At 69.8% G+C, this 56,554-nt stretch carries 48 protein-coding genes and 2 pseudogenes (1 of these 50 cut by a window edge); 20 read left to right on the forward strand and 30 right to left on the reverse strand.

The window, feature by feature from the left end:
• Positions 1-718 (reverse strand): annotated as a pseudogene (locus tag F7R91_RS36720) (RNA-guided endonuclease TnpB family protein); the annotation flags it as partial.
• A 23-nt stretch (positions 719-741) separates the two neighbouring features.
• Between F7R91_RS36720 and tnpA the strand changes: the two are divergent.
• The 6 genes from tnpA to F7R91_RS36755 all read left to right on the forward strand — a co-directional run bounded on the left by tnpA (position 742) and on the right by F7R91_RS36755 (position 5,989).
• Complete coding sequence (gene tnpA / locus F7R91_RS36725) at positions 742-1,170, forward strand: IS200/IS605 family transposase (RefSeq protein ID WP_150955988.1); 429 nt, start codon at positions 742-744, stop codon at positions 1,168-1,170.
• Positions 1,171-1,404: 234 nt separating this feature from the next.
• Positions 1,405-2,040, forward strand: coding sequence for a hypothetical protein (locus F7R91_RS36730; protein ID WP_150955991.1), 636 nt, complete (start codon positions 1,405-1,407; stop codon positions 2,038-2,040).
• A 90-nt stretch (positions 2,041-2,130) separates the two neighbouring features.
• Positions 2,131-2,376 (forward strand): ferredoxin, encoded by a 246-nt coding sequence (locus F7R91_RS36735; protein WP_150955994.1) that lies wholly within the window; start codon positions 2,131-2,133, stop codon positions 2,374-2,376.
• On the forward strand, positions 2,333-3,757 hold the full coding sequence (locus F7R91_RS36740) for an NAD(P)/FAD-dependent oxidoreductase (RefSeq protein ID WP_408056084.1): 1,425 nt from the start codon (positions 2,333-2,335) through the stop codon (positions 3,755-3,757). Before F7R91_RS36735 ends, F7R91_RS36740 begins: the two co-directional genes overlap by 44 nt.
• A gap of 24 nt (positions 3,758-3,781) precedes the next feature.
• Positions 3,782-5,017, forward strand: coding sequence for a cytochrome P450 (locus F7R91_RS36745; RefSeq protein WP_150956001.1), 1,236 nt, complete (start codon positions 3,782-3,784; stop codon positions 5,015-5,017).
• 231 nt (positions 5,018-5,248) lie between these two features.
• Complete coding sequence (locus F7R91_RS36755) at positions 5,249-5,989, forward strand: SDR family NAD(P)-dependent oxidoreductase (protein WP_150956004.1); 741 nt, start codon at positions 5,249-5,251, stop codon at positions 5,987-5,989.
• Positions 5,990-6,005: 16 nt separating this feature from the next.
• Here F7R91_RS36755 and F7R91_RS36760 read toward each other — a convergent pair.
• Together F7R91_RS36760 and F7R91_RS36765 are read right to left on the reverse strand one after the other, a co-directional pair.
• A pseudogene (locus tag F7R91_RS36760) lies at positions 6,006-6,577 on the reverse strand (GNAT family N-acetyltransferase).
• Positions 6,578-6,621: 44 nt separating this feature from the next.
• The gene (locus F7R91_RS36765; RefSeq protein WP_225320941.1) at positions 6,622-7,293 is read right to left on the reverse strand and encodes a helix-turn-helix transcriptional regulator; all 672 of its coding nucleotides are present in this window, start codon (positions 7,291-7,293) and stop codon (positions 6,622-6,624) included.
• Between the two features lie 91 nt (positions 7,294-7,384).
• Here F7R91_RS36765 and F7R91_RS36770 point away from each other — a divergent pair, with 91 nt between their 5' ends.
• Together F7R91_RS36770 and F7R91_RS36775 are read left to right on the forward strand one after the other, a co-directional pair.
• Positions 7,385-7,819, forward strand: a complete 435-nt coding sequence (locus F7R91_RS36770; protein WP_150956010.1) for a DoxX family protein — start codon at positions 7,385-7,387, stop codon at positions 7,817-7,819.
• A 145-nt stretch (positions 7,820-7,964) separates the two neighbouring features.
• Positions 7,965-8,609, forward strand: coding sequence for a phosphoribosyltransferase (locus F7R91_RS36775; protein ID WP_150956013.1), 645 nt, complete (start codon positions 7,965-7,967; stop codon positions 8,607-8,609).
• 18 nt (positions 8,610-8,627) lie between these two features.
• Here F7R91_RS36775 and F7R91_RS36780 read toward each other — a convergent pair whose 3' ends face one another.
• Together F7R91_RS36780 and F7R91_RS36785 are read right to left on the reverse strand one after the other, a co-directional pair.
• Positions 8,628-9,755 (reverse strand): CapA family protein, encoded by a 1,128-nt coding sequence (locus tag F7R91_RS36780; protein ID WP_150956016.1) that lies wholly within the window; start codon positions 9,753-9,755, stop codon positions 8,628-8,630.
• Between the two features lie 60 nt (positions 9,756-9,815).
• A complete protein-coding gene (locus F7R91_RS36785; protein WP_150956019.1) occupies positions 9,816-10,049 on the reverse strand; it encodes a response regulator transcription factor in 234 nt (77 codons plus the stop codon).
• Positions 10,050-10,358: 309 nt separating this feature from the next.
• Between F7R91_RS36785 and F7R91_RS36790 the strand changes: the two genes are divergently transcribed.
• Positions 10,359-12,815, forward strand: a complete 2,457-nt coding sequence (locus F7R91_RS36790) for a SpoIIE family protein phosphatase (protein WP_150956022.1) — start codon at positions 10,359-10,361, stop codon at positions 12,813-12,815.
• 88 nt (positions 12,816-12,903) lie between these two features.
• Here F7R91_RS36790 and F7R91_RS42340 read toward each other — a convergent pair whose 3' ends face one another.
• The 4 genes from F7R91_RS42340 to F7R91_RS36815 all read right to left on the reverse strand — a co-directional run bounded on the left by F7R91_RS42340 (position 12,904) and on the right by F7R91_RS36815 (position 18,455).
• On the reverse strand, positions 12,904-14,148 hold the full coding sequence (locus F7R91_RS42340) for a DUF6777 domain-containing protein (protein WP_191971752.1): 1,245 nt from the start codon (positions 14,146-14,148) through the stop codon (positions 12,904-12,906).
• A 327-nt stretch (positions 14,149-14,475) separates the two neighbouring features.
• Positions 14,476-15,198 carry a hypothetical protein gene (locus tag F7R91_RS36805; RefSeq protein WP_150957457.1) on the reverse strand — a complete coding sequence of 241 codons (723 nt, stop codon included), beginning with the start codon at positions 15,196-15,198 and terminating at the stop codon, positions 14,476-14,478.
• A gap of 253 nt (positions 15,199-15,451) precedes the next feature.
• Positions 15,452-16,438 (reverse strand): serine/threonine-protein kinase, encoded by a 987-nt coding sequence (locus F7R91_RS36810; protein ID WP_150957461.1) that lies wholly within the window; start codon positions 16,436-16,438, stop codon positions 15,452-15,454.
• A gap of 484 nt (positions 16,439-16,922) precedes the next feature.
• Positions 16,923-18,455, reverse strand: coding sequence for an MFS transporter (locus tag F7R91_RS36815; protein ID WP_191971801.1), 1,533 nt, complete (start codon positions 18,453-18,455; stop codon positions 16,923-16,925).
• A 100-nt stretch (positions 18,456-18,555) separates the two neighbouring features.
• Between F7R91_RS36815 and F7R91_RS36820 the strand changes: the two genes are divergently transcribed.
• The gene (locus F7R91_RS36820) at positions 18,556-19,065 is read left to right on the forward strand and encodes a MarR family winged helix-turn-helix transcriptional regulator (protein WP_225320995.1); all 510 of its coding nucleotides are present in this window, start codon (positions 18,556-18,558) and stop codon (positions 19,063-19,065) included.
• A 402-nt stretch (positions 19,066-19,467) separates the two neighbouring features.
• On the opposite strand, the gene F7R91_RS36825 is transcribed toward F7R91_RS36820, so the two are convergent.
• Entirely contained in the window at positions 19,468-20,706 is a 1,239-nt protein-coding gene (locus F7R91_RS36825; RefSeq protein WP_150957469.1) for an ROK family transcriptional regulator, read from the reverse strand.
• Between the two features lie 212 nt (positions 20,707-20,918).
• On the opposite strand from F7R91_RS36825, the gene mmsA reads away from it, so the two are divergent.
• The 3 genes from mmsA (at position 20,919) to F7R91_RS36840 (ending at position 24,943) form a co-directional block, all read left to right on the forward strand.
• Entirely contained in the window at positions 20,919-22,466 is a 1,548-nt protein-coding gene (gene mmsA / locus F7R91_RS36830; protein ID WP_150957471.1) for a multiple monosaccharide ABC transporter ATP-binding protein, read from the forward strand.
• The gene (gene mmsB / locus F7R91_RS36835) at positions 22,463-23,761 is read left to right on the forward strand and encodes a multiple monosaccharide ABC transporter permease (RefSeq protein ID WP_150957474.1); all 1,299 of its coding nucleotides are present in this window, start codon (positions 22,463-22,465) and stop codon (positions 23,759-23,761) included. Before mmsA ends, mmsB begins: the two co-directional genes overlap by 4 nt.
• Positions 23,762-23,836: 75 nt before the next feature.
• The gene (locus F7R91_RS36840) at positions 23,837-24,943 is read left to right on the forward strand and encodes a substrate-binding domain-containing protein (protein WP_150957477.1); all 1,107 of its coding nucleotides are present in this window, start codon (positions 23,837-23,839) and stop codon (positions 24,941-24,943) included.
• A 96-nt stretch (positions 24,944-25,039) separates the two neighbouring features.
• Here F7R91_RS36840 and F7R91_RS36845 read toward each other — a convergent pair whose 3' ends face one another.
• The 11 genes from F7R91_RS36845 to F7R91_RS36895 all read right to left on the reverse strand — a co-directional run bounded on the left by F7R91_RS36845 (position 25,040) and on the right by F7R91_RS36895 (position 38,297).
• Positions 25,040-26,167: an acyltransferase family protein gene (locus tag F7R91_RS36845; RefSeq protein ID WP_150957480.1), complete on the reverse strand. Its 1,128-nt coding sequence runs from the start codon at positions 26,165-26,167 to the stop codon at positions 25,040-25,042.
• 183 nt (positions 26,168-26,350) lie between these two features.
• On the reverse strand, positions 26,351-27,934 hold the full coding sequence (locus F7R91_RS36850; protein WP_331000695.1) for a serine/threonine-protein kinase: 1,584 nt from the start codon (positions 27,932-27,934) through the stop codon (positions 26,351-26,353).
• Positions 27,935-28,260: 326 nt separating this feature from the next.
• The gene (locus F7R91_RS36855; protein ID WP_150957486.1) at positions 28,261-29,154 is read right to left on the reverse strand and encodes a phosphorothioated DNA-binding restriction endonuclease; all 894 of its coding nucleotides are present in this window, start codon (positions 29,152-29,154) and stop codon (positions 28,261-28,263) included.
• Between the two features lie 283 nt (positions 29,155-29,437).
• A complete protein-coding gene (locus F7R91_RS36860; RefSeq protein WP_331000696.1) occupies positions 29,438-30,442 on the reverse strand; it encodes a hypothetical protein in 1,005 nt (334 codons plus the stop codon).
• A 76-nt stretch (positions 30,443-30,518) separates the two neighbouring features.
• Positions 30,519-31,349 (reverse strand): thiopeptide-type bacteriocin biosynthesis protein, encoded by an 831-nt coding sequence (locus F7R91_RS36865; protein ID WP_150957493.1) that lies wholly within the window; start codon positions 31,347-31,349, stop codon positions 30,519-30,521.
• 20 nt (positions 31,350-31,369) lie between these two features.
• Complete coding sequence (locus tag F7R91_RS36870; protein ID WP_150957496.1) at positions 31,370-32,617, reverse strand: lanthionine synthetase C family protein; 1,248 nt, start codon at positions 32,615-32,617, stop codon at positions 31,370-31,372.
• Entirely contained in the window at positions 32,614-35,517 is a 2,904-nt protein-coding gene (locus F7R91_RS36875) for a lantibiotic dehydratase (RefSeq protein ID WP_150957498.1), read from the reverse strand. The genes F7R91_RS36870 and F7R91_RS36875 overlap by 4 nt, the downstream gene beginning before the upstream one ends.
• Before the next feature lie 83 nt (positions 35,518-35,600).
• Complete coding sequence (locus tag F7R91_RS36880) at positions 35,601-35,783, reverse strand: FxLD family lanthipeptide (protein WP_150957501.1); 183 nt, start codon at positions 35,781-35,783, stop codon at positions 35,601-35,603.
• Complete coding sequence (gene fxlM, locus F7R91_RS36885) at positions 35,780-37,057, reverse strand: methyltransferase, FxLD system (protein WP_150957503.1); 1,278 nt, start codon at positions 37,055-37,057, stop codon at positions 35,780-35,782. The genes F7R91_RS36880 and fxlM overlap by 4 nt, the downstream gene beginning before the upstream one ends.
• A 404-nt stretch (positions 37,058-37,461) precedes the next feature.
• Positions 37,462-37,860: a hypothetical protein gene (locus F7R91_RS36890; RefSeq protein WP_225320996.1), complete on the reverse strand. Its 399-nt coding sequence runs from the start codon at positions 37,858-37,860 to the stop codon at positions 37,462-37,464.
• Positions 37,860-38,297, reverse strand: coding sequence for an ATP-binding protein (locus F7R91_RS36895; RefSeq protein ID WP_150957505.1), 438 nt, complete (start codon positions 38,295-38,297; stop codon positions 37,860-37,862). The genes F7R91_RS36890 and F7R91_RS36895 overlap by 1 nt, the downstream gene beginning before the upstream one ends.
• A 220-nt stretch (positions 38,298-38,517) precedes the next feature.
• On the opposite strand from F7R91_RS36895, the gene F7R91_RS36900 reads away from it, so the two are divergent.
• Positions 38,518-39,300 carry an aminotransferase class IV family protein gene (locus F7R91_RS36900; RefSeq protein ID WP_150957507.1) on the forward strand — a complete coding sequence of 261 codons (783 nt, stop codon included), beginning with the start codon at positions 38,518-38,520 and terminating at the stop codon, positions 39,298-39,300.
• Positions 39,301-39,312: 12 nt separating this feature from the next.
• On the forward strand, positions 39,313-40,224 hold the full coding sequence (locus F7R91_RS36905; protein WP_225320997.1) for a formylglycine-generating enzyme family protein: 912 nt from the start codon (positions 39,313-39,315) through the stop codon (positions 40,222-40,224).
• A 207-nt stretch (positions 40,225-40,431) separates the two neighbouring features.
• On the opposite strand, the gene F7R91_RS36910 is transcribed toward F7R91_RS36905, so the two are convergent.
• The 3 genes from F7R91_RS36910 to bagM form a co-directional block, all read right to left on the reverse strand.
• The gene (locus tag F7R91_RS36910) at positions 40,432-41,517 is read right to left on the reverse strand and encodes a prephenate dehydrogenase (RefSeq protein ID WP_150957509.1); all 1,086 of its coding nucleotides are present in this window, start codon (positions 41,515-41,517) and stop codon (positions 40,432-40,434) included.
• A gap of 187 nt (positions 41,518-41,704) precedes the next feature.
• Positions 41,705-43,210, reverse strand: a complete 1,506-nt coding sequence (gene bagN, locus F7R91_RS36915) for a bagremycin/ferroverdin biosynthesis UbiD family decarboxylase BagN/FevL (RefSeq protein WP_225320998.1) — start codon at positions 43,208-43,210, stop codon at positions 41,705-41,707.
• A complete protein-coding gene (gene bagM, locus F7R91_RS36920; protein ID WP_150957510.1) occupies positions 43,207-43,848 on the reverse strand; it encodes a bagremycin/ferroverdin biosynthesis UbiX family decarboxylase BagM/FevK in 642 nt (213 codons plus the stop codon). The genes bagN and bagM overlap by 4 nt, the downstream gene beginning before the upstream one ends.
• 57 nt (positions 43,849-43,905) lie before the next feature.
• Between bagM and bagL the strand changes: the two genes are divergently transcribed.
• The 3 genes from bagL (at position 43,906) to bagJ (ending at position 47,293) form a co-directional block, all read left to right on the forward strand.
• Positions 43,906-44,346 carry a MarR family transcriptional regulator BagL/FevM gene (gene bagL / locus F7R91_RS36925; protein WP_191971803.1) on the forward strand — a complete coding sequence of 147 codons (441 nt, stop codon included), beginning with the start codon at positions 43,906-43,908 and terminating at the stop codon, positions 44,344-44,346.
• Positions 44,347-44,513: 167 nt separating this feature from the next.
• The gene (gene bagK, locus F7R91_RS36930) at positions 44,514-45,938 is read left to right on the forward strand and encodes a bagremycin/ferroverdin biosynthesis FAD-dependent oxygenase BagK/FevA1 (RefSeq protein ID WP_150957513.1); all 1,425 of its coding nucleotides are present in this window, start codon (positions 44,514-44,516) and stop codon (positions 45,936-45,938) included.
• On the forward strand, positions 45,935-47,293 hold the full coding sequence (bagJ, locus tag F7R91_RS36935; RefSeq protein ID WP_150957515.1) for a bagremycin/ferroverdin transporter BagJ/FevB: 1,359 nt from the start codon (positions 45,935-45,937) through the stop codon (positions 47,291-47,293). The genes bagK and bagJ overlap by 4 nt, the downstream gene beginning before the upstream one ends.
• A 97-nt stretch (positions 47,294-47,390) precedes the next feature.
• On the opposite strand, the gene bagI is transcribed toward bagJ, so the two are convergent.
• The 6 genes from bagI to bagA form a co-directional block, all read right to left on the reverse strand.
• Positions 47,391-48,395, reverse strand: a complete 1,005-nt coding sequence (gene bagI / locus F7R91_RS36940; RefSeq protein WP_331000697.1) for an AfsR/SARP family transcriptional regulator BagI/FevR — start codon at positions 48,393-48,395, stop codon at positions 47,391-47,393.
• 156 nt (positions 48,396-48,551) lie between these two features.
• Positions 48,552-49,475, reverse strand: a complete 924-nt coding sequence (bagH, locus tag F7R91_RS36945) for a bagremycin/ferroverdin biosynthesis o-aminophenol oxidase BagH/FevF (protein WP_150957519.1) — start codon at positions 49,473-49,475, stop codon at positions 48,552-48,554.
• A gap of 34 nt (positions 49,476-49,509) precedes the next feature.
• Positions 49,510-49,878 (reverse strand): bagremycin/ferroverdin biosynthesis copper chaperon BagZ/FevE, encoded by a 369-nt coding sequence (gene bagZ, locus F7R91_RS36950; RefSeq protein ID WP_225321001.1) that lies wholly within the window; start codon positions 49,876-49,878, stop codon positions 49,510-49,512.
• 131 nt (positions 49,879-50,009) lie between these two features.
• A complete protein-coding gene (bagG, locus tag F7R91_RS36955) occupies positions 50,010-51,386 on the reverse strand; it encodes a bagremycin/ferroverdin biosynthesis FAD-dependent oxygenase BagG/FevA2 (protein WP_150957521.1) in 1,377 nt (458 codons plus the stop codon).
• A 299-nt stretch (positions 51,387-51,685) separates the two neighbouring features.
• Positions 51,686-53,014: a bagremycin/ferroverdin synthetase BagE/FevW gene (gene bagE / locus F7R91_RS36960; protein WP_225321002.1), complete on the reverse strand. Its 1,329-nt coding sequence runs from the start codon at positions 53,012-53,014 to the stop codon at positions 51,686-51,688.
• Positions 53,011-54,600, reverse strand: coding sequence for a bagremycin/ferroverdin biosynthesis tyrosine ammonia-lyase BagA/FevW (bagA, locus tag F7R91_RS36965; protein WP_150957545.1), 1,590 nt, complete (start codon positions 54,598-54,600; stop codon positions 53,011-53,013). Before bagA ends, bagE begins: the two co-directional genes overlap by 4 nt.
• Before the next feature lie 168 nt (positions 54,601-54,768).
• Here bagA and bagB point away from each other — a divergent pair, with 168 nt between their 5' ends.
• Together bagB and bagC are read left to right on the forward strand one after the other, a co-directional pair.
• On the forward strand, positions 54,769-55,542 hold the full coding sequence (bagB, locus tag F7R91_RS36970) for a bagremycin/ferroverdin biosynthesis DhnA-type aldolase BagB/FevI (protein WP_150957523.1): 774 nt from the start codon (positions 54,769-54,771) through the stop codon (positions 55,540-55,542).
• An 18-nt stretch (positions 55,543-55,560) separates the two neighbouring features.
• Positions 55,561-56,554 carry the 5' portion of a bagremycin/ferroverdin biosynthesis 3,4-AHBA synthase BagC/FevH gene (bagC, locus tag F7R91_RS36975; RefSeq protein ID WP_150957525.1) on the forward strand. 113 nt of this gene lie beyond the right edge of the window, so the window shows 994 of its 1,107 coding nt (coding positions 1-994); it begins with the start codon at positions 55,561-55,563; its stop codon lies beyond the right edge, outside the window.

A 56,554-nucleotide genomic window follows, 5' to 3' on the forward strand; every position in this document is an offset into this window, starting at 1 on the left:
TGAGACGTCGCTTGGCGGACTTGGTGCGCTTCTTCTGGAGCTTGGCCCGCAAGGCGAGCTGACGCTTGCGGTACCGGTTCAGGCCGCGCCCGGCGGCCTGGTAGCCGGTGGACGTGGTGGCGATGTTCGCGATCCCGAGATCAACGCCGATGAAGCCGTCCGGCTCGTACTGCTCCGCCTCGGGGACCTCGCACACGGCGAGGAGGTAGAACACGCCGTCGCGTTCGATCAGGTCGGATTCGCCCTTGCGGTACTGCTGGAGCATCTTGAGCGCATCGGCGGAGCAGGCGAAGCGCACGTTCTTGAGGCGGCCTGCGGTGGTCCAGATGGACACCGCCTGCGCGTCGTACTGCCAGCTCAGACACCGGTCGTCATACGGCTGCGCGGCCTGGGGCCGGAAGACGACCGGCTTCGCCTGCGCCGTGCGCCGGCGCTTCGAGCCCGGCCTGCCGAGGTTCTGGGCCCGCAGGCCGGCGTGCAGCGTGGTGTAGGCGTCGCGCACCTTCTTGATGACGTGCTGCGCGACCTGAGCGCCGAGCCCGCGTTCCTTGAGCTGCGCATAGGCCAGCTTCCGCAGCGCGTACTCACGCGGCACACCGTTCATGAACGCGACCTCGGAGACCCAGTTGGCCTCCGAGTTGAACGTGTGCATGGTCGCAGCAATCGCCGATGCCTGTGCGGCATCCGGTATCAGCTTGACCTGCGTCACGACCTTCACGAGCAAGATCGTAGCATTGATCTATGTCACCACGCTGGGAGCCAAACCCCAACATCCGCAGGGGCCGAACCGTCACCTACACCCTCCATGCACATTTGGTCTTCACGCCCAAGTACCGGCGCGGCCCGTTCACGGACGAGATCCTTCGCCGCTGCGAAGAGATCATGCGGGACGTCTGCGCCGACTTCGAAACCGAACTGGTCGAGTTCAACGGCGAACGCGATCACGTCCACCTCCTCGTGCACTACCCGCCCAAGGTCGCCATCTCGCGCTTGGTCGGCTCCCTCAAAGGCGTCTCCGCCCGAAGGCTTCGCCAGGAGTTTCCCGCCCACATCCGAAAGTACCTGCGGGGTGATCACTTCTGGTCGCCGTCCTACTTCGCCGCATCCTGCGGCGGCCCACCACTCAGCATCATCAAGGAGTACATCGAGAACCAGAAACGTCCCGCCTGACGTCAACAGTACGGACCCGTGCACCCACACGAGTCAGAGCAGTCCAAAGAAGCGCTTCCTCCCGGGCGTGAACGCCCGGCATTCCGCGCTAGATCATGCTGAAGCCCCTGCCGCCCGGCGGGTGGCCCTGGCCTGTACGGCGTAGCGCGTTCTTCCTCCCGAGTGGCCCCGGTGGCACGAACCCCCGGATCGCTGGTGTCTGGGTACAGAAGGCCGGACAGAGAGCGAGAAGCGATGCAACTGAAGCGCGGGCGCCTCGGGACACCCCGGGCCGCCGGGACAGCCGGGGTCGTGTTCGCGGTCCTGATGGCCACGACGATCATCCTGGTGCGTACCGCTCTGCCCAGCGGGGGCGGCGGGGACGAGATCGACGTGACCGGCGCACAGCTCAACGCCGTGCAGACGGCGCTGGAGCTGCTTCCGTTCGCCGGGATCGCCTTCCTGTGGTTCATGGGCGCGGTGCGCGAGCAGGCCGGTGAGGGAGAGGACCGGTTCGTCTCCACCGTGTTCCTCGGCAGCGGCCTGATCTTCGCGGCCATCCTGTTCGTCAGCGGCGCGGCGGTCGGTACTGTGCTCGACGAGAGCCAGAACGACGCGACCTTCGGCCGCCACTTCGCCTACACCTTGCTGACCACGTACGCGATGCGGATGGCCGCGGTGTTCATCCTCACGGCCTCGACCATCGCCCGCCGGCTCGGCGCCCTCCCGCGCCCGCTCGTCGCCTTCGGCCTGCTGGCCGGTCTGACGCTGCTGGTGGTGGGATCGAGCGTGCCCTGGTCCGAACTGGTCTTCCCGGCCTGGGCGCTGGTCGTCAGCCTGCACATCCTGCGAGGACGCCGCGCAGGCCCGCAGCCGGCGACCCCGACCTGAGCCGGTCCAACCGATCACTCGAACGGTCTTCCCCTCGTCGCCGTCTGCCCTCCGGGCACCGAGGCTGGTCGGAGGGGGTCGACCGGGCCGATGGAGAGGACCGATCACGTGGTAAGGATTGCCGTCGATCTGAACCGCTGTCAGGGGTACGCGCAGTGCGCGTTCCTCGCTCCCGAGATCTTCGTCATGCACGGCGAGGAGGCGCTGCTGTACAACCCGGATGCCGACGAGGCACAGCGCGACAAGCTGGCCCAGGCCGCCGCGGCCTGCCCCGTCCAGGCCATCCTGGTCGATGCCGTGGGCGCTGGGGCCGAGGCGGTGTCCGGTGATCGGTGACGGCTCCCTGGAACGGTTCAAGCGCGAGGGCCGCATTGTCGTGGTCGGCGCCTCGCTGGCGGGCCTGCGGGCTGCGGAAGCCCTGCGCGACAAGGGTTTCGCGGGTTCTCTGACGGTGATCGGTGACGAGCCCCACGAGCCGTACGACCGGCCTCCGCTGTCCAAACAGGTACTGCTGGGCAAGGCGGTCGCCGACCGTACGGCGCTGCCCAGGCTGCGGTCGGTCGACGCGACCTGGCGGCTCGGTGTCGCCGCCGCCGGCCTGGACATGGCCGGCAGACGGGTGCGGCTGGCCGACGGCGACGAGGTGCCGTACGACCGCCTGCTGATCGCCACCGGAGTGCGGGCGCGCCCGTGGCCGCGCGAGGCCGAGGCGGAACTCGACGGGGTCTTCGTGCTGCGGACCCGCAACGACGGCGCAGCGCTCGCACGGCGGCTCGCCGCGGGGCCCAAGCGGGTTCTGGTCATCGGCGCCGGGTTCACCGGCTCGGAGATCGCCTCCGCCTGCCGCGAGCGCGGCCTCGCCGTCACCGTCGCCGAGCGCGGCTCGGCGCCCCTGGTCGGCGCGCTCGGCGGGGTGGTCGGCGCGGTCTCCGCCGAGATGCAGCGCGAGCACGGTGTGGACCTGCGGACCGGGGTCATGGTGACCGCTCTGGAGGGCGATGCCTCGGGACGGGTGCGCGCGGCGCACCTGTCCGACGGCTCCACCGTGGAGACCGACCTGGTGATCATCTCTCTCGGTGCCACCCGCAACACCGAGTGGCTCGCCGGGTCCGGGCTGGGGGCCGGCCCCCGCGGCATCGCCTGCGACGCGGGCTGCCGCGCCTTCGACGTCCGCGGCATTGTGACCGACGACATCTACGCGGCCGGCGACGTCGCCCGCTGCCCGCACCCCCTGTTCGGCTACCAGTTCCTGTCCCTGGAGCACTGGGGCAACGCCGTCACGCAGGCTCGGATCGCGGCGCACAACATGCTCAGCGAGAGCATCGACCGGATCCCGCACATGGAGGTGCCGGCCTTCTGGTCCTCGCAGTTCGGAGTCAACATCAAGTCCGTCGGGGTGCCGTCGCTGGGGACGGAGATCCTCATCGCGCAGGGCTCGCTCAAGGATCACCGGTTCGTCGGCGTCTACGGCTACCAGGGGCGCGTCATCGGGGCGGTCGCCTTCGACCAGGCCCGGTGGCTGCCGTTCTACCAGGAGCTGATCGAGACCACCGCGCCGTTCCCGCCGCCGTTCCCCACGGTCGACCGGCACTCGGACGGAGCGCGGCCGCTCGACGCGGACTTCCCCGACCCGTCGATTCCCACCCACGGGCCCACTGTGACCCTTAGCGGATACTCGCCGGCCGACCGCCGGATGACGTTCACCCCCGCGCACTGACCCGCACGGCCACGAGGACTCGCCATGACGCAATCCGCACTGCACCAGATCCTGGACTACGCCAACCGCCCGAATCCGTACCCGATCTACGAAGAGCTGCGGAAGACGCCGGTGTTCCACGAGGACGACGGGCCGTACGTCATCAGCACCTACTACGAGATCCGCAGCCTGCTGCACGATCCCCGGATCAGCTCCGACGCCCGCAATCTGACCTCGACCACCGGCGGCGGGCCGGCCGAGCCGCCCCAGGAGGAGAGCGCCCTGCCGCCGGGCTTCCTGAAGCTCGACCCGCCGGAACACGACCGGCTGCGACGCATGACGAACCGGCCCTTCGGCCCGCCGCACTCCCCCCACCGGGTCGACGGAATGCGCGAAGAGCTCCATGACATCGTCTCCGGCCTCATCGACGGCATCGGCGACACGGGCCGCATCGACCTGGTGGAACAGTTCTCGTATCCCTTCCCGGTGACGGTGATCTGCCGGCTGCTCGGGGTGCCCCGCGAGGACGAGGCGCGCTTCCACACCTGGGCGGACACCCTCGCCGCGAGCCTGGACCCCGACCCGGACGCGGATCCCGCCGGGCGGGGGAAGGAGGCGCACGACGCCCGTATGGAACTGGGCATGTATCTGGCCGGCCTGATCGAGGAGCGCCGCAAGAACCCCGGCGAGGACATGCTCTCCCAGCTGGCGACGGCCAAGGGCGGGGACGGTCCGATGAGCACGATGGAACTGCTCAGCACCGCGGCGCTGCTGCTGATCGCGGGGCACGAGACCACCGTCAACCTCATCACCAACGGAATGCTGACCCTGCTGCGCCGTCCCGACGTCCTGCAACGGCTGCGCGAGGATCCGAAGCTGGCCGTGCCCCTCGTCGAAGAGCTCCTGCGCTTCGAGCCGCCGGTACAACTCCTGCCCCAGCGCACCACTCTCGCCGACATCGAGGTCCGTGGCGTCACCATCCCGAAGGGCGCCTCGCTCTGGCTGGTCCTGGCGTCCGGCAACCGCGACCCGCAGCGCTTCGAGAACCCGGACCGCTTCGACCCGGACCGCCGGGACATCCAGCACCTCGGCCTGGGCAGCGGCATCCACAGCTGTTTCGGCGCACCGCTCGCCCGGCTGGAGGCCCAGACCGCCCTGTCGGAGCTGGCCCGGCGGATGGAGAACCCCCGTCTGCTGGAGGACCCGCCCCCCTACCGGCAGAACGCCGTACTGCGCGGGCCCCGGCATCTGCCCATCGCCTGCGACGGGATCCGTCCCTAGGGGGTGTCGTTTGGATCAGGCTGGCCGTGAGAAGCGGCGCCTATCAGCCAAGTCGAGCGGGGTGTGGTGCGTGCAGCTGCAAGGCGGAGGAGGGCGTCAACGCGGAGCGGTGGCAACCGACGACAACGCGGCAGATGTGCGTGCCACACCCCGCGACGCCGGCATGGTCCAAACGACACCCCCTGGTCGGCCGGCCTGTGACAGTGAGCAGCCATGGCAAGATCCGCGTCCATGAGGAGTGAACAAGCGGACCGGCCCGTCGCGCTGGTCACCGGGTCCACCTCCGGGATCGGGGAGGCCGTCGCCCGGAGGCTGGCGGCGGACGGCATGCGGGTCGTGGTGCACTCGCGACGCAGTGCGCAGGCCGGGGAGGCGCTGGCGGCGGAGCTCGGCGGGGCGTATGTGCGGGCCGACCTGGCGGTGGAGGACGAGGCCCGCGGGCTGGTCGAGGCGGCGCTCGGCCGGTACGGGCGGCTGGACGTGCTCGTGAACAACGCGGGCATCAGCCGGCCGATCCCGCACGACGATCTGGCCGCGGCGACACCGGCGGACTGGCGACAGCTGCTGGAGGTGAACCTGATCGCGCCATGGGTGCTGTGCACGGCGGCACTGCCGACGCTGCGTCAATCCCCCGTGGGCGGAAGCATCGTGAACATCACCAGCCATGCCGGGGTGCGGCCCAAGGGCTCGTCGGTGCCGTATGCGGCGAGCAAGGCCGCGCTGAACCACGTGACCCGGCTGCTCGCCGCCGCGCTCGCGCCCGAGGTGCGGGTCAACGCGGTGGCCCCGGGGCTGGTGGACACACCCATGACCAAGGACTGGGCCCACGCGCACGAAGTGTGGCGAAACCGCGCGCCCATGCGCCGCCCCGCCCAACCCGCGGACGTGGCCGACGTGGTGGCGTCGCTGATCGCCCACACCTATCTCACCGGAGAGGTCATCATGCTCGACGGCGGGCTGAACCTGACCTGAGCACCAGGCCCGAGGGTCAGCCCAGATCGAGCCGCATCAGGATCCGGGGTGGCCGGCCAGCACCGAGGTGGTGTCGGCGGCGTGGGTGAATCCGGCGCGTTCGAAGTTCTTCCGGATCCCGGCGTACGCCATCGTCATGTCGACCCGCGCGTCTCCGTTGTCGAGGGGGTACGCCTCGATCACCGGTGCGCCGTGGGCGCGGGCGAACTCGACCGCACCGGCGATGAGAGCGTGCGAGATGCCCTGCTTGCGGTGACCGGGCCGTACGCGGATGCACCACAGGGACCAGACCGGGAGGTCGTCGATGTGCGGGATCTTGCGGCTGTGCGCGAAGGAGGTGTCCGAGCGCGGAGCCACGGCGGCCCAGCCGACCGGCTCGTCGCCGTCGTAGGCAAGGACCCCCGGAGGGGGTTGCGACCGGCACAGTTCGGCGACGTACTCACCACGGGCCGGGCCCCGGAGCTCGTTGTTGAGCTTCGACGGGATCCGGTAGCTCAGGCACCAGCAGACGTTGGAGTCGGGCGACTTCGGACCGAGCAGGGCGTGGACGTCGTCGAAGACCGAAGCCGGCCGCACTTCGATGGTCATGGCACCACCCTGTCACGGCGCGTACGGCGACGCTGCCGCCTTGATCAGGCGAGAGGCTCCAGTCGTACGCAGCACCGGCCGGGCGTAGGGGCCAAAGACGCCGCAAGCCCGGTCTCGCCCAGCCCGTGGAGGACACCGCGCAGCAGATGCAGGTTCATCCCGCACACGGTCTCGGTGTGCTCCCGGGCCAGAGCGTGGAAGGGGCAGTTGACCAGCACGATGACGCCTTCCTCGTGCCGCGGCTCGAAGCCGTACAGCTCAAGCACACCGAACAGGTTCGCGTCCCGCTGGCCGCCCAGCCGAGTGCCGAGCTCTTCGGCCGTGCGGTGCAGCACGTCCCGCACCGGCGCACCGGTTGCGCCGGACTCCTCCACGGCCCGGGCAAGGAGCTGTCCGGCCAGCTCGTAGCGGCGGTCCGGGAGGCTGACCGCGACCTGCTTCGTCGAGCGCCGGTACAGCTTGGCCGGCCTGCCGGCCCCCGGGCCCGCCCGTCCGCTGCGACGCTCGTAGACGACGTCGAGCAGTGATTCCTCGGCGAGCCGGTCGAGATGGAACGCCGCGGTCTGGCGAGCCAGGCCCAGGGCGGCGGCCGCCTCGTCCCGGCTGACGGGTGCCGGCTGGCGCACCACATGGTCGTACAGCCGTCTGCGCGTCGGCTCGTCCAGGGCTGCGATGGCGGAGACGTCGGTGTCGCGTGCTTCGTTCGTGGCGTCCACGGCACCAGTGTAAAACCCATGGCCATTGACTAAAGAAGAAATCCGCGCTTCTATCGTTAATGAGAGTTGTCGATAGAAGGAGAGGTCGGCCATGTCCTCAGTGACCACACGCGCCACGTCCGCGGACTCCAGGCATACGCTGCTCGGCGATCCCGGCTACCAGGCGTTCCTGATCCTGCGCACCGGCTTCGCCGTGGCGCCGATCCTCTTCGGGCTGGACAAGTTCGCCAACCTGCTCGTGGACTGGCCCGCCTACCTCGCGCCGTGGATCAACGACATCGTCCCCGGCAGCGCCCAGACGGCCATGTACGTGGTCGGCGTGATCGAAATCGTGGCAGGCGTCGCCGTGGCCCTCGCTCCGCGCTTCGGAGCCTGGCTGGTGGCCGGCTGGCTGGCGGGCATCATCATCAACCTCCTGACGATCCCCGACTATTACGACATCGCGCTGCGCGACTTCGGTCTGCTCCTCGGTGCGGTCGCCCTCGCGCGGCTCGCGGCGCGCTATCAGGGCACGCGGGAGCATTGACCGGGCGCGGACCACAACGGGAGTGAGCGCTCGGCCGGGCGGGCAGAGGGCGGTGGTGTGGACGCCGGCCCATCGGGGTACGCGGTGGCACGTGAGATGCACGCCGCACCGTCTTCTGCCCGGTGCCGTGAGAAAGAAGAAGCACATGCAGTTCCGTGACCGCAAGCAGGCGGGACAGGAACTGGCGGAACGGCTGCGGATCCTGCAGGAGAAAGGGGCGCTTCCGCATCCCGTGGTGCTCGCCCTGCCCCGCGGCGGAGTCGCGGTCGCCCGCGAAGTCGCGTCGGTGCTTCAGGCCCCCCTCGATGTGCTGGTCGTACGGAAGATCGGCGCCCCCTTCCATGAGGAGTTCGGTGTCGGCGCGATCGCGGGTGACGATCCTCCCCTCTTCGACGAGCGGACCCTGGACCGGCTGGGCATGAGCGTGGCGTCCCTCGCGGACGTGGTGGAACGCGAACGGAAGGAACTGCGGCGCCGCGAGGAGCACTACCGGCAGGGGCGGCCGGCGCCGGAGTTGCGCGGCCGGACCGTGATCGTCGTCGACGACGGACTGGCGACCGGTTCCACGGCACGGGCCGCCTTGCGCGCCGTACGGCATCAGGCACCCGAGCGGGTGGTCCTGGCCGTGCCGGTCAGCTCACCGGAGGCGGCCGATCTGATGAGGGAAGAGGCTGACGAGGTGGTCTGCCTCCACCGGCCGAGGGGGTTCATGGCCGTCGGCGAGTGGTACGAGGATTTCGCTCAGCTGACGGACACCGATGTCCTGGAGGCGCTGCACGACGATCGGTGAGCGGGCCTGCCGGGCAGCTCATTCGTAGGTGTCGGCGGCGGCGGACTTCTCGCACGAGAGCGTCCCGTCGGGCTTCTGGCCGACGCGCACACCGTCGCTGATGCGGTCGAGGGTGGTGCACAGCCACGCACGGTCCTCGTCCGGGGCGGGCTCCAGGCGCATACGGCGGGCCTGGAGCGGAACCATGTCCAGGCCGACCAGGCGGCCCGAGTCCGCCGCCACCGTGACGAGGTAGGCGATCCGGAGGTCGTCGCGGTACTCGGCGTAGCCCGCGATGCCCTCGTAGTCGTCGATGAAGTCGCCGCAGCCGTGGAGGATCAGCCGGTCCCGGTAGACCTCGACGGGGCGTGGATGGTGCGAGGAGTGCCCGTGGACGATGTCGACTCCGCCGTCCACCAGGGTGTGTCCGAAGCGGAGTTGATCCTGGGGAACGCGGTAGCCCCAGTTGGACCCCCAGTGGACGGACACGACCACGATGTCGCCCGGCCGCCTCTGCTGCCGCACACGCCGGACCACCGTGGCGGCGGAATCGGCCGACAGGTCGGGAACGTACGCGACCCCCGGCAGATCGGCGCTCGCCGCCCAGCCGTGCGGGACGCCACTGGACGGTGTCCCGAGGGCGAAGACCAGTACGCGGCCCCCGGCCGGGAGGGGAACCGCGATGGGTGCACACGCCTCGTCGGCGCTCCGTCCCGCACCCGCTGCCCGCAGCCCCGCGCCGTTCAGCGCATCCAGCGTCTCCTCCAGACCCGCGCGGCCGAAGTCCAGCACATGGTTGTTGGCCAGGACGCAGACGTCGGGACCGGCCACCGCCAGAGCGGGGAGGTTGGCCGGGTGCATGCGGTAGTGGACCGCCTTGGCGGGAGCGAACGCGCCGCTGCGTGTCACGGCCGTCTCCAGATTGACGATACGGACGTCCGGGGCGGCTTCCTCCAGCACCCGCAGCGCGTCGCCCCACGGCCAGGACGGAGCGACCGGCGCCGGAATCGGCCCGTTGGCCGACTCCGCCAGACGCACGTAGGTCAGGGCGTCCCGGACGTAGCCCTCCCGCAGCGCCGGATCCCCGGGCCGCTCCAGGATCTGATCGACACCGCGCCCGAGCATCACATCGCCGCAGACGAACAGCGTCACCACGCCCTCGGCCATACCCCCACCCTAGGAGCCGCCTGTCACGGTGGCCGATGGTCTGCTGGGGAGTTGGGGGTGTCAGAGACCGACGGAGATGGCCCATCGGGTGAGTTCGGCGGTGGTGTTGATGTTGAGCTTGGTGCGGATACGGCGGAGGTAGGCGTCGATCGTGTGCGGGGAGAGCCCCATCTGGCGGGCGGCCTGGAGGTAGGTGCAGCCGGAGGCGATGTGGTGGAGGGTTTCCAACTCGCGGGGGGCCAGTGCGGGGGTGGGAGCTTCGGTGTGCGTGGTGGGGGTGGGAGTGAGGCTCATGGGATGTCTCCGCCGGATCGGCTCGGTCGTCACTGCTCACACCGTCGGAAGCAGAGGGCAAATGCCGTATTGAGGCTGTTTGTCCGCTTTTAAGAATGCTGTCTGGGTGACGTCATGCCCGTGTCCGCCGACTGTCACAGGCCTGTCACAGGCCAAGATCAGCCGGTTGCGGTTCGTGAGAACGGGCACCCCGATGCGCGTTCAGGGCGCGAGCCGGCCAGGGGGACGTCGGGTTGGTGCTCGGCGCTCGTGAGGATCATGCTGGTGAGGGGGGCCCGGCCGTGCGGGTTGGCGAAGGGCTGATGAGTGATGATGGACCGTTTTCCCTCTCCTCCCGGTGAGCAGGCGCCGACGGGCGCCGCGACGGGGCCGGCGTACACGGCTTCGGCGATGGTCGACGAACGCGGCATGGTGACGGGATGGAGCGAGGGGGCCCGTCGGCTTCTGGGCTATGTGTCCTCCCAGGTGGTGGGGCATCCGGCCGCGCGGCTGCTGGCCGAGGGGATCGCGGATGCGGGCGAGGGCATGTGGCGGGGTGCGGCCGGGGGACGGCGGTGGAGCGGCACCGTGGTGCTGCGGCACCGGGACGGTCGCCGCCTGGAGCGCCGGCTGCTCGCACACCGCCGCAGGCCGGGCGGCCGCCACACGGAGTGGCTGGTGGTGTCCGCCGTGGCGGGCGAGCCGGACCCGCCCGCCGGTGGTGCGGGATCGCTGACTGCCGAGGGGCTGGGGGAGTGGGTGTTCCGTCAGTCGCCCAGCCTGCTGGCGGTCTTCGACACAGGCCTGCGGCTGGTGCGGGCGAATGCGGGCATGCAACGGGCCTTGTCGCTGTCCGAGGAGGAGATGCGAGGGCTGCGGCTGCCGGAGATCGCACCCGATCCGGTGAGCGATCAGGCCGAGGCGGCCATGCGTCTGGTGGTGGCCGGCAACGAGGTGCAGGAAATGGAGGCGTGCGTCGGCCCCGCGGGTGTCGGTGCGGAGTACGGCTGGCCGGCGTCGCTCGCTCCCCTGAAGGATGCCGGCGGGCGGGTGCGAGCGGTGTGTCTGGCGGCGCATCATCCGCTCCCCGGCCAGCTCGCGGGGCAGCGGATGCAGTGGCTGGACGAGGCGAAAACCCGTATCGGCACCACTTCGGACGTGCAGCGCACCGCGCAGGAGCTGACCGACGTCGCCGTACCCCGTCTTGCGGACTTCGCCGCCGTGGACCTGCTGCCGGACGTCCCCCGGCGAGGCGATGACGAGCCTTCCGTCCCCGCGGCCGTGCCGCTCACACTGCGCCGCACCGCCGTCGCCTCGGTCGTCGGGGCGGGCCCCGAGGTGGGGGAGTCGCTGCGCTATCCGGCCCTCTCGCCGGTGACCCGGTGCGTGGCCGAGGGCCGCGGCGCGGTGTACGGGGCGGGCGATCCGGCCGTTGCCGCCTGGGCGGAGCAGGACCGTCAGGCCGTCTGGCTGCGCGAGTCGGAGGTGCATTCGGTGATGGTGGTGCCCGTGCGGGGCCAGGACGGCGTCACGCTCGGTACGGCGCTGCTGGGCCGCCACCGGCGCCGGGAGCCCTTCGATGCCGGGGACCTGGCCGCGGCGGAGGAACTGACCTTCCGTGCGGGCGTCGCCATGCACGCCGCGCGCCGTCCGGCCCGGGAGCACACCACGACGATGACGCTCCAGCGCAGTCTGCTGCCGCAGACGCTGCCGGACCAGCAGGCGTTGGACATCGCCACCCGCTATCTGCCGGCCGGCGGACGCGCCGGGGTGGGCGGTGACTGGTTCGACGTCATCCCGCTGTCGGGGACGCGGGTTGCTCTGGTGGTGGGCGACGTCGTCGGTCACGGTATCCGGGCGTCGGCCACCATGGGCCGGGTACGGACCGCGGTGCGGACCCTGGCCGATGTCGATCTGCCGCCGGACGAACTGCTCACCCACCTCGACGACCTGGTCATCCACCTGTCGGCGGAGGAAAGCGGCGCGGAAGGCGCGGCCGAGAGCGCCGGGGGCATCGGCACGACCTGCCTGTACGCGGTCTACGACCCCGTCTCCCGGGGCCTGAGCCTGGCCCGGGCCGGGCATCCCCCGCCCGCGGTGGTGACCCCGGACGGTGCGGTCCGCTTCCTGGATGTGCCGCCCGGCCCGCCGCTGGGCCTGGGCGGACTGCCGTTCGAGACGTTCGAGACCGAACTGCCCGCCGGCAGCCTGCTCGCGCTGTACACCGACGGTCTGCTCGCGGCCCGCGAGCACGACATCGACGAGGCACTGGACCAGATGTTCAGGGCACTGGCCCGCCCCGCGGGCACACTGGACGCGGTCTGCGACCGGATCCTGACCTCCATGCTCGCCCACCGGCCCGACGACGACATCGCCCTGCTCGTCGCCCGCACCCGCTCCCTCGACTCGGGCCGCGTCGCGACCTGGGACGTGGCCTTCGACCCCTCCGCAGTTGCCCGGGCACGCCAGCAGGCCACCGAGCAGCTCACCGCCTGGCAGCTGGACGAGGCCTCGTTCATCACCGAGCTCGTGGTCAGCGAACTCGTCACCAACGCCATCCGCTACGGCCGCCCGCCGGTCCGGCTGCGCCTGATCCACGCCGGCACCACCCTCATCTGCGAGGTCTACGACTCCGCCGGCACCGCCCCCCACATGCGCCGTGCCCGCGTCTTCGACGAGGGAGGCCGGGGCCTGCTGCTGGTCGGCCAGCTCGCCCAGCGCTGGGGCTCACGGCACACCGTCGCCGGGAAGACCGTGTGGGCGGAGCAATTCCTTGACCCGGACTGACCCCCGACTGAGCGGACTTACCGGACTGACGGGACCGGCGCGGCGGCCGACGAGCGGGTGGCAGTGCCCGGTGGTCCGACCGTGCAGGTCACGGGGCGGGTGGACTACCAGGCGCGGCCGGTTGCTGCGGTCGGCTTGCCGGGGGTGCGGAGGTGGCGTCGTCCGGGGCTGCCTTCTCGGGTGCCGCCGGTTCCGGTTCCGGTGGCGAGGGTGGGTCGGCAGGTGCCGGGTCGGCTGGGGCCGGGTCGGCCGGGGCAGGTGCCGGGTCGGCCGGGGCAGGGTCCGGGTTGGCCGGGGGCGCCGCGGGGGAGGAGGTGGGCGGCTGGCCGGGCCCGGGTGAGGAGGCGTCCTTCGCGGTCTTGTCCTTCGGCCGGCTGGTCGTCGTCTCCGGCGCGGGCGGTTGGTGCTCGGGCGGTGGTGAGGTCGTCGGGTCGTGCGGGTGGGCCCTCCGGGTGGGGTGGTCTTCCTGCGTGGGGCTGGTCGTGACGAATGTCTGTACCGGGCGGGGTGTGGGGGTGACGGTGATGACGTCGGAGGGCCGGTAGCCGGGCCATGCGTTGTGTGTATCGCGAGGCGGGGCCTGCCGCGGAGCGGGGGGTGTCAGCGGGTTGCCGCAGGCGCAGCGCACCCGGGGTGTGCCGTGGCGGTCCACCAGGACCGAGGTGCCGGCCTGCAGGACGGCCGGGTAGCTGGTGGCTCTCCCGTTCCGGTAGCCGTGATTGGTGACAAGGGTGTCGGTGGTGAGCTTGAGGGGAGTGAGGGTGCGCAGGTAGGAGGGGACGCGGGACGGCTTGAGCCCGAGCGTCGAAGCAAAGGCCCGGTTCTTCGGCGCATGGGCCCCGAGCGTGGTGATCTGCCGGTTCACATTGCAGCGGGCGGCCTGGCGCGTTCCGCCGTACAGGCCGGGCGCGTCGCCGTTCACGCTGCGCGTCACCGTGCCCGCGGCCGGGGCCGCCGGTGCGGCGTCCTCCTGTACGACCGGCTCGGTGAAGGGATCCGGGCCGGTGGCGCCGGCGGCCTGAAGAAAGACCTCGCCCCGTTGTTGCGGGGCGCCGGTGGGATGGGTGAGGACGAGGCCCAGGGCCAGAGCGAGCGCCGCCACGACGGCGGTGGTGATCAGGGCCGTCCGCGGTGTGGGCGTGCCCCGTCGGCGCCGTGACCGGCCGCCCGGTTCGCCGTGGCCCGTCCCGTTCGCGTCCTCGGGGTCCGGCGGGCGGGTGCCGCCGCCCGACAGGGGACCTGCGGGAGGACCCGGGGGAAGGGGAATGGCGGGTGGAGGACTGGTGGGAGGGCCGCCGGCGGAGTTGTCGGACGGCCGCGGGCTGCTGTTCACGGGCCCTGCTCCCCCGTATCAGGGCCGGCAGAGCACCGGCCGGCGGCCTGCTCTCCGCACCGGGTACGCCGACGTGCCCCGCACTCTTGACGTCCCCCGCACTCTGACGGAGCGGGCGGGCACTCCCGCGCCCGTGACGTGGGTGAGGGTGAGGCGCTGGTCTCGATCGCCTGCGGGCTGGTGGTCGCAGCGGCGTGGCGTCGGCAATGCGTCGGGGACATGAGTGCGGTTCCTTTCGGGGCAAGGGTGGGTCCGAAGACGGCGACGGGGTGAAGGCCGTGGGAGCCTTCACCCCGTCGCACTGGGGGTGGTGATCCGGGCGTTGCCTTATACCGCCGGGGCGGGTGCGGCCGGGGCCGGCTCAGCGGGCGCCGGTGCCGGCGGGGCCGGCGGGGCCGGGTCGGCCGGGGCGGGCGCCGGGTCGGCAGGTGCCGGGTCGGCCGGAGCGGGGGCCGGGTCGGCGGGCGCCGGGGCGGCCGGATCGGGCTTCGCCGGGTCGGGCTTGGCCGGGTCGGGCTTGGCCGGGTCCGGCTTTGCGGGGTCGGGCTTGGCCGGGTCGGGCTTCGCGGGGTCCGGCTTACCGTGATCGGGCTTCTCGTTGTGCTCGTGCTGCTGGACCTCGTGCTCGTCCTTCCAGTGGTCCTGGTACTTGTCCCAGTGCTCCTCGTGGTGCCGGTGCTTCTTCCAGAAGTAGTAGTCGTTGTAGGAGTCCCAGAAGTACCACTTCTTGTGGTGCTTGATGATGAAGTAGCAGTCGTAGTGGTCGTCCCAGTAGTACTTGTAGTACTTGCCCCAGCAGTAGTACTTCTTGTGCTTCTTGTGCTGCTTCTTGTGCTTGTTGTGGTACTTGCTCCAGCAGTAATTCTTGTGCTTGCCGTGATGTGCGGGGGCCATGGTCGGCGATGCCTCGGGCATCGGGGCCGCCGTTGCGGCGGTGGCCGGCAGGATGACGCCTCCGCCCACGACCACGGCCGAGGCCACCGCGGTGGCGAGGGTCAGCCGGCGCTTGGGTCGGGTTTCGTCGTCCTGCTTGCGGAATATGCGGTTCACGTTTCCTCCTGAAGGGAACGGCACGTTCACGTGCCCGGGGCCTCGTTTCGGATGCGGTGTATTCGGTGAGGCCCGCACTTCAAGTAGGCCCGCACGGCCCCTTCGGGTCATGTTCCGAGGGCTCGGGACTTGACGGATTCATAAGCGCCGGGTAAACGCGAAACCGCTCCGCAGTTCGTGAGCGGGGTTGTCACACCGATGAACCAGGTGTGCGGCGGACTCTGGTCTGAACGCCCTTACCCAGTCCGTGTGTTCAGGAGCCGGGCCGTCGGGCAAAGACCGGCCGGGCCCAGCCGGGCGGATCGGGGGGCGGTTCGGAGGGGGGCGCGGCCCGCGCGGCGCGGAGGTCCACCTGCGTCGGCGGGTGGGCGCTCTGGCCGGCCTCGTGCTGAGCCGTGCGCAGGGCAGCCACGAACTCCAGGCAGGAGCCGTACCGGTCCTCGGGAACCTTCGCCAAGGCCTTGGCCATGACGTCGTCCATGGTCGGCGGGATGCCGGGCCGTTTCTCGCTCAGCGCGGGCGGCTGGTCGTACTGGTGGGCCCACAGCAGTGCCATGTCGTCGTCCCGCTGGAACGGCGGGGCGCCCGTCAGGGTTTCGAACACGACGCAGGCCAAGCTGTACAGGTCGCACCTGCCGTCCACCGGGCGGCCCGAGATCTGCTCCGGTGCCACGTAGTCGAGTGTGCCGACGAACTCGCCCACGGTGGTGAACCCCGTCAGCGACAGTGACTTCTTCGTCAGCCCGAAATCCGTGAGATAGACATGCTCGGGGTGCTCACTGTCGGTGCCCCGGGCGACCAGCACATTGCCGGGCTTGACGTCCCGGTGCACGAGATCGTGTTCATGGGCCGCGTCCAGGGCAGAGGCCACCTGAGCGGCGATCCGCAGCGCGGTCGGCACCGGCAGCGGGCCGTCCTGCGCGAGCAGGGCCCGCAGGTCCAGCCCCGGGACGTACCGCATGGCGATGTACAGGACACCCTCGGTCTCGCCGGCCTCGAAGATCGGCACGATGTGCGGATGGTCGATCGCGGCGGCCACCCGGGATTCGTGCGCGAAACGGCGGCGGAAGGTGTCGTTGCGGACCATGTCCGGGGCCAGCAGCTTCAGCGCCACCATGCGGTCCAGACGGAGATCCCGTGCGCAGTACACCACGGCCATCCCCCCGCGGCCGAGCTCACGCTCCACCCGGTATCCCGCGATCTGCGCCCCGATCAGCTCCGACGTACGTCCCGTAGCCACACCCCTGCCCTCCGGCCTGCCCGGCCGCACACGCTGCGCATCCGGCCGCGCACCATCACCTGCGTGGAACCAGGGGAAACGACAATCCGCCTGTCCATGCCCAAATAGTATCTATCAGCCCATATCGCTGCCTGGCTGAGCGGCAGACCGTCGGGCACCTCGACCGGCTCAGCTCCCGCCCTACCGTCGCCGACTGTCCGCAGTCCCTCCGTGGCCGCACGCCGTCAGAACGACGACGACGGCACGACGGGGAGCACGCGGTCCCTCCGCTCGGCCAGCAGAGGTCCCATCGCGAGGTCCTGCTCCGGGTGGTCCTCCGGACCCGCGACCTGCACCACGTACGAGTTGAGGCTCTTGTCGTCGTGGAACTTCTGGGCGGCAGGTGCCCCCTTGGCGGGGTCGTAGTCCTTGCTGTCCTACAGAGGAACAGGTGATCCGCGCCGGGGGAGTACACGGACCGTGCGAGGGGCCCGGAGCCGGGCCGTCAGTCGGGCGCGGGACGCGAGGGGACGCGTTCGGAATCCGCGGCGGGGGCGCCTTCGTTCTCCGTGCCGGGGCTGTGCCGCGGGGACTTGGCGGTGTCGCCCACGGGCCCGAAGACGAGGCGGCCGGGCGGAAGGATGAGCGCGGCGGGCGAGGCCAGGAGGTACAGGATCACCACGGTCACCAGTCCTGCCCCGGCCGCATCCACCGGGTTCCCGCCGTCGTCCAGGCGGCCGAGGAACACCGTGCCCACGATGGCGATGCCGACCGCCACACCGACCTGGATGGCCGTGTTCACCAGGGCCGCCGCCGCGCCGGCGTGCCGGCCGGGGGTCTTGGCCAGGACGGTGGTGATCAGCACGCCAGAGGTCATGGAGACCCCGAGACCGGCGAGGAGCAGGCCGGGCAGGATCTGCCAGGAGTGCAGGCTCTGCTCGTAGTGGCGCAGGGCGACGAGGACCAGGCTCATGCCGATCGCCGCGAGCAGCGAGCCGATGACGGCGACCGGCCGCCCGAACTGACGGATCTTCGGGGCGAAGGGCGTGAACAGGCCGACACCCACGGCGAAGGGAACCATGCTCAGTGCCGTGTGGAGCGGCGAGTAGCCGAGTCCGTTCTGGAGGTACACGGTGATGACGAGGGTGTATCCGGTGCCGGCGAAGAACAGTACGGCCACCGACAGACCGCCGAGCGGGGCGCGTTCGCGCAGCAGCCGGGGATCGACCAGCGGGGTGTGTCCGCGCCGGACGACGGTGCGCTCGTAGCGTGCGAACAGCCACAGCAGCAGGGGGCAGGCCGCCATCAGTGCGAAGCTCCACCACGGCCAGCCCATCGTGCGCCCCTCGACCAGCGGGAAGAGCAGGGCCAGGACGGCGACGGTCGCGATGGCCAGGCCCCGGATGTCCGTGGTGGCGGCATGCTCGGCCCGGGAGTCGCGGCACAGCATCTGCGCGCCGATCAGGGCGGCGATGCCGATCGGGATGTTGACGAAGAAGATGGGCCGCCAGCCGAGTCCGAACAGATCGGCGTTGAGGATGAGTCCGCCGATCAGGGGTCCGCCGACGCCGCCGACGGAGAAGTTCAGGCCGAAGACGGCCGCGGCCTTGGACTGCTCGGCCGGGGGGAACTCGACCCGTAGCATCGCAAGCACCTGAGGCACCATCAGGGCCGCCGAGGCGCCCTGGGCGATCCGGGCGGCGACGAGCATCTCGGCATTGACCGCGAGCCCGGTCAGGGCCGAGGTGATCGTGAAGGCGGCCAGCCCGAGCTGGAAGACACGCAGCCGGCCGAAGCGGTCGCCCAGGCGCGATGCGGTGATCATGCCGGACGCGAAGGCGAGCACATACCCCGCGATGGACCATTCGAGCTGGGTACTGGACGCGTGCAGATCACGGCGCAGAGAGGGCAGCGCCACATTGATCACGGTGGTGTCGACGAGGTCCATGAACGTCGCGGACAGCGTGACGGCGAACGCCGCCCACCGCCGGGGGTTGAACTCGGCCGTGTCCGAGCTGGGAGCTAAGGCTGAGGCCATGCCACACCTTCCTGAGCAGGCCCGGAGCGCACATGTCCGGTATCGTGGAGAAGGAAAGAGTATTTGCTTTGAAAGCAAATGCATAAGGGGTTGGGACGGGATGTCAACGCAGCGTGAGCGGGACCGGGACCACGAGCCGCAGTCCGGGCAGCACACCGGAATGAGCCGGGACGAGGCCGTCCGGGCCATGCTCGTGCTGATGCCCCGAGTCGCCCAGCGGCTGAAGCGCACCACGGTCCCCGAGCAGCTCAGATCGATGAACCTGGCTCCCCGGCACCTCTCGCTGCTGTCCCACCTCGTCTTCGACGGCCCGGCCCTGGTCAGCGAACTCGCCGAGCGTCTGGAAGTGGCCCCGACGACGGTCAGCCTCATGGTCGCCGACCTCAGCCGCCAGGGCGTCGTCGAGCGCCGCGTCGACCCCGCCGACCGGCGGCGCACCATCGTCTCCATCACCGAGGACCCCGAGACCCGCGACGCGATCAACGGCTGGCTCGCCCGGGGCGCAGACTCCTGGGAGAAGGCGCTGGACCCGCTCACACCCGAAGAACGCGCCATGTTCGTACGGACGATGACGGCGTACGAGAGGGGTGCGTCCGGGGCGGCCGACTGACCGACCGGGCCCTGGCCGGCGCCCGGCACCGGACAAGCCGTACTGGAGCGGGAAGCGAGCGCCCGCGGCTGTGCTGTACCCGGGGCGGGCATCGGGCCCGGACCGCCGGGAGGGGCACATGCCGAACAGCGTGCTGATGCCGCCTTCGTTCTGCTGGCCGAGGACGCGGGCGAGGCCTTCGCCCGGGTCGCCCGGAAGACAACGGACCTGCGACATCTGGTCGTTGTCTCGGCCGACCCGCGCCTCGCCGCCGCAGCATTCGGCGCCCGGGAGCGGGCGCAGTCACTCGAGGAGGCTTCTTGAACACCGCAGCACGCGCCGACGCCGCCACGGCCCCTGCGCCGGCGGGCGCGGCCGCTTGCGGCCGCCGGGTCAGGAGGCGCTCGCAGTCGGCGCTCCCGGTCAGTCCGACAACAGCGCCGACAGTTGTGGGGAGTAGGTGGCGTGCAGGACCAGCGCCGCGCCGCCCACCACGGCCGCATCCGTGCCCAGCGGCGAGGCCGCGACCTCTACGACGCGGATGTGGCGGGCCAGAGGTCTGTTGGCCAGCGCGGACGCGACCGCGTCGACGTACCGGGACGCCACGTGCTGGATGCCGTGTCCGCCGAGAATGATGAGGTCCACGTCGATGAAGTTGGCGATGCTGACCGCGACCGAGGCGACATGGTCCGCGGCCTCGTCGATGACGGCGGTCGCGACGGGGTCGCCGGCTGCCGCTGCGCGCTGGATCGCGGCATGGTCGACGGAGGCCGGATCCTGGTCGAAGGATTGCGACAGCACACTGGTGCCGCCGGCGGCGAGTCGCCGGTGCACCTCGGCCACGATCGCGGGCGGGTTGACCAGCTCCTCCAGGCAGCCCCGGTTGCCGCAGTAGCATTCCGGCCCGTCGGGCAGTACGGAGGAGTGGCCGAACTCTCCCGCGTTGAACGAACCGCCTCTGTACACCTGGTGGTTGAGGACCAGACCGCCGCCGATGCCGGTGCCGAAGAAGAGGTACGCGAAGTTCGCGACTCCTCTGCCCGCACCGGACCAGCGCTCGCCGACCGCGGCGGCGGTGGCGTCGTTGTCGATCGTCACCGGCAGACCGGTGGCCTCGCTGAGCATGCTTTGCAAGGGCACCCGCGTCCAGTGGGCGAGCTGGGGCGGAGCGACGATCATGCCGAGCTTCTGATCGATGGGTCCCGGCGTGGCGAGGCCCAGCCCCAGCACCTTGGCGCGCGGCACCTTCGCTTCGGCGAGCACATCGGCGACCAGCTCGGCCATGGCCGGCACGACCTGCGCCGGGTCGGTGCCGGGGGGCGTGGGGCGACGCTTGACGACCAGGGGCCGTCCCAGCAGGTCGACGACGGCACAGGTGAGCTCGACCGGGTCGAACACGAGCCCGACGGCACTGCCCGCGTCCGCGTTGACACGCAGAGTGGTGCGCGGTTTGCCGCCACTGGCGACCCGGCTGGCTCCGTCCTCCCGCACGATGCCCTCGTCCAGCAGACGGCGCACGATGCCGGAGACCGTCTGCGGGGTGAGGCCGGTCTGCTGGGCGATCTCGACCCGGCTGATGCCGCCGGCGAGCTGGATCTGGTCGAGGACCACGGCCCGGTTGTACCGGCCGACCTTGGGGAGGTTTGTTCCTGCTTGCCGCACTCGAGGTCCTCTCTGTTCCAGGTCAATGACGATACCTTCGCAGGGCGTTGACTTAGTAAAACAAATGGATTTAAAGTCCGCTCGCAGTCGTAACAGGCTGGACCTGGGGGACAAGGTCGTGCCATCGGAGGCAAGTTGATGTACATGAAATGTCGCATCCAGGGTGGTTTGGTCCATTGTGGCCGTTTCGACCCTCGAGCAGGGCTCCGCTCATGATCCGGAGCTCGAACCTGCTGGAGATGCGGTCGATCACCAAGACGTTCCCGGGCGTGAGGGCGCTCGCCGACGTCAACCTGGTGGTGAAGGAGGGGGAGATCCACGCGATCTGCGGCGAGAACGGCGCCGGCAAGTCCACCCTCATGAAGGTGCTCAGCGGCGTTCACCCGCACGGGAGCTACACGGGCGACATCGTCTACCGCGGCGACGAGGTCCGGTTCCATGACATCCGGGCCAGCGAGCACGCCGGCATCGTCATCATCCACCAGGAGCTGGCGCTGGTCCCGGGCATGTCGATCACGGAGAACATCTTTCTCGGCAACGAGCCGCGCAGACGCGGCGCGATCGACTGGAAGACCGCGCAGCGCCGGGCGCTGGAGCTGATGGAACAGGTCGGGCTCCAGGAGGACCCGGACACGCTGGTCAAGGACATCGGCGTCGGCAAACAACAGCTCGTCGAGATCGCCAAGGCCTTCGCCAAGGACGTCAAGCTGCTCATCCTCGACGAGCCGACCGCGGCCCTGAACGAGGCGGACTCCCAGCACCTGCTCGACCTGCTGCGCGGTTTCAAGCGGCAGGGCATCACCTCGATCATGATTTCCCACAAGCTCAACGAGATCGAGGCGGTCGCCGACACCATCACGATCCTGCGTGACGGCCGGACGATCGAGAGCCTCGACGTGAAGGCCGACGGCGTCAACGAGGACCGCATCGTACGCGGCATGGTCGGCCGCGAACTCAACAGCCGCTTCCCCGAGCACACGCCCGACATCGGCGAGGTGTTCTTCGAGGTCCGCGACTGGACGGTGAAACACCCGAGTTCCGACGAACGACTCGTGTGCAAGGGCTCCGCCTTCACGGTCCGGCGCGGCGAGATCGTCGGCTTCGCCGGTCTCATGGGCGCCGGGCGCACCGAACTCGCGATGAGCCTGTTCGGCCGCTCCTACGGCACGTACCTCTCCGGCCGGGTCTTCAAGGACGGCAAGGAGATCCAGCTCAAGTCGGTCGCCGACGCCATCCGGCACGGGCTCGCCTACGTCAGCGAGGACCGCAAATCGATCGGCCTCAACCTGCTGGACGACATCAAGACCTCGATGGTGGCCGCCAAGCTGTCGAAGATCGCCCGGCGCCGGGTCATCGATCCGGTGCGCGAGCACAGCATCGCCGAGGAGTACCGCACCAGCCTGCGGATCAAGACCCCCAGCGTCGACGAGGGCGTCGTGAAGCTCTCCGGCGGCAACCAGCAGAAGGTGGTCCTGGCGAAGTGGATGTTCACGGACCCCGACCTGCTGATCCTCGACGAGCCGACACGCGGGATCGACGTGGGCGCCAAGTACGAGATCTACGGGATCATCCAGCGGCTGGTCGGCCAGGGCAAGGGCGTCATCGTCATCTCCTCGGAGCTGCCCGAGCTCATCGGACTGTGCGACCGCATCTACACGGTCTTCGAAGGCGCCATCACCGGTGAGGTGACGCGCCGCGACGCGAACCCGGAACTCCTGATGAAGAAGATGACCTCTATCACGAAGACAGCGACCCCATGAGCCGCATCACAGAGCTGCAGAAGAACCTCTTCGGAGGAACGACCTCCAACGCCCGCCAGTTCGGCATGATCTCCACACTCGTGGCGATCGTGCTGCTCTTCCAGATCTGGACCGGAGGGCTGACCCTGACCTCCGGCAACCTGATCGCCGTCGTCAGTCAGTACTCCTACATCCTCATCCTGGCCATCGGCATGCTGATGGTGATCGTCGCCGGCCATATCGACCTCTCGGTCGGCTCGGTCGCCGCGTTCACCGGCATCGTGGTCGCCAAGGCGATGCAGGAGTACTCGCTCCCCTGGCCCGTGGGCATCCTGCTCGGCCTGGCCGTCGGCGCGGCGATCGGTGCCTGGCAGGGTTTCTGGGTCGCCTACGTAGGGGTGCCGGCGTTCATCGTCACCCTGGCCGGGATGCTGCTGTTCCGCGGCGGCAACCAGTACATCGGCAACGCCGACACGGTGCCGGTCCCCACCGGCTTCCGTGACATCGGCGCCGGCTTCCTGCCCGAAGTGGGACCCGACACCGGATACAACAACCTGACGCTGCTGCTCGGCCTGGCCGCCTGCCTCGGCGTGGTGTGGCGCGAGTGGACGGCACGGCAGACCCGGCGCGACATGAACGCCGACGCCACGCCGTTGTGGGTGTCCGGCATACGGCTCGCCGTGATGCTGGGCGTCATCGTCTTCGCGACGCTGCGCTTCGCCGGCGGCCGCATCGGCACCAGCCTGCCCATCTCCGGCATCATCCTGATCGTCCTGGTGCTCGCGTACTCGTACTACACCCGCAACACCATCGGCGGACGGCACATCTACGCCGTCGGGGGCAACGCCCGCGCGGCCGAACTGTCCGGTGTGAAGCTGAGGCAGGTCAACTTCCTCGTCATGATGAACATGTCCGTCCTGGCCGCACTGGCCGGCATGATCTTCGTGGCACGCTCCTCGGCCTCCGGCCCACAGGACGGTCTGAGCTGGGAACTCGACGCCATCGCGGCCGTCTTCATCGGCGGCGCGGCCGTCTCCGGCGGCCTCGGGACCATCAGCGGCTCCATCGTCGGCGGTCTCGTCATGGCTCTGCTCAACAACGGTCTCCAACTGGAGGGCGTCGGCTCCGACATGGTCCAGATCATCAAGGGCCTGGTCCTCCTGCTCGCCGTCGCCTTCGACGTCTACAGCAAGAAGCAGGGGCGCTTCTCGATCATCGGAACGCTGATGCGCCCGTTCCACCGAAACGAGACGGCCACACCGGTCGGTCCGCCCAACCCGGCCTCCGACCCCGACAAGGCTCAGGTCGCCAGCTGACCTGAGGCCGTCTCCGACGACGCCGCATCCCACGGCGCCCACCTCAACCCGGCACCACAGCAAGAAGGGCTCACCATGCGCACAAGCATCACCAGAGGCATCGCCGCAGCCGGCGCCGTCGTACTGCTCACCCTCGGCACCGCATGCTCCAACGAACGTGAGGGCTCCACCGGTACGGACGGCGGCGACGCCAAGGGGTTCGCCAAGGACTCCCTCGTGGGCGTCGCACTGCCCGCGAAGACCTCGGAGAACTGGGTGCTCGCCGGTGACCTGTTCACCAACGGCCTCAAGGAGGCCGGCTTCAAGGCCGACGTGCAGTACGCGGGCGCCTCGACCACCGTCGCCGACCAGCAGGCGCAGATCTCCTCCATGGTCACCAAGGGTGCGAAGGTGATCGTCATCGGCGCGACCGACGCCTCGCAGCTCTCCACCCAGGTGGCACAGGCCAAGCAGGCCGGAGCGACCGTCATCGCCTACGACCGGCTCATCACCAACACGCCCGACGTCGACTACTACATCGCGTTCGACAACTTCAAGGTCGGCCAGTTGCAGGGGCAGGCGCTCCTCGACGGCATGAAGGCGAAGAAGGCGAAGGGTCCCTGGACGATCGAGCTGTTCTCCGGCTCGCCGGACGACAACAACTCCAAGGTCTTCTTCGACGGCGCGATGGACGTCCTCAAGCCCCTCATCGACAAGGGCGACATCGTTGTCGGATCCGGACAGAAGAACATCAAGCAGACCGCGATCCAGGGATGGAAGGCCGAGAACGCCCAGCAGCGCATGGACTCGCTGCTGACCTCGACGTACAGCAAGAAGAAGCTCGACGGCGTCCTGTCCCCGAACGACACCCTCGCCCGCGCGATCATCACCTCCGTGAAGGGCGCCGGCAAGCCGGTCCCGGTCGTCACCGGGCAGGACTCCGAGGTCGAGTCGGTGAAGTCGATCATGGCCGGGGAGCAGTACTCGACCATCAACAAGGACACCCGCAAGCTCGTCGCCGAGACCGTCAACATGGTCAAGTCCCTGCAGAAGGGCGACAAGCCGGAGATCAACGACACCAAGTCGTACGACAACGGTGTCAAGGTCGTCCCGGCCTACCTCCTCCCGCCGGTCATCGTGACGAAGGAGACGGCGGCGGAGGCATACGCCAACGACCCGAAGCTGGCACCGCTGACCAAGTAGGTCACCTCGACCGCCGCTGTCCCGCGCCCCGAAGCAGTCCTGGGCGCGGGACAGTCGTCTTCTCCGTCCGATGCGAGATGACGACTGCGCACCTGCCTACGGGGTGCGCACGGGCTCGGGTGCGGCCGCTCCTTGGGCCACTACCGGCGTCGGCTGCTCCGGGCCGGTCGCAGCGGGGGCGAGCAGCCAGCCGGCCGACGGACGGGTCAGTGGACGGACCAGCCGGCGCACCGGCGGGGAGCCGAGCACCATCGTCAGCAGGATCGCGCACAGCACCAGACCGACGATCTCGACCCCGGTGTCCACCCGGGATATCCAGCCCTGTTCCCGGACCGGAAGGATCACCAGCGGGTGCAGCAGGTAGATCGTGAAGCCGCCGGCGCCCAGCGTGGTGATCAGCGGCAGCCGACGCCGCGGCATCAGCCGCAGCAGACACAGGACGAGGGCCGCGGCCGAGGCCAGCACCAGCAGCCGGATGAGCCACGCCCATTCCAGGCTCAGCGGATCGGCGACGGCGTAGGGATGACGCATGGACAGCCAGTTGCCCTTGACGTCCCGGTGCCACAGCCACCCCACGACGCAGGAGGCAAGGATCCCGGCGACCGCCACGGGCAGGCTCCAGCGGCTGGTGAACCACGTGTTGAGGTAGCCCTGGCCGATCCGCCAGCCGAGGTAGAACAGCGGCAGGTAGACGAGCGTACGGCTCGCCGAGAAGGCCATTCCGAACTCGTCGACGTACCCCACGGCGAGGGAGACGCCCGTGGTGACGAGCAGGGGATGGCGCAGCTGCACCACCAGCGGCAGCAGCAGCCGCCAGAAGAAGAGGGACATCAGGAACCACAGGGTCCACGGCAGCTCCACGACATGCACCGTGAACTCTGCGCCCAGCCAGTACGACTCCAGCGAGAAGAGCAGGCTGAACGCGAGAGCGGGCAGCACGATGCTCTGCAGCAGGGTGCGCAGCGGACGGGGACCGAGCGGCCCGGCGTTGCTGAACACACCGGCCAGCATGACGAAGGCGGGCACCCGGAAGGCCCAGCTGGCGATGTGGAAGGAGTGCAGCGCGTCCTCACGCGCCATGATGCTGCCGCAGGTGTGCAGAACCACGATCAGCGTGGCCGAGAGGAACCGGGCGTTGTCCCACCACGGATTCCTGTCCCGTTCCGCGGTGCGGGAGCGGTCGGCGCAGACAGCGGCGGCAGGTCTCGGGAGTGGCTTGTCCATCGCGTCGGCGGGCTCCTGACGGCGGCTCGGGAGTGGCATGGGCTGCCGCAGTGATGATCGACTTGACGGCACTGGGCACACCGTGCCGACGTCCGCGAAGGGCATGGTTGCCGGTTCGGGTTCCTAGGGTGAACTCCACATGTACATCAGGAGCACCGAGCCTTCTCCCGTCAGGTGCGACCATCAGCGCCGACTGAGGGCCGACGGCGCCCCGGCGGACTGCGCGCCTTCGTTGCCCAGGCGCAGGGTGTCGTGGTCGGTCATCGTGACGACGTAGATATTGCCCTTCGGGCACGAGAAGGCGGCCGACTGGTCGGTGGGGCGGCTGGTGATCGCCTCGAAGACCATCGATCTCCCGCGCACCTCCCTCAGTTGCAGAGCCTCGGTGCACCCCAGCTCACGGCCGGTGTCCACTTCGGCCACCCGGCTCACCTGCTTGCCCGCGTACTTGCCCTGCAGCGCCGGCTGGAGGGTCAGTGTGACGGCGAACCGCTCGGTCCGGGCCTGGGTGATGCCGTCGGCGTCCGGGGTGCCCGGGCCGGAGCCGACCCATGTACCGGTCCACGACGCGGGAAGCGAAACGGCGGTGGGCGACGGCGAAGGCGTCCCGCCGGATGATGTGTCCTTGTCGGTGAGACCCCGTACGGCGAGTGTGCTCACCACGGCGATCAGCGCCGCGCCCATGGTCCCCGCAATCGCCCAGCCGGTACGGCTGGACAGCCGGCGTTGCCGCGTACCGGCAGCCGGCCCGGCGGCGGTCCCTGTGCCGCCCCGAACCGGACCGACTTCGGGCGCACCCGACACGGCCGCCCCGGCCGGAGGGTGCACCGCTGCGGAGACCAACGCGCGCGCCTCCTCCTCCCGCACGGCGAGATCCCTCTGCAGTGCCTCGGGCAGCAGGTGCGGCCAGGTACCCGTTCTGCCGCCCAGGCGTTCCAGCATCGCGCCGACCGCACCGGCCGTGGGCCGCCGCCGGGGGTCTTTCGCCAGGCAGTGCCGCAGCAGCGAGAGCAGAGCCGCAGGAACGCCGTCGAGGTTCGGCTCCTCGTGCACGATGCGGTAGAGCAACGCCGCGGCCGACACCTCTTCCTGCGGGTGGGAAAACGGCCCCACTCCCGTCGCGGCGTACACCAGGACCGCGGCCATGGAGAAGACATCACCAGGCGCGCCCGAACCCCCGGCACTCGCCTGCTCCGGGGCCAGATAGCCAGGAGAACCGATCACACCGCCGGTCCTGGTGTGGCGCGAGTCCTCCACGGTGCGAGCGATCCCGAAGTCGATGAGCAAAGGCCTCCGGCGGCCCAACAGCACATTGGACGGCTTGACATCGCGATGGACCAGACCCGCCCCGTGTACGGCGCCCAGTGCTCCGCACAACTCGGCCGCCAGAGCGAGGACGGACTGCTCAGAAAGTCGGCCGCGCCGCTGCACCCAGTCAGCCAGGGAGGGCGCGGGCACGTACTCCGTGGCGAGCCACTGCGGGCGCTGCCCCACCGGGCTGTAGTCCACCACCGCCGTCGTCCAGGGGGAGCGCACTTGGTCGCTGTTGCGGATTTCGCGCGCGAACCGCTCCTCGAACCCCGGCTCGCGTCCCAACTCGGCACGCACGGTCTTCAGCGCCAGCGCACGCCCCGAAACGGTCCGGGACAGATAGACCTGCCCCATGCCTCCCTCACCGAGTCGCGCCAGCAGTGGATACCCACCGACGGCCCGCGGATCCGTCGCATCCAGCAACTCCACGTCCCTGCCCCCCTCGTGCCTGCGCACTGCCCACCCTATTCAGTGCCGCACGGCCCCTCAGCTGTGCCCGCACGGCGAAAGGCGACCGACACGCCGTCTGCTCCGGTGGCGCGTCCCCGCTGCACGCTCAACGAGTCGGGAAATCCTGCCACTTGAGCGAATTGGAGGGGCAGAGGGATGACCTTGCGTTTCTCGGGAAAAGGGGCGTTGACCTGTGGGAACTTGTCTCGGAGTTCTCACGGGTCAACGCAGTTTCCCAGTCTCATGTGCCCTGGATGTGCCCTCGGGTCCTCTCACCAGACGCCGTCGAATGCACGCTCTGTGAAGAGGATGCCTAGAGGGGGGTGTATCGGTCAGGCAGCCCTGGCGGGGCGCGGCTCGCCGTGGAAGACCTGGCGGGCGTGCCAGTTGCGGTGAGCAGTCGCGACAGCGCGCGCGCCTGGCTGTGGGCCGACGAGTGGCTGGCCCGCGAGAGCTATGACGTTCTCGCGGGCCGCTGGGCTGTGGCCGACGAAACGCTGTGAGACCAGGACGCGGTGGTCGTCTCCCACACCGAGGACGCCCTTGTCGAAGAGCTTGTGGTGCAGCGAGCACAGGCACAGCCCGTTCTCGACCTCGTCGGGGCCACCGAATGCCCACCAGCGCACGTGGGCCGCCTCCAGCCCGACCGGCACCGTGCCGATCCTGCCGTCGTAACCGCAAAAGGCGCACCGGTACTCGTAGGCGGTCAGCACCAGCTCCCGCATCCGCCGGTCCCGCTGCCTGCGCGCCGCGGAGAGCTGCTCGGTCTCCGCGGGCTCCAGTTCCAGTCCGAGGACTTCGCACAGCTCACCGTGCAGGGAGGGCGGGAAGTGTCGATCGAGCAGCAACCGTGCGATCTGGCCGAGCAGTTGTGGCTCGCGTCGCAGCGTTGCCCTGAAGCCCGCCGCGAGCCGCCCGGTGGCGCCCGTTTCCCGTAGATCCCGCACCCCGCTTCCGGGGCTACCGGGCCCGTGGTCGGTGTGTACTTCCCAGACACCGTCGCTGACCAGGTGGTGGAAGGGGTAGGCGGGCGTCGTCTTGTTCGGTGGGCCGTACTCGGTCAGGAGCTGTTGCAGGTCCTGTTCCACCGCGCTGTAGCGCAGGCCGCCTTCCGCATCCTCCTGGAACCGGCCGAGGGCGTACAGGAGGAGCAGCGGCTTGTGCGGAGCGCGGGTTCCGCTCCTGGTCCACTGCCTCAGCTTCGCGGTCCGCTCAAGCCAGTCCATGGCGGCTGATCGTAGACGGGTCCGTCCGAACAATGTGCCGCCACGGCTGCACAGAGTCGAGGCCGGTGGATTGCCAGACCCCCAGCGACTATGTCCAGGGCTATGTCTGCGTTGACTGCGGCGGCAGCCGTCGTAGCCGAACTGCTTGCATCTCTCTACGGCTGGTCGGTTTGGGGCAAGGTGTCGCAACGGGCCCACCTGGCACGTCTCAACGCGGCTGCTAACGCCGAGTCGGCTCGCACTGCGGCGAAGAGCACAGGGCGTAGCCTCCGACCGGGTGCGCTCAGACAAGCTTCCGGCGGATCACGCGATTGCTGGTCCGCAATGCCGCTGTGACTTGGCCGCGCAGTTCTTCCGGAAACCCCCCGGCGTCGAGCGCGCAGGCTTGGACGAGCGCACGGCATTCCTGCGCCTGATGATGGGCGGCGAGGGTTGTGAACAGTGGGTGCTTCAGAGCCTCCCGGGCGGCGTAGCCGCTGCTCGTCTTCATCGCCTGGCGGTGCAGTTCTGCGACGACCATGCGCGCGGCCGGGGCATCGGCAGAGTCGAGCATGTCCAGCATCGCGAGTCCGAGCCTTGTGTCGAAGACAGCTAAGTCGTCTTGGTCGGGGCGTTCGAGGTAGGCGGTCGCAAGGTGTTGCAGGGAGCGTCGCCATGGGCGTCCTGACGTGCGGTGGCACAGGACGGACAGGTGGTCGGTGACGGCCCTCTCCCATGCCTCTCCGGGCGCTGTCTCGGCCAGTAGCTTTCCGGCGGCGAGGCTGTTTCCGGTTGTGAGGGCGGCTAGGACGGCGACTTGGCGGCCGTCGAGCATACGGAGTCCGATGCCGCGTTGCGTCTCGACGTGAGCGAGGGCTTCGGCCCAGCGGCCGGCACTCGTCAGGGCTCGTGTGCCGTCGGCAAGGATGACGCTCCACAGCCAGGAGCGGACCTCTTGGCGGTCGTCGGCTTTTGCGACGAGGTCCACGGGGACAGCGACGTCCTCGACTTGAACGGGTCTCCCAATGGTCACGGCGTCGAACAACGCCAGGAGATGCCGGCGGCCGTTGTCCGATTGTCCAGCGCGGAGTTGAAGCCGTGCGAGGTTGACGACGGGTTCGAGGGCGCGGATCGCGGCCCTCGCGGTCAGAGGGGTGGCCTCAAGGTAGGCGGCGGCGTGTTGGTGGCACATCTTGCGGGCGGTGTTTGCGGCGCCGACGTCGGAGGCGATCAGTGCGGCCTGGTTGTAGACCGTGGAGGCCATGATCGGGTCGCCAGTCTTCGCCGCGGTCTCGGCGAGTTCGGTCAACTCCTGTACGCGCTGGGGCAAGGGGAGGCAGACAGGACGGGGGCGTGCGATGAGCGGGAAGCGCCGGGCTACGGCGTCAGGGAGATTCCACATGGTTCGCGGCGCTCCCCTCAGTGGTGGGGTCCGGGCCGAAGATGACGGTCTTTGCGGCTGACGAGAGGGTGGCCTGCATCGCGTAGGGCAGGCCGATCCGGTTCCAGGCGAAGAGCACGTGGTGGGCCAGGACGTCGCGCAAGCCACGGTGAAGCTGCCCGGAATCTGTGAGGTGGGCCAGTTCCCGTCCGGCGTCGGTGTAGGCCGTGGCCCATTGGGCAACGTAGGACAGGGGTCCACCCGCGCTCATCATGGACTCGCTGTTCACGGAGATCAGTCGGTGTACGGCGGAGAACAGTCGATGGCTGTCGCCCTGTTCGGTGCTCGCAGAGGGGGCGCGGTGGGCGCCGACTCTCGCCCAGACGTCGCCCTGCTCGTACCAGTCCAGCCCGGCGGAGCGCATCATGATGCTGCACAGCATGAGGGACGTCTCCCTTCGGTGTCTGCCGCCTTCGCCCTGGAACGAATCGAGCATGCTGCGGCTGTCGCGGTGGAAGAGACGGTGCGCGGACGCCATGGCTTCCGAGCCGCCGAAAGCATGGACCTCGGGCTCGTAGATGATCTCCGCCCACCCTGTGATGACCCCCTCGGCGATCAGCTCTTCGAGGCCCTTGCCGATGCGGTCGTGCCCGCCGGCGACGGGGAAGTATCGCACGCGCCAGCAGGGGCGTTTGCGGATGATGAACCACGCGGCGAGGACTCCTTCGTCTTCCGCAGCGCGTAGGAGCGGGGCGAGTCGGGCCAAGGCAGTGGTTTCGGCGCGTTCCCAGTCCGGAAACGCAACGTTGGCCTGGCACCAGGTGGCTGAATTCATGGGGCGGGTCTCCAGGGTGTTCACGCCAAGGCGAGGAAGGCGTCCCAATGGGGCGCTGGCGTATTGCCGGTGCCGAGGGTGTGAAGGGCGAGGGCTGCTCCGGCGGCTCCGTCGAGGAGTTCGGGGTTCTCACCGGCGTCAAGGTCGAGTGCGGTGGTCAAGCGGTCGGTCAGGCGTGGCAGCTCCGCTGTGATCTCGGGGGTGCCGGTCTCGGTGGCCATCCGCCACGCCGCTTGCAGCAGGCCGGCCATGCCGTGGCACAGCCCGGTCTCGGGGAGCTTGTCCAATTGGTGCCGGTCGCGCAGAGTGGCGATCATCGCGTTCTCGGCGGCCTGCACTCGTACCGGGTCTCGGAGGGCGAGGCCGGCCAACTGCTGGGCGCGGGCCGTTCCGCTGACTCCGTAGCACCAAGAGGGGCGGGGACGCAGGGCGGAGTGGACGTGATGGGCGGTTGCTTGCTTCATTGAGATGTAGCCCGGCCACCAGGGGGCCATCTGGTCGCCCTGGCGCCATTGGTCGGTCCAGACGCAGATCCGCTCGACTGCGTCGACGGCGCTGGGCATGTCCACCCCGCGCAGCAGGGCCAGGGACAGTGCCGACAAGGCGGAGCCGATGCCGTGGGCGAGTCCGAAGTTCCCATGCCCGCCCGGGTAGTCGGCGTGCGATGCACCAGTGGGCGCGACGTTCATCCACCACGGCGGCAGCCCAGACGGACCTGGCAGGGGCTCGGTCAGGCGCACCAGGTAGGCCAGGACGTCCTGGGTGATCTCGTGGTGGGGATGGCGGCTCAGGTGGTAGGAGGCCAGTCCGGACAGGCCCTGGATCAGGTCGAACTCCTCCATGGGAGGCCGCTCGGCGCGGTCGATGCGCTGGTGGGCCTCGGCCAGGCGGTCCCTGGTGACGGTGAGAGTTGCTGTGTCCAGACGCTGCAGGGCGTCCAGATACCGGTTCGATGCGCTGGCTGCGCAGTGTGTGATGAACGCGAGGGCGGGAGCACCGAAGTACATGTTCGCGTTGGCTGCCGCGCTCACTTCGCCGTGCACGGCCGTGGCCAGCCAGGTGTGGGCGGTGTCCCAGTCGCCGCGGCCGGTCCGGGCGCGCTCGATGTGCAGGAGGGCGATGCCCGCGGCTCCGCCGGCGAGCGACTGCGGCCAGGCACGAACGCCATCGGGTCGGCCGCGGGGCCACGCGGTGTTCGGCTCGGCTAGCGCGTGGGCCAGCCGGTCGGCGGTCGACAACGCGGCCCGGACCGGGACTGCCGTGGTCACGGTGTCCTCCTTGCTCGTGCCGTCCAGCTCAGGGCGGCAGCTCGGGCCAGGTGGAGATGTGTGCGTTCCTCGGGTAGTCCTGGCCCCCGCATCCGGACGTGGTGGAGGTGCAGGAGGTCCGGCAGCAGGTCGCGGGGGACTGCGGCCGCACTCTTGAGCGCGTGGCCGTAGGCAGCCAGTGCGACACGTCGTGCTGCCCAGGCTGTGGAGACGCGCTCGTCCATGCCCGACAGGCCGGTGTTCGCCAAGTCGACGGCTTGGCGGTAGACGGTGCGGGGCGGAGCGACACAGTCGGTTCGCGTGTGCTCGATGAGCCAGCGCATCGCCGAAGCATCGTCGCCCAGCAGGCCGGTGGCGATGTCCACCATGCTTGCGGCGGTCATCGCGCGGGCGTCCGGTGCGTCCTTCCCTGTCTGGGCGGCGAGTTGGGCCAGGACCGCGACGGAGTCGGCGGCGAAACACTGCTCGGCCGCGTCGATCGCTGTGGGGCCCCCGAACCGCGCGGTCTCCGGGTGGTGGGTCTCCACGCTGGTGTGGGTGATCAGGCCGCTCTGCTGGACATGCCGGGTCCACTCGCCGATCTGCTCGATGGTCGAGCCGAATGTGCCGGCTGCGCAGGTCAGTCGAAGGCGGAGATGGTCGTCAGGGTCTTGGTAGCGGACGAACCACCACTGGGGGTCGCCCAGTTCCTTCAGCAGGGGCGGCAGGTGCCGGGTCAGGAGTGCGTTCTGCCGGTCGCGGTGCCCGCGGAGTTGGAGGTAGATGCGGTTGCCGCAACCGGGCAGGTAGCCATGCTCCCGGCTGACGACGTGACCCCCTGCCCGGACTGGGGTCACCTCCTGGTGCGTGGCCAGAGGGATGACGACTTCGTGGGCGTGTCCACCGGCCCAGCCCAGCTCCTGGGGTGCCGGCGCGGGGTACAGCGTCACCGTGCTGTCGCGGTCGACGTGGGCGCGTAACAGGGCACGGTGCGACGGCTCCGCCAGGTCTAGAGCCATGGACTGGTCGGCCTCGCTCAGGTACACCCGCTCCGGTAGACACACGTCGCGGCGCCACTGGGCCAGCGCCTCGTCCCACTGCGGCCAGGGCGCCGACGCGACGGGTAGGTCATCATGGGCGAGGAGCCAGCGGGCCGGAGACAGGACCGTGCGTCCGTAGCGCAGTGCCGGCAGGAACGGCAGGCTGGACGCCGCGGTGCCCCACATGAACCCGGTGCACGGGACGGCCAGTGCGACGGGTGCCTCGGCCAGGAACCGGGCCAGTGGATGGGAGTGGTGGCCCAGGTCTACGGCGTTCAGCAGCAACGTGTGCACCGGGCGCCGACGGGAGAGCGAGACCAGGTGCAGCCGATCGGCGTCGGCGGTCACCGCGAGGTCCGTCAGGGAAAGGACGCTGGTGTCCGAGCCGTGATAGTCGCCGAGCGAGATCACCAGCTCGGTCGCCTGCGGGGCGCGCGCAACGTTCTCCGCACGTACGGACAACGGTGTAGAGCTGATCTGTGCGACGAGCGCGCCCCGATGTACGCCCGGCAACTCGGCGTACACCTTCGTCATGCGGCGGCGGTCCTCCTCGGTCAGGATGTGCAGGAGGCGGCCGGCGGTCGTTCCGGCCGACCGTGCCACCCCGACGACGTGAAGCGTGAACTCGCCCTGCTCCAGAGCCTGAACGTTTGCTGCGTCGATGCGGACGGTCACCTCTGTGCTCGGCTGGACGGGATGTCCAGGAGTTGTGGTTGACAGTTCCTCGATCGCGGCATCGTCGAGCTCGACCTCAAGGCGGCGCTGCAACTCGGCGGTGTGGGCGAGCTTGATGAGTCGGCTGTCGCGGCCGGGCAGCGGTGAGGGCACCAGCGCACTGGTGGATCCGAGATAGTCCGGTGGGTATCCGAGCGCCTCAATAGCGTCCAGGACACGAACAGCTGCCCTTGGCCCGTACCGCTCAAGGAACCGGCTGTGCCACTCGGTCCACCCGGTCAGTGCCGCTCGGGGTGCGAGACGGGTGAGCGCCTTGGCCGCCGCTGCTGCCTCCTCGGCCACGACCTTGGGCATGGTCAGGTCCCAGTCCAGCCGCAGGGCGAGCGCTGCCTCGGGGGCCTCCCGTAGTTCTGCTGTCTCAGTTGGCGCGAGATCGTGTGCGTGGGTGAGGAGGGCGGCGAGCGGGTCGGTGGCCGTCATTGCCGGACGGAGGCTGGTGATCAGGAACCGCTGGCTGACGAGGCCGGTGAGCAGCTTCTCGATCGTGGTCAGCGGCGCAGCTGGAAAACTGGCGGAGAGTTTCGCGGTGAGATCGCTCCACAGGATCGGAGTCCGCGCGCTGTCCAGGGCTTCGCGGAGCGGTTCGGTCACACGAATCTGCACATGCTCGGAAGCCCCGTCGGGCGTGCCGCTGGGGCGGTGCTCAATCACCACGTGCCCGTCGCGCTCGACGATGAGGCTGGAAGCGAGCAGCATCAGACGAGACCTCAGCCCGCTGTGCTTCTCGAAGCCGCCGACCACGGCCGTGATCCAAGCCGAGTCAGGCCTGGCGGTTGCCCGATGCTCAGTTCCCCTGCGCAGCGCCGGGGCGGTGCCGATTCGCGCTGCCGCGACCCCGGCGAACAGACCGAACGGAGTGGCGCGTGTGCGGGCCCGCAGCACGTAGCGCAGTACGGAGAGCACCATGCGGCGTACCTCGGGCTCCGGCAGCGACCGACCGACACAGACCTGGTCCACTCGACTCGCGAGGACCGGGCTCGCTGCGGTCACAGCGGTCGCGAAGTCGGCTGTCTGCCAGGTCTGTTGCAGCCAGGTCCGCCACGATGCCGTGGTCGCGTTCGGACCGGTCAGCGCCGGCCAGACCACCGGACGGTCGAAGCGCAACGCCGCCGCCCGTATCACGGCCGCGTCAACGTAGCGATACACACACCCCTCCTCTGGCCGCGGTGCCTGGCCGCTCCCAGGGAGCAGGCACGGCCAGGCACCGCGATAGACGCGATCAGGTTCGGCTACGGGCAGCTCGTGCAGGCGGACTGGCACGTCGTGCCGCAGCCGTCGTTCGTCAGACGGATGAGCTGGTCCGCGGCGGGACCGCCCTCGACGATCGTGATGTCCAGATCGAAGTCGCCCTTCGAGGGCTCCTCTCGCTCGACGACCGAATGAACAACCGGGCGCTCCAGCTGAACGGTCATGTATGCCTCCTTGGCAGTGTGTGGTGGTGCGAGGTACCGGGACCCGGCAGCGGGCCCTGGAGTCTTTGGTGCCAGGTCACCGCGACGATGCCGTGCCGCTTCGCCACGGTGCCCTGGGGCAGAGAGGACGGGACAGGACCCGGCAGGTACCGGATCTCGGCCGCTCCTCGGCGGCGGTGGTTCTGGGCCCAATACCGGAGCAGGTCCACGTACTGGTCCGCGAGGGCTTCGGCATCCGGACCGTGAGCGACCACGCCGCTCTCGAAGCCGCCGGTGTCCGTGGTCTCGCGGCGGGTGCGGTACGCGATGCTGTCCCCGCTGACCAGTGCCGGAACGCCGAGCAGGGCCGATGCTTCCACGAGCCCGCTGCCGACGACGTCCTGCGACGCGTGCAGCCGGGCCACGCCAGACAGATTCAGCGAGAGGTACAGCTCCAGTTCGTCAGGCAGGTCGTACGCGGCCCCCGACCAGTGCAGCAGCCTGGGCACGTCCAGCGCGCGGTTCAGTGCCTCCGTGTCCAGACGCACCCGATCGTCGTCGGTCTGCACGGCGACGCCGTCCCGGAGCAGTACCTTCCGTTCCTCCTTGGCGGCGCCGTCTCCCTGCATGGGAACGAAGCGCGCCAGACGGTAGGAGTGGCTCAGCAGACCCTCGCCGTCGCGGTCGAACGCAATCGAGCGGGTGGTGCCGCGCACAGTCAGCGGAACGACGAGTCGGCCGGTCTGCGTGAGCCCGCTGATCCAGGATGGAGGGATGTCCCAGGCGGCCGCGGTGACGATGATCCGGTCGTACGGCGCGCTGTCAGGGACACCGGTCTCGCCATCGGCAAGCACCGTCTTCACCTGGCCGTATCCGGCATCGTCCAGGCAATGACGGGCACGGTCGATGACGTCACGGTCGATGTCGACGGTGGTGACCACTCCGTCGCCGCCTACGAGTTCCTGGATGAGCGCAGCGTTGTAGCCGCCGGAGCCGATCTCCAGGACCTTCATGCCGGGCTTGATGGCGGCCTGCTCCAGCATCACGCCCTGAAGATGCGCGGCGGACATGGCACTGATGTCCAGGCCGTGCTCGTCCTTCTTGACCGGCACGGTGCTGTGGAGGTCGTAGGCGAGGTCCAGGAACGCTCCGGGCGCGAAGCGGTGGCGGGGCACCGCGGCAAAAGCGGCGGCGACGGGCTCGGACGTGATCGCGTCCTGGTCCAGGAGCGCGCGGACCATGCCCGCGCGTAGCTCGTCGGGGTCGCGAACGGTCGAGTCGTCTGTGGCAGTCATTCGGTTCCCTAACTTCTGGTGGGGGTGGTGCTTGCAGCGATCCAACTCAGACAGAGCCGGCGAGGACGCTGGTCAGGGAGCTGGCTCTGCAGGACGGATACGCGCCGCTGGAAGGGGAGGCCCTCGGACGCGCCCCAGCCATGCGCTGTGGTGGCAGCTCCTCATGGATCGATGGGGCCTGGGGAGAACGGCGCGAACGGTCTTGCCGGGGCCGTCGTGGTGCAGGAACCAGGTGAGCCGGGCTCCGAGCCGCGCGACGGGTAAGAGCCCCTGCAGCTTTTGCTTCACGAGCTCGGCAGCGATCTCGCAGTTCCGCTGTCCCATTGCTGCAAGAGCGACGGCACGGCGCTCCACTGTCGTGAGTGCGGTTGCGTGCGGCGGGAGTTGCGGACTTTCCAGAGTGCTCACAGGGCGTCGTCCCCCATCAGATCAAGGACCGAGAGGATGCCCATGGCGAATCGGTTGAGGTGTCCGAGGGTGCCCTCGGGACGGGGGTGCTCGGCACTCAGAAAGATCAGCCGTTGCATCTGCCGGAGAGGGTAGGGACGTAGGAGGTACGGCACGACCTCCACGAGCTTGGTGGTCGAGGTGCGGAGCCGTACCGCGATGGATGCCATGTCGTGTGGGGCTGGAGGCGCAAACTCACCAAGTACGGCATCCAGGCTGTCCCACAGCTGGTCGTCGATCCCCTCGTGGGCGAGCGAGCGGCGAAGAGAGCGGAGGAGCGCGCCCAGTGTCTCCTCGTCTTCGGAGGTCTGCTGGCTCAGCAGCTGCGTGGCGACGTCGACGGGCACGCGGACCATTAGCTGCTCCTCTCGGTTGTTGCGAGGGAGCACCACGTCGTCCTGCCGTCGTCGCTCACGCCCCACTCTTTCGAGACGGCAGACACGAGTAACAGCCCGCGGCCACTCTCGTCGTCCGCTGCGGCGGCCCGAGCTCTGGCCCGTGTCGAGCTACCGTCAGTGACTTCGATACGCAGCGCGTCGGCGAAGGGGGCGACCCGGAGGCCGACCGGTCGGCTTCCGCCGTGGCGGATCGCGTTGGTCACCAGCTCGGAAACCGCGAGCAGAGCGCTGTCGATGAGGTCTGCCATCCCGTGACATCGCAGGTAGGCCCTTGTGATCCGCCGCATGTGCCCGACACGGAAGTCCGCTGGCACGAAGGACACGTCGAAGCCGGGCGCGGCTACTCGCTTCGTGGCCGAAGCGGCCGGAGCGACGGCTGTCGTGGTCGAGGTCATCGAGCGGTCTCCCATGAGACTTGGGCGAAGGGTGCGCTGGAGATTCGATGGCATGGCTGATTGCACGCGCCTCCCTCCTTGCCGGTCACTGGGTGTGTTCGGTTGGTGACTAGCGAACAGCAGGATCAGGGGAGAGGGAATGAAGTTCTGATGAAGTTGACTCGTCAGTAATATGCTCTCGGGTGCCGCGTGCCGGGTCCGCCCTGACATGCTGGGCGGCATGGCGAAACTGAACGAACAGCCCGCAACAGCAGAAGACTTGCTTCCCCTTGCGCTGACGTCGTACGGGCACTTCACGTCGATGCGCGTCGACGTGAATCACCGCATCCGCGGGCTGTCTCTGCACATGGAGCGACTTGTGCGGGACAGCCGGATTGTGTTCGGCACGCCTGTGGACACCAGCCGCGTCCGCGACCTGGTCGCCAAGGCCCTGGAAGGGCGGGGCGGACCCTGCGTCGTCCGTGTCACGCACTTCGACCCGACGGTGGACATGGGCCATCCCGAGGAAGCCACCCAGCCGCAGATCATGGTGACTGTGCGCCCGGCCGGCGAACTGCCCCCGCCACCAATCGCCGCGATGAGCGTGCAGTACGAGCGTGACCTCCCCGAGGTCAAGCACTGCGGCCTCTTCGGTGCACTCCACGCTCGCCGCGAGGCACGGCTCAAGGGCTTCGACGACGCGCTGTTCTTCAGTCCCGACAACCATGTGTCCGAGGGCGGAACGTGGAACGTGGGCTTCATCGACGAGAACGGCACCGTTGTCTGGCCGGAGGGGCCGGTGCTGCCCGGTGTCACCGCGGCGTTGCTGCAGGAACGAACCGAGTACAAGGTCGCCCCTGTGGCCCTCGACGAGGCCAAGGCCATGCCGGTTGCCTTCGCCACCAACACCTCCATCGGTATCCGCGCCCTCTCGGCGATCGACGGCACGCCCATGGCGGTCGAGCACCCGGTGCTGAGCGTGCTACGCGAGACGTACCTGTCCGTTCCTGGTGAGGAGCTGTAGAAGGGGACCAGCATGACGGGGGTCATCAGGTGGACCGGACGTGAGGTACTGCTCCTGCGCACGGCCATGCGCATGACCGGGCGCGACTTCGCCGCTCTGGTTCCCGTGAGCCAGCGCCAGTTAGTGACGTGGGAAGGCCGGGGCGAGTCCATCAGTCTGCGCCCCGGCAACCAGGAAGCCCTGGACACTCTGCTCGCCCGCGCCGGGGGTGCAGCGCAGCAGCGGTTCGCGGCACTCCTTACCGAGCGAGCCGCCGTCGAGCACGACGAGCGCGCCGAGGAATTGCTGCGCCGTGATCCACGTGCCGTCAAGCATCCCGGGGACGGCAAGGTCATGGTCCGAGTCGAGGAGGGCATTTACCTGTCAGGCCCTGCAGACGCCCCCGTGTGGGTGGATGACTTCCACATCGATGTCTATCCGACGACCAACCTCGATTACGACCGTTTCGTACGCATCACGGGCCACCGGCCCCCGCGCCACTGGGCGGACGGCCGCTGTCCCGATGACCTGTTCGACCACCCGGTGGTGTGGGTGACATGGCACGATGCCAACGCGTACGCCCACTGGTGCGGCAAGCGCCTCCCCACCTCCCAGCAGTGGGAGAAGGCCGCACGCGGCACGAAGGGACGCAGTTACCCCTGGGGAGACGAGCCCACGGCCGCCAAGTGCAACGTTGCGGAGGCCGAGATAGGGAGGACGACTCCCGTAGCGCGCTATCAGTCCGGCGTCAGCCCGTACGGCGTGTTCGACCTGTGCGGGAACACCTGGGAGTGGTGCTCCACCGCGGAGGGGGGCGGCCGCTACGAGCTGAAGGGCTCGGCGTTCACTAGCCCGTTCGAGCGAGCGGCGCCCTCTTTACGGAACGCGGCGAACGCCACGATGCAGGACAATGACACCTCGTTCCGCTGCGTGAGCCGTCTGTAGTGAGCCGCCAGCGGCTTGGGACAGGTGGTCTTGTGGTCTGGCTTGAGCGGTGCCGACGGCCTGGACGGCGGGTGCGGCCGGTGGCGGGGAGGACTCCGAACACCGCCGCCGGTTCCAGCGTTGGTGCCTTGTCGGGACGTGGAGTTCCAAAGGCGTTCCACCGTGAGGTCGTACGACGTCTGGGGGGTCCAGCCACGACCCGCGCCGTCAGCGGCGGATCGACCAGCCGCGTTCGCTGAGGGCTGCGCTCAGGTCGGGGGCCGCCGCGGGGCTCACCATGAGCTGTACCAGGCCCGCCTGCTGGCCGGTCGCGTGGTCGATGCGCACGTCCTCGATGTTGACCCCCGCACGTCCGGCGTCCGCGAAGATCCGCGCCAGTTCGCCCGGCTGGTCGCTGATGAGGACGGCCACCGTCTCGTAGGAGGCGGGCGCCTCGCCGTGCTTGCCCGGCACCCGCACGCGGCCCGCGTTGCCCCGGCGCAGGACGTCCTCGATGCCCGCCGCGCCGCCGCGCCGCTTGGCCTCGTCGGCGGACTGCAGGGCTCGCAGCGATGCGACGGTCTCCTCCAGGTCGGTCGCCACCCCCGCCAGCACCTCGGCGACGGGACCCGGGTTGGCGGAGAGGATCTCGATCCACATCCGGGGGTCGGAGGCGGCGATTCGGGTGACGTCACGGATGCCCTGGCCGCACAGGCGCACCATCGTCTCGTCCGCGACCTCCAGCCGTGCGGCGACCATCGAGGAGATGAGCTGGGGCGTGTGCGAGACGAGGGCGACGGCCCGGTCGTGGGCGGCGGCGTCCATGATCACGGGCACGGCGCGGCAGAGCGCGACCAGTTCGAGGGCGAGGTTCAGCACCTCGGTGTCGGTGTCCGGCATCGGGGTGAGCACCCAGGGCCGGCCCTCGAAGAGATCGGCGCTCGCCGCGAGCGGGCCCGAACTCTCCTTGCCCGCCATGGGATGCGTGCCGAGGTACGAGCAGAGATCGAGGCCCAGGTCCTCCAGCTCGCGCCGGGGCCCGCCCTTGACGCTGGCGACGTCGGCATACCCGCGCGCCACCCCCGCGCGCATGGCCTCGGCCAGCACGGAGGCGGTGTGCGCGGGAGGCACGGCGACGAGCGCGAGGTCGACGCGGCCGGGCGGCGGCTCGTCGCTGCCGGCGCCGAGGGCCACCGCCGTCCGGACCCGGTCCGGGTCGTGATCGGCCAGATGGACGGTGACGCCGCACCCGGCGAGCGTCAGGGCCGCGGACGTGCCGATCAGCCCGGTTCCTATGACCAGGGCCGTCCTCATCGGACGCCGTCCTCGGACCGGACTGCCGCGTCGCGGATGAGGGCTACGAGCCCTTCGTGCTGCTGCTCAGTGTTCACGTGCTCCATCCAGATTCGGAGGGACCCTTCCCCAAGACCGCGCCGGTCCGACGGCGGGCCCGGCGTCCGCTGGTGCGCACGCCGTGGCCCGCCCCGGTCCGGGTGGAGCGTCAGTCGTCCCAGTGCTCGAGAACCCGGCGCCGGATGTGCTCCGGATACGCCTGGGCGAAGGAACTGTGCGGGAGCCGGCCCTCGCCCGGTGCGGGCAGCAGCCCGTCGTGGAAGACGATCGGGCCGGACTGGGCGGCGCGCTCCTCGTGCGTGTAGCAGTTCAGCAGCGGGTGGACGAAGCCGTACCACGCGTCCGCCCGGTTCAGAGGGTGGATCCGGGTGGCCAGCGCCCACAGCAGGTCGGTGTCGTCGGCCGGGTCGATGTCGTCGTCCAGGACGAAGGTGGCCGCCGTGGCACGACCCGAGTGGGACTCGGAGAGCACCTTGCCGATCCGGTGCGTGAGTTCGGCCGAGTCGACGTGGGGCAGCCGCTCCCGCCAGTCCTGCGGGACGGTGACCACCATCCAGTGCGACGCCGCGCGCAGCGGCGACCAGGCGGTGGTGACGGGCAGTCCGGCGGCGCGCAGCTCCGCCAGGACCTCGGCCGCCTGACCGACGCCCGTCACGGTGTGGAACTCGTCCACCGGCCGGCCCTCGGCCACCAGCGGCCAGATCGGGTCGTCGCGGTGGGTGATGGCCTCGACCGTGTACACCGGCTGCATCGACGTCTCGGTGGAGCCGTATCCCGCGAACTCGCCGAACGGCCCCTCCCGCGCGTCGCGGCCGACGGACAGGTGCCCCTCGATGACGATCTCCGCGCCCGCGGGTACCTCCAGGTCCACCGTCTCGCACCGCACGACATCGACCGGTTCGCCGTGCAGCGCCCCGATGTAGCCCGCCTCGTCGACCCCCGGAGGCAGCGGAACGCCCCCGACGAACGGGATGGCCGGGTCGCCGCCCTGCACGAGCGCGTACGGCATCGGCTCGCCGATCTTCACCCACTCCTGCCAGATCATGCCGATGTGCTGCGCCGGTATCACCAGGCCGGTCATGTGCTTGCCGTCGATCAGCATGATGCGGGCGATGGACCAGTTGGTCCACCGGCCGTCCGGCGTCCTGGCGACGATGATCCCCCAGGTGTTGGCGTAGGGGCCGCCGTCGAACTCGTGGACGCGGGGCACCGGGAAGCGGTCGAGGGTGGCGTCGTCGCCCAGCAGCACGTTCTGCTTGCAGAGAGCGTCCTCCCGCGCGACCAGCCGAGGGGGCACGGGCTGCACGTCGCGGGTGCGGGCCAGGTGGTCGACCAGTTCGGCCGCGGTGGTCTCGGCGGGCAGTCCGACGGACAGGGCGACCCGGGCCAGCGGCCTGCCGGGGGCGGCGCTGAGCGCGGCGGGCGCCCCGAGCAGCCGGAAGCCCGGTGCGACGCCCTCCACGTTCTCGAACAGCGGGGCGGGCGACTGCCGTTCGCAGGAGAGGCGGCTGATCGCGGCGGCCTCCAGGTCGGCGCTCACCGGCCGCGTGACGCGGTGGAGGTCGCCGAGAGCCTCCAGCGTGTCGAGGTAGCGGCGCAGTTCGCCGAACCGGATCACCGGCCTGGTCGTGGGGTCGGTCGTGGGGCTGGTCATGAACGGGCGCTCCTCTGCTTCGTGCCGTTGTGGCGTGCCGTGTGGGCCGTGAGGCCCGCCCGCCCGGCCGGCGGCCGCGGGAAGCCGTCCCAGCGCCGGGCTCCTGCGACCTCGAGCCCGAACTGGTCGAGAACGCGCACGACGATGTGGTCGACGATGTCGTCGACCGACTCCGGCCGGTTGTAGAAGGCGGGCATGGGCGGCACGATCGAGACGCCCATGCGGGCGAGCTCCAGCATGTTCGCCAGATGGATCTCGTTGAGCGGGGTCTCCCGCGGCACCAGTACCATCCGGCGCCGCTCCTTGAGCGTCACGTCGGCGGCGCGGCCCAACAGTCCCTCGGCATACCCGGCCCGGATGCCGGCCAGCGTCTTCATGCTGCACGGGACGATCACCATGCCGTCGATGGGGAAGGAGCCGGAGGAGATCGCGGCCCCCTGATCGTCGGGGGAGTAGGTGACGTCGGCCAGCGCGGCCACCTCGCGGGCGCTCAGGCCCGTCTCCAGCTCCACCGTGGCGCGCGCCCAGCGGCTGAGCACCAGATGCGTCTCCACCTGCGCGTTCTTGTGCAACTCGGTGAGCAGTCGCACGCCCAGCACCGCGCCGGTGGCGCCGGTCATTCCCACGATCAGCCGCATCCTGTCCCCGTAATCGTCCGTGTACGGAATATCCTTCTACTGAATATACTGGTCGTCATGACGAACACAAGCCCTAAGCCGCGGCCACAACTGGAAGAGGCGCTGCCGCATCAGCTGCGCCGGGCCGGGCAGGCGTGGACGGCGCTGTGGCAGCAGCGCCTGCCTGACCTGACCAGTCCTCAGTTCGCGGTGCTGCTCACCCTGGACGACCACGGCAGCCTGGACCAGTCCGCGCTGGGGGCCCTGGCGGCCGTCGACCGCTCCACGCTCACCGTCCTGCTGGATCGCCTGGAGGAGCGCGGTCTGGTGACCAAGGAGATGGACCCGGCGAATCGCAGGCGCCGCATCGTCGCCCTCACCGGCACGGGCCGCCGGCGTCTGGCCGAGGCGGTCGAGGAGGCCGCGCAACTGCACGCGCGGGTGGAGGACCTGCTGGGCGAGAAGCGGATGCGGCAACTGGTCGAGATGCTCCGCGTGATGGGTGACATGCCGGTGTAGTCCTCCTGCGGTGCGTGCGGACCCTGGCGGCCGGAATCCGGGCGGCCGGAATCCAGGCGGGTCCGCACCGCTGAGCCCACTTCCCCTCAATAGAGGGATGGGCCCTCCGAGTCGGCGCTGGAAGTGTGATCAGCGAACCGACTGGCTCCGCCTGGGAGGGCTGACGCATGTACAGACCGGCAACCGTGCAAAGGCTTGCCGGCCGCCTTTCCGGTCCGGTACTGGGGCCCGGGGACGACGGATACGCGGCCGAGGTCGCCGGGTTCAACCGGGTCTTGCAGCACCGGCCCGCGATGGTTCTCGGCGCACGGGACGCAACGCAGGTGCGCAAGGCCGTCGCCTTCGCGGCCGAGACCGGACTGCCGACGGCGGTCCAGGCGACCGGCCACGGCCCCTCGCGCGTCACCGAGGGGACCGGACTGCTCATCAACACCCGCCGGATGACCGGAGTGACGATCGACCCCGTCGCCAGGCTCGCCCGGGCCGAGGCGGGCGCGCGATGGCACCAGGTCGTCGACGCGGCCGCCGCCCACGGACTCGCCCCGCTCAACGGATCCTCGCCGCTGGTGGGGGTGGTCGGCTACACCCTGGGCGGGGGACTGGCGCTGCTGTCCCGCACGTACGGCTTCGCCGCCGACCACGTCACCGCGGTGGACATCGTCACCCCCGACGGAGTGCCGCGCACCGCCACCGCGCAGCGGCACCCGGACCTCTTCTGGGCGCTGCGCGGCGGCAAGGGCAACTTCGGCGTGGTGACCGCCGTCGAGTTCGGGCTCGTTCCGGTGACCCGGCTCTACGGCGGCGGACTCTACTTTGCCGGTGACACCGCCGCCGAGGTGCTGCACGCCTGGCGGTCGTGGACCGAGTCCGTGCCGGAGGAGACCGCCTCCTCCCTGGCGCTGCTGCGGATGCCCGACCAGGAGCCGATCCCGCCCTTCCTGCGCGGCGGGCTCGTGGTGCACGTCCGCATCGCCCACCTCGGCCCGAGCGACGAGGGGGAGCGGCTGGTCAAGCCCCTACGCAAGATCGCCCCGACGCTCGTGGACACGCTGGGGGAGATGCCGTACACCCGCTTCGCGGACATCCACAACGACCCGGCCTTCCCGGTCCCCTACGACGAACGCTCCGTCATGCTGCGCGAGTTGGGCCCGGACGCGGCCGACGACCTGCTCCGCATCGCCGGCCCCGGCAGTGACTGCACGGACCTCGTGGTCGAGCTCCGGCACATGGGCGGCGCGCTCGGCCGGCCGGCCGCGGTGCCGGCCGCGGTCGACCACCGGGACGCCGCGTACTGCCTGACCACGCTGGGGCCGCCCGGCGGGCGGCCGGAGCACGTCGTGGACGGCATGGCGCACCGGGGGACGGGCCGCAGCCATCTCAACTTCCTCGCCGGGCCGGGGACCGCCCGGCTGGCCGAGCGGGGCTACGTGCCCGCCGACTACGCGCGGCTGGGCGAGATCAAGGCCCGGTACGACCCGGAGAACCTCTTCCGGTTCAACCACAACATCTCGCCGCGCGGGAAGAGCCTTCGACCACCCGAAGACGCCGACTTGGCGCACCTTATGAATCCTGGAAGGGATGACTCTCGATGACGACCAACAGCGTGGTGCAAGCCCCACCGCGAAGCGCACCCGGTGCGGGTTTGACCGGGCTCAGGCTCGGAGCTCTCTTCGGTCCCGTGATCTTCGGAGTGACGGCCGCGGGCGTGGCGTTGCCCGACGTCGCGATGTCGATGGAGGTCCGTCCGGCCGTCGCCGGCTGGGTGCTGACGGCGCACGCCCTCGCGCTCGGCGTGGGCACCGCGTTCTTCGGGCGGCTCTCCGAGAAGTGGGGTGTGCGCAACACCCTCCTCACGGGAGCTCTGTTCCTGGCCGTCGGCGCGGTGCTGTGCCTGGTCGCCCCGAACTTCGGCACTTTGATCGCCGGCCGGTTCGTCCAGGCGGCGGGCTCCGGCGCCATCACCTCCAGCGCTCTCACGCTCGCGTCGGCGGCGGCGCCCGAACACCGTACGAAGATCTTGGCGATCTTCGGGGCGTCCATGGCGCTCTTCTCCTCCACCGCCACCCTCATGGGCGGCATGGTGACGGACTGGATGCACTGGCGGCTCACCCTGGTGCTGCCGGCGCTCTCGCTGCTGCTGGTGCCCTTCTGCCTGGAGCTCGCGGCCACCCGCCCGGGCTACGGCAAGGCCGTCGACGTGCTGGGCGGCGTCCTGCTGGGCACCAGCGCGACCTCGCTGCTCCTGCTCATCCAGGCGTCTTCCCTCGACCTCGACACCCCGCTGGTCTTCGCGCTGGCGCTGCTACTCCTGCTGTCGGTGGCGGGCCTGGTGATGCACATCGGCAGGCGGCCCGACGGGTTCCTCCCGCGTGAACTGGCCACCGACCGGACCTTCCTGGTCTCCGCGATGATCGGCGTGGGCGGTTACGCCGGGCTGTTCGCCGCGATGTACGCTGTGCCGCAGATCCTCACCGTGCAGTACGGCTGGGGCGTGTTCAAGATCGGCGCCTGGCTGCTGCCGGGCGCGGTCGTCGGCGCGGTGGCCGCCCGCGTGGCCAGCAAGCTCACCGTCGGCAAGGGCGGCAGCCTGCTGCTGGCCGGGACCGCCGTGAGCTGCGCGGTGTTCCTGGGGATCGTCGGCCTCGTCGACGGCGGCATCGTCGTCATGCTGATCGGCACGTCGATGGGCATGGCGACGTTCGCGGCCACCCAGGTGCTCACCACCGCCGTGCTGTCCAGCCGTCTCGAGCCCGCTCAGCGCGGCGGCGCCATGGGTGTGCTCAACCTGCTGTTCTTCGTCGGCGGCGGCATCGGCTCCGCCGCAGCCGGAACGCTCTCCGAGCACATGGACCTCACCAGCGCGCTCGCCGTCGTCGCGGCGCTGCCGCTGCTCGCGGGTCTGATCGCCCTGATGCTCCCGCCCGCCCGGGCGCAGCAGGAAGCCTGACCAGGCTGCGTACGACAGGGGGCCCGTCCCGTGGGACGGGCCCCGTTCGTGTCGGCGAAGACCGGGAATCAGGGGAGGGACGTTGTCGTACGCCGGTTCAGGAGGCCGCGGCGCCCGGATCGGTGTCGTTCAGATCCAGCCACAGGGACAGGACCCGCCGCAGCCCGTCGCGTTCGACGCGGAGCAGGTCGTTCTCCTGACGCAACCGCTCCAGCGGTCCGGCCGTGACGGTGTTCGGCGAGGCCCGCGAGAGCAGTGCGACGCCGGCCGGACAGCTCTGGTGACCGTGGGAGCGAGGGGCAGCGGGCGGCGCCAGTGCGTCCGTGGCCGGCGGCGCCGCCGAGGAGAGCCGCCCGACCAGGATCGACTGGTGCAGGAGGTGCAGGTCCCGGGCCGGCTCGATGCCGAGATCCTCGGAGAACCGCATTCTGACGGTGCGGAAGGTCTCCAGGGCGTCCGCCTGGCGGCCCGAGTGGTACAGCGCCAGCATCAGCTGGGCGCAGGCGCGCTCCCGAAAGGGGTTCTCGGTGACGAAACCGGTGAGAGCGCCGATGATCTGCTGATGCCTCCCCAGCTTCAACGCCACGTCGAAGTACTCCTCCTGCACCGTCAGCCGGTCCTCGTGGAGCCTGACGACGAGCGAGGCGAGCGCCGAGCTGTCGAGGCCCGCCGTGACCGGTCCGCGCCAGAGTGCGAGCGCGGACTGCAGCAGCTTCTCGGCGCGCTCCAGTTGGTTGTCGCGGACCATGGCCCGCCCCTGGGAGACCAGCCGCTCGAACGTGAACAGGTCCAGGGCGTCGTCGTGCACACTGATCCGGTAGCAGGACGGGTGGGTCTCGATCACGCTGTCGCGCTCGCTGCCCCTGAGCAGGCGGCGAAGGCCGGAGACGCAGATGCGGATCTGTCCGTGGGCGGACGCGGGCGGCTTGTCGTCCCACATGGCATCGACGAGCCGGTCGAGGCTGACCATCTGATTCGGCTGCAGAAGCAGTGCCGCCAATAACTTCTGCCTGCGGGTCCCGCTTATTTCGATTTCTTCCCCGCCGTTCGTCACGAGCAGCGGGCCAAGTATTCGGAATGCATAGTCGGCGCACATATCCATACCCCCGGTAGTGATGTGCGAAAATTGAAGCGCGGGCGAGTGAACGCCCGTAACCGTGCCAATACAGTTGCCATCGGCATCACGGGAATGTCGATGGCAACTGTCGTCCGCGCACAGGCGGTTGTGCAAACTATTTCCTCGTCCCCCTAGGAAATACTATTCGTAGCGGTAGAACTTCGTGTGATCCAGCAGATCGGCCGGTGTCATGGAGTACCAGGGCGCGAGCTTGGTGTGCAGCGAGGGGACGTCCGGGTGCTCTTCCACCGGCAGGTACTGCGGAACGTCCGGGTGCTGCTGCTGCCAGATCGACCAGGCCTTGTCGAGGAAGCAGTGGTGCATGAAGAAGATGGGGTCGTTGGGCGACCCTATGTACAGCATGTGGCCGCCGACCCAGGTGTGACCGGCGCCGTGCAGCTTGCCGAGATTGGCCTCGTAGGGGAACTTCGCGTACCCCTCCAGATGGTTGCGCAGGGACTGCGTCTCGGTTCCGTAGCCGGAGGTGTAGTTGTACGGCGGAGTGTCGTACGTGGGGATGGCGAGAGTGTCCTCCAGCTCCTTCGACGTCGGCAGGTTGGGGTTCGTGGTGCCGAAGTCGCGGACCAGGTAATCCCGGTCGTCCGTGGTGTAGTGGCCGTTGAACGCGGGGTGCTCGTCGCCGACCGGGACCACGCTGATGTTGAGCTTCCAGCCGTTGCAGCGGGCGAACGGGCCCGTCATGACCTTCCCGTCGCCGGGTCGGCCGTTGCCGCCCATGAAATCGTCGGCCCACAGCGGCGAGTCCAGGCTCTGGTCCTTGGTCCAGTCCCAGTAGGGGATGGTGACGGTGGGGTCGAAGCGCTGGAGCGCCCTCTCGAGGATCAGCAGGTACTGGCGGTGCCACGGGAACAGGCCCGGGCTCATGTGACCCCAGCGCTTGCCGACGCCGCCGTCCTTGTCCAGGTAGTCGCCCGAGTTGATCTCTATGTGGATCCGGACCAGCTCGTCGTAGACACCTGTCTCCTTCACCCGGAGCAGCGCACGGATGAAGCGTCTTTTCTCCTTGGCGGTCATGTCGAGGTGGTTCTTGCGAACGGGAACCATCGGCTTCTTCCTTCTCGGTTCTCTCGCGGCCGGATCAGGCATGGTGGCCGGTGGACGGCAGCAGGTTCGCCCCGCGCAGCTCGTCGACGGCCTGGCGGCCGGCGGCCAGCGGGGTCGGCTCGAACCGGTAGTGGCACATCGCGCTGAGGTAGGCGCCCTCGCCCATCTTCATGAGGTGCAGTTCCTTGCCGTCGATGTGCACCTTCTCGGTGCTCTTCGACACGGTGATCGTGCGGCCCTTGTACTGCTCGGTGTACAGGTCCCCGGACTCCTCGGCCGCCTGGGTGACGGCCGCGTCGTCGTTCGCAGCGGCCCAGCTGTTGCCCGCGTGGATGACGGCGGCGGGCGCCGCCGCGACCGCTGCGGCGCCGGCCATGCCCTTCATCACGTCCCGTCGTTTCACTCTGTGTCCTCCCGATTGACAATCCACCAAACAGTGGTACGCGTCCCCGCCAGCCTTTCAACGGGATATATCGGCGGGATATCGCGCCGGTGGCGGCGCGGCCGTAGCGGTGATGCGCGGCTCTTCCTAGGTCAGGCCTGAGAGGGGCGCGGCACGATGTTGTGGTTGAACCGGAAGAGATTGTCCGGATCGACCTGGGCCTTGATGTCGGCCAGCCGGGCGAAGGTGGCCGGTTCATAGCCGCTCTCGGTGAGGTCCGCGGTGTCGGGACTGGCCAGGAAGTTGAGGTAGCGGCGCCCGGTGCCCCACGCCGCCATGCCGTCCACCACGAGCGGGGGCCGGTTGTCGGGGAGGGAGAGGGTCGACAGCGCGAACGCAGCGTCGCGGTGGTCGACGGCGTTCGGCACCTCGGGCGGCCGGCCGACCGCGCCGCCCAACTGCCGCAGCTCCACGGCCAGGTCGATGCAGTCGGCGCCCGGGCCGGCCAGCGTCAGCAGCGTGTCCATCGCCGCCTCGTCCAGCTCACGAAGCATCATCGACCGCTCGTTGTAGGGGATCGGCTCGGTCGGGTCGTTGTGGATCTCCCCGCACCTCGTGTACGGCATGTCGGCCAGGGTGTCGACGACCAGCGGGCCCGCGGCACGCAGCGGCTCGACCAGCTTGTTCCCGTCCTCCGCCGAACCCAGGTAGGCGATCCGGATGTGCACGGTCAGCCGGCCGCGCAGGAAGGGCGGGATCGCCTCGACGTCCGGCAGCCGCAGCAACGCCAGGGAGGAGGTGAGGTCCTCCGGCACGGTCGCGGTCCACTCGCGCCAGGCGTGCAGCACCTCCGCGGCGGCCTCGCCGGCGAAGAAGAGTCCGCCGCCGTACAGCTGCGACACCGGTACGAGGCCGAACTCGAGGGCGGTGACGACGCCGAAGTTGCCCTTGCCGCCGCGCGCGGCCCAGAACAGGTCGGTGTCCTGGTCGGCGGTGGCCCGGTGCGACCGCCCGTCAGGGGTGACGATCTCCACGGCGGTGACCCGGTCGGCGGCATAGCCGTACTTACGGGCCATCAGCCCGAGGCCGCCGCCGAGGGTGTAGCCGATCACTCCGGTGAGCGGGGAGGAGCCGTTGAGCGGGGCGAGGCCGTGCTCGGCGGCCGCCTCGACCACCTCGAACCACTGGGTGCCGCCCTCGACCCGGGCGGTCCTCGTGGCCGGATCGATGCTCACGCCCCGCATCAGGCGGGTGCTGATCAGCAGCCCGCCGTCCGCCGCGGTGGACGGGCCGTGGCCGGTGGCCTGGACGGAGATCGGCATCATGCGGGCGGCAGCGAAGGCCACCGCCTCGCGCACGTCCTCGGCTCCGGCCACGACCGCAATCAGGTCCGGGGAGTGCTCGGTGATCTGGTTGAACCCGTCCAGCTCCTGGGCGAAGTCGTCGTCTCCCGGCAGCAGGACCCGTCCGCTGAGCCGTTCGGAAAGTTCCGCCGCGGCCGGCTGCACGATGCTCTTGCCTGTCGTCATCCTCAGTCCTCCCTGACCCGGTTGTTTGTCGGGATGGGAAAACCCTTTCAACCGCGGGGGCGACGTCCCATCCCCCGTTTGAGGAGGATGTGGGCGACCGGCCGCCGGGAGGCATAGGTCCTGGGCTTGGTTGATGGTGTGTCAGGGCGGCCGTGCCGGACCGCCCCTCCAACGAGCGGAGTCGGGAATCAGCCCGTGCCGCGCCTCACGAACGCCTCGCCGCCCGCCGACTCGAACCCGGGCGACGACCGCGGCGAGGTCCGACGTCGTGGCTGCGGCATCATCACGATCACCCTGTCTCAACCCCGGACAACGGCCTGCCCCCAGTCCTCGTCGGGCCCGAACAGCTTCCGCGGCTTCATGGCGTCGAGCTGCTCCGCCAGCAGGGCGGTCGGCACCAGCGTGCCCTCGGGCACCGCGCCGGCCACGCAGGGCACCCCGAGTTCCGCCTCCACGGACGCGGCGAGCGACGCGGCGGCGTCCTCGCCGTCCGGGCCGGGCACCTCGATCTCGACGACCAGACGGTCCTGTTCGGCCCTGGCCCGCCAGAACAGCACACCGTAGGAGGCCGGGAGCCGGTAGACCAGCTCCTCCACCTGGATCTGCCCGAGACGCCGCCCGGCGACCGTGTAGCCCTGGCCGAGCCGGCCCAACACCCGCACGGTGGGGAGCTTCCACCCGCACGGGCAGTCCTCGTACCGCAGCTCCACCAGGTCCTCGAGGTCGTAGCGCACCAGCGGCATCGCCTCGCGGTACAGCGGGGTGATGACCAGCTGCCCGACGCCCTCGGCCGTGACGTCGCCGGTCTGCGGGTCATGGATCTCCGGCAGCACCCGGTCGGCCCAGAAGTGCATGTGGCCGTACGGACAGTCGCTGCCCAGCGGGCCCACCTCGGTGCAGCCGTACTCCTCGATGACCGGGGCGCCCCAGATCTCCTCGATCCGGCGGCGGCGCGCGCTGCTCATCGGCTCGCCCGCCACGTACAGCGCCCGCAGCGACGTGAAGGAACCGGCGGGATAACCGGCGGCCTTGGCCGCCGCGACCCACAGCAGGCTCTCGCTCGGCGTGGACCAGGTCAGCGTCACCTCGAGGTCACGCAGCACGCGCACGACCCGCGAGTAGGGCACCGCGAGGGAGCGGCAGTCGCCGGGGACGACGGTCGCGCCGCCGCGCATGGCGGCCCAGTGGGCCATGTGCCCGGCGAGCACCAGCCCGTAGGGGATGCGCACCAGCATGGTGTCCTGCGGACCGAGCGGGACGGTCTTGCGGACGAACCGGTCGGCCAGATCCGTCCACTCCGCCTCGGTGAAGTAGGCGGGGGTGGGGTTGCCGGTGCTGCCGCTGGACTCGTGGTAGCTGGCCAGGCGTTCCCTGGGCACGCCGAGCATGCCGAAGGGGTAGCTGTCTCGCAGGTCCGACTTCGTGGTGAGGCCCACCGTGGACAGGTCCTGCCCGACCTGAAGACGCTTCGCGTAGAAAGGCGAGTCGAGTGCGTGCCGCAGCGTCGGCCCGATCCGCTCCTGCTGGAGCGCCCGCAGTTCGTCGAAGGACTTCCAGTCGCCGATGGCCGGCAGCGCGCCGGGCGCCGGCCCGGAGCCGGCCGACTCGGCGTTCAGGGCGATGGTCACAGATCCCCTCCCACCCGCGCGGCCTCGGTGATGGCGCCGGAGGAGATCATCTCCACGACCGCGGCGATGTCGCCGTCCATCTGCCGGTCCTGGGCGGCGAAGGGGACCTCCTTGCGGATGCGCGTGTGCACGGCCTTGGTGCGAGGGCTCATCTCCTCGACGCCGCGCAGCTCGACGGCCTGGCAGGCGGCGAGGAGATGGATGGCCGCGACCTCACGGGTCAGTTCGATCACGTTGCGCGCGTCGCGGGCCGCGATCGGGGCCATGCTGACCTTGTCCTGGTTGTGCGCCTCGGTGGATCGGGAGAACGTGGAGGCCGGGCCCGCGTGCTTGAGCGCCTCGGCGGTGAGCGACGAGCACGCGATCTGCATGCCCTTGAAGCCGTGCTGCAGCCCTGCCTCGGTGTCGTCGTCGTCCACCCGGGCGATCAGGTTGGGCGTGAGGCCGTTGTTGAACTTCTCGTCGACCAGGAGCGCGAGCTGCCGGTCGAGCAGGTCGGCGACGCCGGCGACGGCCGTCTTCAGCGCGTCCATCGCGGTGACGACGTGCCCGCCGTAGAAGTTGCCGCCGCTGTACACGGCGCCCGTGGAGGGGTCGAACAGCGGGTTGTCGCTGGAGGAGTTGATCTCCACCGTCATCCAGGTGCGGACCCAGTCCAGCATGTCCCGCAGCACGCCGTTGACGTGCGGGGCGCAGCGCAGCGAGTAGCGGTCCTGGATGCTGCGCTCGAGCTTCTGATAGTGCCGGCCGTCCAACGGGACGTTCAGGTCGACGACCTGGTCGTAGGTCATCGCGAGCGCGGAGCCCTCGAGCAGCTCGTGGATGAGCGCGGCGCTGGCGCCCTGGCCGCTGTGCGGCTTCTCGTTGTGGATGAACGGCGCGTAATGGCCCCGGTTGCCGAGCATGCCCTCACTGGCCAGCGCGGTGCAGATGTCCGCCACGTCGGCGAGTTCGGCCGCCGCCTCGGTGTTCAGGACGGCGAACGCCGAGCTGAAGGAGGTGCCGTTGATCAGCGCGAGCCCGTCCTTGGCCTCCAGCGTCACGGGCTCGAGGCCCAACTCGGCCAGCACGTCCGCGGCCTGGCGTATCTCGCCGCGGTAGCGCACCTTGCCCTGGCCCGTCAGCGCGTAGGCGAGGTAGCAGAGCGGGACGAGGTCACCGCTGGCGCCGACCGAGCCGCGCTCGGGGATGGTCGGCAGGATGTCGTGCCGGAGGAAGTCCAGCAGCAGGTCCACCACGGGGAGACTGACGCCGGAGTTGCCCCGGGCCAGGCAGTTGGCACGGATCAGCAGGGTGGAGCGCACGACCTCGTCTGAGGCCAGCGGGCCGGTTCCGTTCAGGTGGTAGCGGATCAGCTCGTTCTGCAGCCGTGCGGTCTTCTCCGGCGATATCTGCCGGTTGACGCTGTCACCGAATCCCGTCGTCACCCCGTAAATGGGCTTGCCGGTCGCGAGGATCTCCAGCTTCAGGTTCCGGGAGGCGTTCATCGCCCGCAGCGCGTCCTCGGAGACCGCGAAATCCGAACCTTCGCGGGATGCGGCGGCCACGGTCTGGCCGATGCTCAGGCCGTGCCCGTCAATCTTCATAGTCGTCACTTGTGGACACCTTTCTCGCCGGTTGCCCACGAGTCTTGACCGCTGATGTTTCCCGTCGATATCGGATACGCGCTGCACGCGATATGCGAACGAGACACCGAAGATAGCCGCCCTCTTCAGGGTTGATCCAAGACCGGCACGGAGAAATGAGGAACCCCCATGATCTCCAATGGCGCGTTCGGCAGGCGACTCCGCCTGCGGCGCCTCTTCCGAAACGATTCCGAACGGCTGCTGATCGTGCCGCTGGACCATTCGGTGAGTCAGGGACCGATCACCGGCGGCGAGGGGCTCGACGCGCTCGTGGGCCGGTTGGCCACCAACCGGGTGGACGCGATCGTCCTGCACAAAGGCAGTCTCCGGCACGTCGATCCCGCCTGGTTCGGCAGCACCTCGCTCATCGTCCATCTCAGCGCCAGCACCGTGCACGCCCCCGACCCGGACGCCAAGTACCTGGTGGCCGGCGTCGAGGAGAGCCTGCGGCTGGGCGCGGACGCGGTGAGCGTGCACGTCAACCTGGGCTCGGACGGCGAGCAGCGGCAGATATCCGACCTGGCCGCGGTCGCAGACGCCTGCGACCGCTGGAACGTGCCGCTGCTGGCGATGATGTACCCCCGCGGCCCCAGGATCAGCGATCCGCGCGACCCTGCACTGGTGGCGCACGCGGTGACCCTGGCCGCCGATCTCGGAGCCGACCTGGTGAAGGCCCCGTACGTCGGCTCGGTGACGGAGATGAAGGAGATCACCTCCCGCTCTCCCGTCCCGGTCATCACCGTCGGCGGTCCGCGCAACGACGACGAGGGCCAGGTCCTGGCCCACGTCAGCGAGGCGCTGAGCGCGGGCGTCGCGGGCGTGGCCATGGGCCGCAACGTCTTCGAGGCGCCCGATCCCGGCGTCATGGCCGCGAAGCTGGCCAACCTCATCCACAGTGAGTGACCTCTAGGAGCCCCACGTATGAAGCTCAGTTGGCTGGACATCCGGAACCTCGACGAGGCGCGGGACGCCATCGTCCAGGAGGCGCTGCATCAGCGGATCGACGGCATCGTCGCAGCGGACCCGGCAGCCCTCGAGGGCCTGCCCCCGACCGTCACCAAGGTGCTGTTCCCCCGGGGCAAGGCCCTCCCGGAGGACTTCGGCGAGGCCACCGTGGTCATCGTGGACCCCGACTTCCACAAAATCACCCCCGCCGAGCTGGCGCTGAAGCACCCGGGGCTGGAGTTCGGCCGGTTCGTGGAGATCATCGACGCGAAGACGCTGGAGGACGCCTGCCAGTCGGCGCGCACCGAGCAGTGGAGCCTGCTGCTGTTCCGCGACCCCACCAAGATCCCCCTGGAGATCGTCATCGCGGCGTCCGCCTCCTCCCGGGGCAGCCTGATCACGGTGGCGGCCGACGTCGAGGAGGCCGAGATCATCTTCGGCGTGCTCGAGCACGGCTCCGACGGCGTCATGATGGCGCCCCGCAAGGTCGGCGACGCGACCGCCCTGAAGACCGTGGTGAACGCCGAGACCCCCGACCTGACCCTGACCGAGCTCGAGGTCGTCAGCACCGAGCACGTCGGCATGGGCGAGCGGGCCTGCGTCGACACCTGCACCTACTTCCGCAAGGACGAGGGCATCCTGGTCGGGTCGCACTCCAAGGGCATGATCCTCTGCGTCAGCGAGACCCATCCGCTGCCGTACATGCCGACCCGCCCGTTCCGGGTGAACGCGGGCGCCATCCACTCGTACACGCTGTCCAAGGACGGCCGCACCAACTACCTCAGCGAGCTGAAGGCGGGCTCCAAGATCGTGGCCGCGGACGTCGAGGGCCGCACACGGCTCGTCACCGTCGGCCGGGTCAAGATCGAGACCAGGCCGCTGATCTCGGTGAACGCGGTCTCCGCCGACGGCCGCGAGGTCAACCTGATCCTGCAGGACGACTGGCACGTGCGGGTCCTCGGCCCGGGCG

It is taken from the genome of Streptomyces luteolifulvus (assembly GCF_008806595.1).
GTDB classification, from domain to species: Bacteria; Actinomycetota; Actinomycetes; order Streptomycetales; family Streptomycetaceae; genus Streptomyces; species Streptomyces luteolifulvus.

What these genes read in the sequence shown, in the direction of transcription:
- tnpA (WP_150955988.1), top strand. Translation starts at nt 742, where the DNA reads ATGTCACCACGCTGGGAGCCAAACCCCAACATCCGCAGGGGCCGAACC.
- F7R91_RS36730 (WP_150955991.1), top strand. Translation starts at nt 1,405, where the DNA reads ATGCAACTGAAGCGCGGGCGCCTCGGGACACCCCGGGCCGCCGGGACA.
- F7R91_RS36735 (WP_150955994.1), top strand. Translation starts at nt 2,131, where the DNA reads ATGGAGAGGACCGATCACGTGGTAAGGATTGCCGTCGATCTGAACCGC.
- F7R91_RS36740 (WP_408056084.1), top strand. Translation starts at nt 2,333, where the DNA reads ATGCCGTGGGCGCTGGGGCCGAGGCGGTGTCCGGTGATCGGTGACGGC.
- F7R91_RS36745 (WP_150956001.1), top strand. Translation starts at nt 3,782, where the DNA reads ATGACGCAATCCGCACTGCACCAGATCCTGGACTACGCCAACCGCCCG.
- F7R91_RS36755 (WP_150956004.1), top strand. Translation starts at nt 5,249, where the DNA reads ATGAGGAGTGAACAAGCGGACCGGCCCGTCGCGCTGGTCACCGGGTCC.
- F7R91_RS36770 (WP_150956010.1), top strand. Translation starts at nt 7,385, where the DNA reads ATGTCCTCAGTGACCACACGCGCCACGTCCGCGGACTCCAGGCATACG.
- F7R91_RS36775 (WP_150956013.1), top strand. Translation starts at nt 7,965, where the DNA reads ATGCAGTTCCGTGACCGCAAGCAGGCGGGACAGGAACTGGCGGAACGG.
- F7R91_RS36780 (WP_150956016.1), bottom strand. Translation starts at nt 9,755, where the DNA reads ATGGCCGAGGGCGTGGTGACGCTGTTCGTCTGCGGCGATGTGATGCTC.
- F7R91_RS36785 (WP_150956019.1), bottom strand. Translation starts at nt 10,049, where the DNA reads ATGAGCCTCACTCCCACCCCCACCACGCACACCGAAGCTCCCACCCCC.
- F7R91_RS36790 (WP_150956022.1), top strand. Translation starts at nt 10,359, where the DNA reads ATGATGGACCGTTTTCCCTCTCCTCCCGGTGAGCAGGCGCCGACGGGC.
- F7R91_RS36815 (WP_191971801.1), bottom strand. Translation starts at nt 18,455, where the DNA reads ATGGCCTCAGCCTTAGCTCCCAGCTCGGACACGGCCGAGTTCAACCCC.
- F7R91_RS36820 (WP_225320995.1), top strand. Translation starts at nt 18,556, where the DNA reads ATGTCAACGCAGCGTGAGCGGGACCGGGACCACGAGCCGCAGTCCGGG.
- mmsA (WP_150957471.1), top strand. Translation starts at nt 20,919, where the DNA reads ATGATCCGGAGCTCGAACCTGCTGGAGATGCGGTCGATCACCAAGACG.
- mmsB (WP_150957474.1), top strand. Translation starts at nt 22,463, where the DNA reads ATGAGCCGCATCACAGAGCTGCAGAAGAACCTCTTCGGAGGAACGACC.
- F7R91_RS36840 (WP_150957477.1), top strand. Translation starts at nt 23,837, where the DNA reads ATGCGCACAAGCATCACCAGAGGCATCGCCGCAGCCGGCGCCGTCGTA.
- F7R91_RS36845 (WP_150957480.1), bottom strand. Translation starts at nt 26,167, where the DNA reads ATGGACAAGCCACTCCCGAGACCTGCCGCCGCTGTCTGCGCCGACCGC.
- F7R91_RS36855 (WP_150957486.1), bottom strand. Translation starts at nt 29,154, where the DNA reads ATGGACTGGCTTGAGCGGACCGCGAAGCTGAGGCAGTGGACCAGGAGC.
- F7R91_RS36865 (WP_150957493.1), bottom strand. Translation starts at nt 31,349, where the DNA reads ATGAATTCAGCCACCTGGTGCCAGGCCAACGTTGCGTTTCCGGACTGG.
- F7R91_RS36880 (WP_150957501.1), bottom strand. Translation starts at nt 35,783, where the DNA reads ATGACCGTTCAGCTGGAGCGCCCGGTTGTTCATTCGGTCGTCGAGCGA.
- fxlM (WP_150957503.1), bottom strand. Translation starts at nt 37,057, where the DNA reads ATGACTGCCACAGACGACTCGACCGTTCGCGACCCCGACGAGCTACGC.
- F7R91_RS36890 (WP_225320996.1), bottom strand. Translation starts at nt 37,860, where the DNA reads ATGGTCCGCGTGCCCGTCGACGTCGCCACGCAGCTGCTGAGCCAGCAG.
- F7R91_RS36895 (WP_150957505.1), bottom strand. Translation starts at nt 38,297, where the DNA reads ATGACCTCGACCACGACAGCCGTCGCTCCGGCCGCTTCGGCCACGAAG.
- F7R91_RS36900 (WP_150957507.1), top strand. Translation starts at nt 38,518, where the DNA reads ATGGCGAAACTGAACGAACAGCCCGCAACAGCAGAAGACTTGCTTCCC.
- F7R91_RS36905 (WP_225320997.1), top strand. Translation starts at nt 39,313, where the DNA reads ATGACGGGGGTCATCAGGTGGACCGGACGTGAGGTACTGCTCCTGCGC.
- F7R91_RS36910 (WP_150957509.1), bottom strand. Translation starts at nt 41,517, where the DNA reads ATGAGGACGGCCCTGGTCATAGGAACCGGGCTGATCGGCACGTCCGCG.
- bagN (WP_225320998.1), bottom strand. Translation starts at nt 43,210, where the DNA reads ATGACCAGCCCCACGACCGACCCCACGACCAGGCCGGTGATCCGGTTC.
- bagM (WP_150957510.1), bottom strand. Translation starts at nt 43,848, where the DNA reads ATGCGGCTGATCGTGGGAATGACCGGCGCCACCGGCGCGGTGCTGGGC.
- bagL (WP_191971803.1), top strand. Translation starts at nt 43,906, where the DNA reads ATGACGAACACAAGCCCTAAGCCGCGGCCACAACTGGAAGAGGCGCTG.
- bagK (WP_150957513.1), top strand. Translation starts at nt 44,514, where the DNA reads ATGTACAGACCGGCAACCGTGCAAAGGCTTGCCGGCCGCCTTTCCGGT.
- bagJ (WP_150957515.1), top strand. Translation starts at nt 45,935, where the DNA reads ATGACGACCAACAGCGTGGTGCAAGCCCCACCGCGAAGCGCACCCGGT.
- bagI (WP_331000697.1), bottom strand. Translation starts at nt 48,395, where the DNA reads ATGGATATGTGCGCCGACTATGCATTCCGAATACTTGGCCCGCTGCTC.
- bagH (WP_150957519.1), bottom strand. Translation starts at nt 49,475, where the DNA reads ATGGTTCCCGTTCGCAAGAACCACCTCGACATGACCGCCAAGGAGAAA.
- bagG (WP_150957521.1), bottom strand. Translation starts at nt 51,386, where the DNA reads ATGACGACAGGCAAGAGCATCGTGCAGCCGGCCGCGGCGGAACTTTCC.
- bagA (WP_150957545.1), bottom strand. Translation starts at nt 54,600, where the DNA reads ATGAAGATTGACGGGCACGGCCTGAGCATCGGCCAGACCGTGGCCGCC.
- bagB (WP_150957523.1), top strand. Translation starts at nt 54,769, where the DNA reads ATGATCTCCAATGGCGCGTTCGGCAGGCGACTCCGCCTGCGGCGCCTC.